The sequence below is a fragment of the Pseudomonas sp. DCB_AW genome, assembly GCF_026240895.1.
Classification (GTDB): domain Bacteria; phylum Pseudomonadota; class Gammaproteobacteria; order Pseudomonadales; family Pseudomonadaceae; genus Aquipseudomonas; species Aquipseudomonas kermanshahensis.
This window is the reverse complement of sequence record NZ_JAPFCE010000022.1, coordinates 1-57,377: the sequence shown is the minus strand read 5'-3', so window position 1 is coordinate 57,377 and position 57,377 is coordinate 1. Positions and strand designations below refer to the sequence as shown.

At 64.1% G+C, this 57,377-nt stretch carries 50 protein-coding genes and 1 pseudogene (1 of these 51 running past the window's edge); 16 read left to right on the top strand and 35 right to left on the bottom strand.

Annotation, left to right across the window (positions count from 1 at the left end):
• Positions 1–266: the 3' portion of a Na+/H+ antiporter subunit G gene (locus tag OO306_RS14520; RefSeq protein WP_027596548.1), read on the top strand. It extends 100 nt beyond the left edge of the window; only the last 266 of its 366 coding nucleotides appear in the window; its start codon lies off the left edge, out of view; it ends in the stop codon at positions 264–266.
• A gap of 12 nt (positions 267–278) precedes the next feature.
• Here OO306_RS14520 and OO306_RS14515 read toward each other — a convergent pair whose 3' ends face one another.
• Both OO306_RS14515 and OO306_RS14510 read right to left on the bottom strand, forming a co-directional pair.
• Positions 279–491, bottom strand: coding sequence for a hypothetical protein (locus OO306_RS14515; protein WP_027596549.1), 213 nt, complete (start codon positions 489–491; stop codon positions 279–281).
• Positions 488–958 (bottom strand): hypothetical protein, encoded by a 471-nt coding sequence (locus tag OO306_RS14510; protein WP_027596550.1) that lies wholly within the window; start codon positions 956–958, stop codon positions 488–490. The genes OO306_RS14515 and OO306_RS14510 overlap by 4 nt, the downstream gene beginning before the upstream one ends.
• A 306-nt stretch (positions 959–1,264) precedes the next feature.
• Between OO306_RS14510 and OO306_RS14505 the strand changes: the two genes are divergently transcribed.
• Positions 1,265–1,462, top strand: coding sequence for a hypothetical protein (locus OO306_RS14505; RefSeq protein WP_238216314.1), 198 nt, complete (start codon positions 1,265–1,267; stop codon positions 1,460–1,462).
• Between the two features lie 6 nt (positions 1,463–1,468).
• On the opposite strand, the gene OO306_RS14500 is transcribed toward OO306_RS14505, so the two are convergent.
• The 11 genes from OO306_RS14500 to OO306_RS14450 form a co-directional block, all read right to left on the bottom strand.
• On the bottom strand, positions 1,469–1,663 hold the full coding sequence (locus tag OO306_RS14500; RefSeq protein WP_027596551.1) for a hypothetical protein: 195 nt from the start codon (positions 1,661–1,663) through the stop codon (positions 1,469–1,471).
• 181 nt (positions 1,664–1,844) lie between these two features.
• Positions 1,845–2,249, bottom strand: a complete 405-nt coding sequence (locus OO306_RS14495) for a TraR/DksA C4-type zinc finger protein (RefSeq protein ID WP_027596552.1) — start codon at positions 2,247–2,249, stop codon at positions 1,845–1,847.
• A gap of 523 nt (positions 2,250–2,772) precedes the next feature.
• Positions 2,773–3,546 carry an enoyl-CoA hydratase gene (locus OO306_RS14490; RefSeq protein ID WP_099429973.1) on the bottom strand — a complete coding sequence of 258 codons (774 nt, stop codon included), beginning with the start codon at positions 3,544–3,546 and terminating at the stop codon, positions 2,773–2,775.
• A gap of 13 nt (positions 3,547–3,559) precedes the next feature.
• Entirely contained in the window at positions 3,560–4,687 is a 1,128-nt protein-coding gene (locus tag OO306_RS14485; RefSeq protein WP_027596554.1) for an acyl-CoA dehydrogenase, read from the bottom strand.
• An 8-nt stretch (positions 4,688–4,695) separates the two neighbouring features.
• Positions 4,696–5,889, bottom strand: a complete 1,194-nt coding sequence (locus OO306_RS14480) for an acetyl-CoA C-acyltransferase (RefSeq protein WP_238216230.1) — start codon at positions 5,887–5,889, stop codon at positions 4,696–4,698.
• A gap of 12 nt (positions 5,890–5,901) precedes the next feature.
• Positions 5,902–6,669 (bottom strand): SDR family NAD(P)-dependent oxidoreductase, encoded by a 768-nt coding sequence (locus tag OO306_RS14475; RefSeq protein ID WP_238216232.1) that lies wholly within the window; start codon positions 6,667–6,669, stop codon positions 5,902–5,904.
• A 12-nt stretch (positions 6,670–6,681) separates the two neighbouring features.
• Positions 6,682–8,328 (bottom strand): acyl-CoA synthetase, encoded by a 1,647-nt coding sequence (locus OO306_RS14470; protein ID WP_265969160.1) that lies wholly within the window; start codon positions 8,326–8,328, stop codon positions 6,682–6,684.
• Between the two features lie 89 nt (positions 8,329–8,417).
• Entirely contained in the window at positions 8,418–13,019 is a 4,602-nt protein-coding gene (locus OO306_RS14465) for an NEL-type E3 ubiquitin ligase domain-containing protein (RefSeq protein WP_265969142.1), read from the bottom strand.
• A gap of 67 nt (positions 13,020–13,086) precedes the next feature.
• Positions 13,087–17,559: an NEL-type E3 ubiquitin ligase domain-containing protein gene (locus tag OO306_RS14460; RefSeq protein ID WP_265969141.1), complete on the bottom strand. Its 4,473-nt coding sequence runs from the start codon at positions 17,557–17,559 to the stop codon at positions 13,087–13,089.
• Positions 17,560–17,631: 72 nt separating this feature from the next.
• Positions 17,632–18,666 carry an AraC family transcriptional regulator gene (locus OO306_RS14455; RefSeq protein WP_265969139.1) on the bottom strand — a complete coding sequence of 345 codons (1,035 nt, stop codon included), beginning with the start codon at positions 18,664–18,666 and terminating at the stop codon, positions 17,632–17,634.
• A gap of 64 nt (positions 18,667–18,730) precedes the next feature.
• The gene (locus tag OO306_RS14450) at positions 18,731–19,594 is read right to left on the bottom strand and encodes a LysR substrate-binding domain-containing protein (RefSeq protein ID WP_027596559.1); all 864 of its coding nucleotides are present in this window, start codon (positions 19,592–19,594) and stop codon (positions 18,731–18,733) included.
• 134 nt (positions 19,595–19,728) lie between these two features.
• Between OO306_RS14450 and OO306_RS14445 the strand changes: the two genes are divergently transcribed.
• Positions 19,729–20,835, top strand: a complete 1,107-nt coding sequence (locus tag OO306_RS14445) for a 2-aminoethylphosphonate--pyruvate transaminase (RefSeq protein WP_265969138.1) — start codon at positions 19,729–19,731, stop codon at positions 20,833–20,835.
• A 34-nt stretch (positions 20,836–20,869) separates the two neighbouring features.
• The gene (phnX, locus tag OO306_RS14440) at positions 20,870–21,697 is read left to right on the top strand and encodes a phosphonoacetaldehyde hydrolase (RefSeq protein WP_265969137.1); all 828 of its coding nucleotides are present in this window, start codon (positions 20,870–20,872) and stop codon (positions 21,695–21,697) included.
• A 122-nt stretch (positions 21,698–21,819) separates the two neighbouring features.
• On the opposite strand, the gene OO306_RS14435 is transcribed toward phnX, so the two are convergent.
• Positions 21,820–22,884 (bottom strand): AI-2E family transporter, encoded by a 1,065-nt coding sequence (locus tag OO306_RS14435; protein WP_027596563.1) that lies wholly within the window; start codon positions 22,882–22,884, stop codon positions 21,820–21,822.
• A 130-nt stretch (positions 22,885–23,014) separates the two neighbouring features.
• Here OO306_RS14435 and yegQ point away from each other — a divergent pair, with 130 nt between their 5' ends.
• The 6 genes from yegQ (at position 23,015) to OO306_RS14405 (ending at position 28,935) form a co-directional block, all read left to right on the top strand.
• The gene (yegQ, locus tag OO306_RS14430) at positions 23,015–24,349 is read left to right on the top strand and encodes a tRNA 5-hydroxyuridine modification protein YegQ (protein ID WP_265969136.1); all 1,335 of its coding nucleotides are present in this window, start codon (positions 23,015–23,017) and stop codon (positions 24,347–24,349) included.
• Between the two features lie 78 nt (positions 24,350–24,427).
• The gene (locus tag OO306_RS14425) at positions 24,428–26,119 is read left to right on the top strand and encodes a copper resistance system multicopper oxidase (RefSeq protein ID WP_265969135.1); all 1,692 of its coding nucleotides are present in this window, start codon (positions 24,428–24,430) and stop codon (positions 26,117–26,119) included.
• Complete coding sequence (locus OO306_RS14420) at positions 26,112–26,981, top strand: copper resistance protein B (RefSeq protein ID WP_265969134.1); 870 nt, start codon at positions 26,112–26,114, stop codon at positions 26,979–26,981. Before OO306_RS14425 ends, OO306_RS14420 begins: the two co-directional genes overlap by 8 nt.
• Positions 26,982–26,995: 14 nt before the next feature.
• Positions 26,996–27,424, top strand: coding sequence for a DUF411 domain-containing protein (locus tag OO306_RS14415; RefSeq protein WP_027596567.1), 429 nt, complete (start codon positions 26,996–26,998; stop codon positions 27,422–27,424).
• Positions 27,424–27,861 carry a YqaA family protein gene (locus tag OO306_RS14410; protein WP_265969133.1) on the top strand — a complete coding sequence of 146 codons (438 nt, stop codon included), beginning with the start codon at positions 27,424–27,426 and terminating at the stop codon, positions 27,859–27,861. The genes OO306_RS14415 and OO306_RS14410 overlap by 1 nt, the downstream gene beginning before the upstream one ends.
• Before the next feature lie 75 nt (positions 27,862–27,936).
• Positions 27,937–28,935 (top strand): alpha/beta fold hydrolase, encoded by a 999-nt coding sequence (locus OO306_RS14405; protein ID WP_265969131.1) that lies wholly within the window; start codon positions 27,937–27,939, stop codon positions 28,933–28,935.
• A gap of 135 nt (positions 28,936–29,070) precedes the next feature.
• On the opposite strand, the gene zapE is transcribed toward OO306_RS14405, so the two are convergent.
• The 7 genes and pseudogenes from zapE to OO306_RS14370 all read right to left on the bottom strand — a co-directional run.
• Positions 29,071–30,177: a cell division protein ZapE gene (gene zapE, locus OO306_RS14400; RefSeq protein WP_265969129.1), complete on the bottom strand. Its 1,107-nt coding sequence runs from the start codon at positions 30,175–30,177 to the stop codon at positions 29,071–29,073.
• Positions 30,178–30,351: 174 nt separating this feature from the next.
• Entirely contained in the window at positions 30,352–31,500 is a 1,149-nt protein-coding gene (locus OO306_RS14395; RefSeq protein ID WP_085274170.1) for a PQQ-dependent sugar dehydrogenase, read from the bottom strand.
• Between the two features lie 22 nt (positions 31,501–31,522).
• Positions 31,523–31,840, bottom strand: a complete 318-nt coding sequence (locus OO306_RS14390) for a hypothetical protein (RefSeq protein WP_027596572.1) — start codon at positions 31,838–31,840, stop codon at positions 31,523–31,525.
• A 147-nt stretch (positions 31,841–31,987) separates the two neighbouring features.
• A complete protein-coding gene (locus OO306_RS14385) occupies positions 31,988–33,067 on the bottom strand; it encodes an extracellular solute-binding protein (protein WP_265969127.1) in 1,080 nt (359 codons plus the stop codon).
• Positions 33,068–33,249: 182 nt separating this feature from the next.
• Positions 33,250–35,685 carry a TonB-dependent receptor gene (locus tag OO306_RS14380; RefSeq protein WP_265969126.1) on the bottom strand — a complete coding sequence of 812 codons (2,436 nt, stop codon included), beginning with the start codon at positions 35,683–35,685 and terminating at the stop codon, positions 33,250–33,252.
• Positions 35,686–35,805: 120 nt separating this feature from the next.
• Positions 35,806–36,678, bottom strand: coding sequence for a FecR domain-containing protein (locus tag OO306_RS14375; RefSeq protein WP_265969125.1), 873 nt, complete (start codon positions 36,676–36,678; stop codon positions 35,806–35,808).
• Positions 36,679–36,685: 7 nt separating this feature from the next.
• Positions 36,686–37,189 (bottom strand): annotated as a pseudogene (locus OO306_RS14370) (RNA polymerase sigma factor); the annotation flags it as partial.
• Between the two features lie 136 nt (positions 37,190–37,325).
• Between OO306_RS14370 and OO306_RS14365 the strand changes: the two are divergent.
• Positions 37,326–37,805, top strand: a complete 480-nt coding sequence (locus OO306_RS14365; protein ID WP_027596577.1) for an LEA type 2 family protein — start codon at positions 37,326–37,328, stop codon at positions 37,803–37,805.
• A gap of 5 nt (positions 37,806–37,810) precedes the next feature.
• Here OO306_RS14365 and OO306_RS14360 read toward each other — a convergent pair whose 3' ends face one another.
• Positions 37,811–38,074 (bottom strand): hypothetical protein, encoded by a 264-nt coding sequence (locus OO306_RS14360; RefSeq protein WP_265969124.1) that lies wholly within the window; start codon positions 38,072–38,074, stop codon positions 37,811–37,813.
• A gap of 125 nt (positions 38,075–38,199) precedes the next feature.
• Between OO306_RS14360 and OO306_RS14355 the strand changes: the two genes are divergently transcribed.
• Positions 38,200–38,520, top strand: coding sequence for a YqjD family protein (locus OO306_RS14355; protein WP_027596579.1), 321 nt, complete (start codon positions 38,200–38,202; stop codon positions 38,518–38,520).
• Positions 38,521–38,554: 34 nt separating this feature from the next.
• Here OO306_RS14355 and OO306_RS14350 read toward each other — a convergent pair whose 3' ends face one another.
• Positions 38,555–39,172 carry a tRNA-(ms[2]io[6]A)-hydroxylase gene (locus tag OO306_RS14350; RefSeq protein ID WP_027596580.1) on the bottom strand — a complete coding sequence of 206 codons (618 nt, stop codon included), beginning with the start codon at positions 39,170–39,172 and terminating at the stop codon, positions 38,555–38,557.
• Between the two features lie 154 nt (positions 39,173–39,326).
• Here OO306_RS14350 and OO306_RS14345 point away from each other — a divergent pair, with 154 nt between their 5' ends.
• Positions 39,327–40,190, top strand: coding sequence for a universal stress protein (locus tag OO306_RS14345; protein ID WP_265969123.1), 864 nt, complete (start codon positions 39,327–39,329; stop codon positions 40,188–40,190).
• Positions 40,191–40,320: 130 nt separating this feature from the next.
• Here the strand turns inward: OO306_RS14345 and OO306_RS14340 are convergent, their stop codons facing one another.
• From OO306_RS14340 to fepB, 11 genes are all read right to left on the bottom strand, one after another.
• Positions 40,321–40,524, bottom strand: coding sequence for a formate dehydrogenase subunit delta (locus OO306_RS14340; RefSeq protein ID WP_027596582.1), 204 nt, complete (start codon positions 40,522–40,524; stop codon positions 40,321–40,323).
• On the bottom strand, positions 40,521–43,400 hold the full coding sequence (gene fdhF / locus OO306_RS14335) for a formate dehydrogenase subunit alpha (protein ID WP_265969122.1): 2,880 nt from the start codon (positions 43,398–43,400) through the stop codon (positions 40,521–40,523). The genes OO306_RS14340 and fdhF overlap by 4 nt, the downstream gene beginning before the upstream one ends.
• Entirely contained in the window at positions 43,397–44,956 is a 1,560-nt protein-coding gene (locus OO306_RS14330; RefSeq protein WP_265969121.1) for an NADH-quinone oxidoreductase subunit NuoF, read from the bottom strand. Before OO306_RS14330 ends, fdhF begins: the two co-directional genes overlap by 4 nt.
• Entirely contained in the window at positions 44,950–45,432 is a 483-nt protein-coding gene (locus OO306_RS14325; RefSeq protein WP_027596585.1) for a formate dehydrogenase subunit gamma, read from the bottom strand. The genes OO306_RS14330 and OO306_RS14325 overlap by 7 nt, the downstream gene beginning before the upstream one ends.
• 264 nt (positions 45,433–45,696) lie before the next feature.
• The gene (locus OO306_RS14320; RefSeq protein ID WP_265969120.1) at positions 45,697–46,854 is read right to left on the bottom strand and encodes a glutathionylspermidine synthase family protein; all 1,158 of its coding nucleotides are present in this window, start codon (positions 46,852–46,854) and stop codon (positions 45,697–45,699) included.
• A gap of 2 nt (positions 46,855–46,856) precedes the next feature.
• Positions 46,857–47,585, bottom strand: a complete 729-nt coding sequence (locus tag OO306_RS14315; RefSeq protein ID WP_265969119.1) for a DUF1190 domain-containing protein — start codon at positions 47,583–47,585, stop codon at positions 46,857–46,859.
• Positions 47,586–47,601: 16 nt separating this feature from the next.
• Positions 47,602–48,027 (bottom strand): DUF350 domain-containing protein, encoded by a 426-nt coding sequence (locus OO306_RS14310; protein ID WP_027596588.1) that lies wholly within the window; start codon positions 48,025–48,027, stop codon positions 47,602–47,604.
• 12 nt (positions 48,028–48,039) lie between these two features.
• Entirely contained in the window at positions 48,040–48,639 is a 600-nt protein-coding gene (locus tag OO306_RS14305) for a DUF2491 family protein (RefSeq protein ID WP_265969118.1), read from the bottom strand.
• Positions 48,640–48,759: 120 nt separating this feature from the next.
• The gene (locus OO306_RS14300) at positions 48,760–49,806 is read right to left on the bottom strand and encodes an iron chelate uptake ABC transporter family permease subunit (RefSeq protein ID WP_265969117.1); all 1,047 of its coding nucleotides are present in this window, start codon (positions 49,804–49,806) and stop codon (positions 48,760–48,762) included.
• Positions 49,794–50,786, bottom strand: coding sequence for an iron ABC transporter permease (locus OO306_RS14295; RefSeq protein ID WP_265969158.1), 993 nt, complete (start codon positions 50,784–50,786; stop codon positions 49,794–49,796). The genes OO306_RS14300 and OO306_RS14295 overlap by 13 nt, the downstream gene beginning before the upstream one ends.
• 53 nt (positions 50,787–50,839) lie before the next feature.
• Complete coding sequence (gene fepB, locus OO306_RS14290) at positions 50,840–51,688, bottom strand: Fe2+-enterobactin ABC transporter substrate-binding protein (protein WP_225876733.1); 849 nt, start codon at positions 51,686–51,688, stop codon at positions 50,840–50,842.
• Between the two features lie 156 nt (positions 51,689–51,844).
• Here fepB and OO306_RS14285 point away from each other — a divergent pair, with 156 nt between their 5' ends.
• The gene (locus OO306_RS14285; RefSeq protein ID WP_265969116.1) at positions 51,845–52,636 is read left to right on the top strand and encodes an ABC transporter ATP-binding protein; all 792 of its coding nucleotides are present in this window, start codon (positions 51,845–51,847) and stop codon (positions 52,634–52,636) included.
• On the opposite strand, the gene OO306_RS14280 is transcribed toward OO306_RS14285, so the two are convergent.
• Positions 52,633–53,451, bottom strand: coding sequence for an IclR family transcriptional regulator (locus tag OO306_RS14280; protein WP_099430000.1), 819 nt, complete (start codon positions 53,449–53,451; stop codon positions 52,633–52,635). The two genes, OO306_RS14285 and OO306_RS14280, sit on opposite strands and share 4 nt — an antisense overlap.
• Before the next feature lie 220 nt (positions 53,452–53,671).
• On the opposite strand from OO306_RS14280, the gene OO306_RS14275 reads away from it, so the two are divergent.
• Both OO306_RS14275 and OO306_RS14270 read left to right on the top strand, forming a co-directional pair.
• Positions 53,672–55,756, top strand: coding sequence for a TonB-dependent receptor (locus OO306_RS14275; RefSeq protein WP_265969115.1), 2,085 nt, complete (start codon positions 53,672–53,674; stop codon positions 55,754–55,756).
• A 66-nt stretch (positions 55,757–55,822) separates the two neighbouring features.
• The gene (locus tag OO306_RS14270; RefSeq protein ID WP_265969114.1) at positions 55,823–57,130 is read left to right on the top strand and encodes an NtaA/DmoA family FMN-dependent monooxygenase; all 1,308 of its coding nucleotides are present in this window, start codon (positions 55,823–55,825) and stop codon (positions 57,128–57,130) included.
• The last annotated feature ends 247 nt before the right edge of the window (positions 57,131–57,377 follow it).

Below are 57,377 nucleotides of genomic sequence, written 5' to 3'. Positions count from 1 at the left end.
TGCGCCTGAAGGATTACTTTCAGCGCATGCACCCACCCGCGCTGGCCTCCACCATTGGCGCATGGTGTGTTGCCCTGGCCTCGATCATCTACTTTTCGTGGCTCAAAGAAGGGCCCGTTCTGCACGCCTGGCTGATCCCGATCCTGTTGTCGATCACAGTGCCGGTCACCACACTCTTGCTGGCCAGGGCTGCGCTGTTTCGCAAGCGGATGTCCAAAGAGGCGGTACCTGAAGAAGTCAGTAGCGGCAGCGACCGCGGCCATTGACCGGTTGCAGCCTCACCCCTGGCTGAGGCGCTGCAGCTCACGCCGCACCATGGCGGCATACGGTGGCGGGCTGAGTCGATAGAGCTCGCCTGCCACCCAGTTCAGCCAAGCGCCTTGCAGCGCTTCACGTTGGGCCAACAGCCGTTCGGCTTGCGCTAGCGCATCCGCCTGGTGCTGGTGATGAAACTCGGCACGCGACACAGGCGCGTTGTCGCGCTCGGTCATTCACTGGCCTTGAACGTGGTCAGCTCACCCTTGCGCCACTTCGCGACTTTGCCAGTCACTGCCTTGAGCAGCTTACCCAACCCTTCCTGCACTTGCTGTTGCGCGGCAAAGACCAGCATCACGCCATTGCCTTCGCGCAACACGACGCCCTCGCCTTCAGGCACGGAAACAAAGGCGTAGTCGCCAACACCGTAGACGTTGAATTTGATGTCTCGAAAGCGCATTTCCAGCTTGCCACCCTCGCGGCTGGGCAATACCGCAGCGCGGAAGTGATCGCCAACCTTCAGTTCCAGACGCTGTTTGTCATCGACCACCAATGCGCTTTCGGTGTCGATTTCGGCCATGTACAGGCCTTCAGGACTTTGTTCGGTGACATAAACAAAGCGGCCCTGAAACAGCTGGGCCAATTTACCGCGCAAATCGCCCAAGGCGAACAAGGCGTGGGTATCAAGTGTGCTGACTGCCAATGAAGTGATCCTCAATCGGTTACATCCCGCCCCCACACACGCTCGGTGAGGCACGGCCATTACATATCGATAGGCGAAAAGAGTAATAAAGCGATGCGCTGATGTCTGTATCCGCTGGCACTGCAGCCTGCAGGAATTTTTACTCTGGCTTGCCAGATATGGCCTAAGTGCAGGTTTTCGGCAAATTCCCAACGCGGGAAGCGTATTGCCTGACAACAAACCCGCCATAAAAGATGCGATAGGTAGTTGCAGAGCGCTCGACAGAACGGGCTCTGAAATCCATCAGCGCATTACTGGGGAAGGAATATGCACGAAAACACCGAAATCCGTCGAGAGGCAAAGAACATTTCTTACATTGCCAGCACTCATGCAACGCCACGTTACGTTGTCATACCGGCAGGTATCCGCTTCTTTCATGTCACCGAAAGCGCCACGGGCCGGGTCAAAGGGTTTCGCTGCCGGCATCAGGACGCGTGTGAACTGGCCCGCCATCTGGAGCAATGACGGCCGTCAGGCGGCCAGGCCCTTTCTGAGTTGCTGCATCCACGCCGCCTGGCACTCCAAGGCCTCGTCACGGGTGGCGAACGCCGTGCCACGGCGCTCGCCATTGACCAGCACCACCCAACAAATACGCTTACCCAGCGCCTGCAGAGTGGCAGGTACCCCCGAGCCAATCATCACGGCTACATCGACACGGCTATTCATCATCCCCTCCGGAATTTAATTAGCACCCTAACGATAAAGCCATGATACGCCTGCCTGCACGTAGGAAACAGCGCATCTCGGTACAGCAGTGTTACGCCACAGGCAACAAATCTGGGCCTATCACGCACAAACGCAAAAAGCCCCAGGGATTGCTCCGTGGGGCTTCACGCACTGCGCGCGATCAGACCTGGCGCTGGTGGCGGTCGAGCTGCTCGTGGCGTTCCTGGGCTTCGATGCAGTACTTGGTGGTCGGGCTGATCAGCAAACGCTTCAGGCCAATCGGCTCACCACTGTCATCGCACCAGCCGAAGCTCTCGTCAGCGATACGGTCCAACGCCATTTCAAGCTGTGGCAGCAAACGCTGGTCGCGGTCGATGGCATTGACCAACCAGCTACGCTCTTCTTCTACCGAAGCCACGTCAGCAGGGTCCGACGGAGTGTCCAGGCCCTCGATGGTGGCACGGCTCAACTCGATGCGCTCATGGGTTTCGACTTTCATCGACTGCAGCAGGCCAGTGAAGAAGGCGAGCTGATCAGCGTTCATGTAGTCATCGGCCGACATGGCCAGCAACTGTTCCTTGGTCATCGATTTCTCTATGAAAAATGTGCATTTGGGCGATTCGGGTGCCGCCGACGCCAGTGCATCGGCAGCGGAATTCTTCAAGCGCCAACCGGCACTCTTTTACAGGGGGCGGCAGTCTAAGGCGCCACGTCGCGTGGAGCAACTGCAATCGGAGGCGAATTTGATTCGATTGACCAGAATCCGCTGGTCGGTGCTTGGGTGGCAGGGGTTGCGGGCGCGTCTGGGCTGACAGGTGGCTGCCTTGGGTTATGCAGCGGCCATGAGATAGAGCGCCGCTCGCGCGGCGCTTCGCAGCACAAGGCTGCTCCTACATCTATTTCGGGCCAGTCACGCCTGTGCCAGCGCGCGCGACCGCCTTGTTTGTACGGCTCAGTGTTGAGGCGTGCACCAAGGGGACGCGCGCCTATGCCCCAGGAATAATTGGCCCGAAACAAACGTAGGAGCGAGCGTTGCTCGCGATGCGCCGCGCGGGCGGCGCTCGATCTCCCAGACGCCACCCACCTCACGCCATACCCTACAGCCAGGTTCAACGATCCTTGAACTGTGCCTCGCGCTTGGCGATAAAAGCGCTCATGCCTTCCTTCTGGTCTTCAGTGGCAAAGGCCGCATGGAACACCCGACGCTCGAAACGCACCCCCTCACTCAGGGTCACTTCAAAGGCCCGGTTGACACTTTCCTTGACCATCATGCTCACCGGGATCGACTTGCTGGCGATGGTCGCCGCCACCTTCAGGGCTTCTTCGACCAGCTCAGCCTGCGGTACCACACGCGCCACCAGCCCGGCACGTTCGGCCTCCTCGGCGCCCATCAAGCGCCCCGTCAGGCACAGTTCCATGGCCTTGGCCTTGCCCACCGCGCGGGTCAGCCGCTGGGTGCCGCCCATGCCCGGCAACACCCCAAGGTTGATCTCAGGCTGGCCGAACCGGGCATTGTCCGCTGCCAGAATGAAGTCGCACATCATCGCCAGCTCACACCCCCCGCCCAGGGCAAAGCCCGACACCGCCGCAATGATCGGTTTGCGCCGATTGGCAATCCGGTCTGCGTCACTGAACAGGTCGTCGACGTAGATCTGAGGGTACTGGAGGTCGGCCATTTCCTTGATATCGGCACCTGCGGCAAAGGCCTTGGCCGAGCCGGTCAGCACCACGCAGCCGATGTTCGGGTCACGCTCGAGCTGGTCCAGGGCCTGGTTGATCTCGCCGACGATCTGCGCATTGAGCGCATTGAGCGCCTGCGGCCGGTTGAGGGTGATCAGGCCGACCTTGCCGTGGATGTCCAACAGGATGGTTTCGAATGCCATGCAGACTGCTCCTTCAAAGATTGCGCGCAATGACCATGCGCTGAATGTCGCTGGTGCCTTCGTAAATCTGGCAGACCCGAACGTCGCGGTAGATCCGCTCCAGCGGGAAGTCACTCAGATAGCCATAACCGCCCAGGGTCTGCAAGGCGTCCGAACAGACCTTTTCGGCCATTTCCGAGGCAAACAGCTTGGCCATCGACGCCTCCGTCAAGGCCGGCCGCCCGGCATCACGCAAGGCCGCGGCGTGCAGCACCATCTGCCGGGCCACGGCAATGCGCGTGGCCATGTCGGCCAGGCGGAAGGCCACGGCCTGGTGCTCGATAAGCGGCTTGCCGAAGCTCTGCCGCTCCTTGGCATAGTCGCGGGCCACCTCGAAGGCCGCCCGGGCCATGCCGACCGACTGCGACGCAATGCCAATACGGCCCCCTTCAAGGTTGGCCAGGGCAATCTTGTAACCCTGCCCCTCTTCGCCCAGGCGATTGGCGACCGGCACCCGCACATTGTCGAAGACGATCTGGCAGGTGTCCGAGGCATGCTGGCCGAGTTTGTCCTCGACCCTGGCAACCTGGTAGCCCGGCGAATCGGTCGGCACGATGAACGCCGTGATGCCACGCTTGCCCGCCTCCGGGTCAGTGACCGCGAAGACGATGACCACGCCAGCATTCTGGCCGGAGGTGATGAACTGCTTGCTGCCGTTGAGCACGTAGTGGTCGCCGTCCAGGCGTGCGCGGGTCTTCAGGCTGCTGGCATCGGAGCCGGCTTGGGGCTCGGTGAGGGCGAAGGCGCCGATCATCGCGCCGCTGGCCAGCGGGGCCAGAAACTGCTGCTTCTGCTGCTCGGTGCCGAATTTCAGGATGGGCACGCAGCCCACCGAGTTGTGCACGCTCATGATGGTCGAACAGGCACCATCGCCTGCGGCAATTTCTTCAAGGGCCATGGCGTACGCCACATAGCCCGTGTCACTGCCGCCGTACTGCTCCGGCACCAGCATGCCGAACAGGCCCAGGGCAGCCATCTCGTCGATGGCTTCCCGCGGGAAGCGGTGGGCCTTGTCCCACTGTTCGGCGAACGGGCGCAGCCGCTCCTGGGCAAAGTCACGCACGGCGTCGGCGATCTGTTGTTGCTCGTCAGTTACCAACATGGTTCACCTCAATACAAGCATTCGACGGCCATGGCCGTGGCCTCGCCACCGCCGATGCAGATGGCCGCCACGCCGCGGCGCAGGTTGTTCTGGCGCAGGGCCGACAGCAAGGTCACCAGAATGCGCGCGCCCGAGGCGCCGATCGGGTGGCCCAAGGCGCAGGCACCGCCATGGATATTGACCTTGTCGTGTGGCAGGTCGAGGTGTTTCATGGCCGCCAGGGTGACCACGGCAAACGCTTCGTTGATCTCGAACAGGTCCACCTCGGCCAGGTTCCAGCCGGTGCGCTTCATCAGTTTGTCGATGGCCCCGATCGGAGCGGTGGGGAACAGCGCGGGCGCATCGGCAAAGGCCGCATGGCCATGGATCACGGCCAAAGGTTTCAAGCCGCGCTTTTCGGCTTCGCTGCGGCGCATCAGCACCAGCGCAGCAGCGCCGTCGGAAATCGAGCTGGCGTTGGCGGCCGTCACCGTACCGCCTTCACGGAAGGCCGGTTTAAGCTGCGGGATCTTGTCCAGGCGCGCCTTGGGCGGCTGCTCGTCATCCTTGATGACGCGTTTTTCCTTGCCCTCAGTGACTTCCACTGGAACGATCTCGGCGCTAAAACGGCCCTGCTTGATCGCGTCCTGAGCACGGGTCAGCGAGCTGATGGCAAAGGCATCCTGGGCTTCGCGGCTGAAAGCGCCAGCCTGGGCGCAATCCTCGGCGAAGGTGCCCATCAAACGGCCTTTGTCGTAGGCGTCTTCGAGGCCATCCATGAACATATGGTCGATGATCTTGCCATGGCCCATGCGGTAGCCACCCCGGGCCTTGTCCAGCAGGTAGGGCGCGTTGGTCATGCTCTCCATGCCGCCCGCCACCACCACATCGGCGCTGCCGGCCAGCAGCAGGTCATGGGCCATGATCGCGGCCTGCATGCCAGAACCACACATCTTGTTCAAGGTGGTGCAGGTGGTGTGTTTGTCCAAGCCGGCGCCCAGCGCTGCCTGGCGCGCGGGGGCCTGGCCCAGGCCTGCCGGCAGCACGCAACCGAACAGTACCTGTTCGACGCTGGTGGCTTCGATGCCGGCGCGCTCGACCGCAGCGCGAATCGCTGCGGCACCCAGCTGCGGTGCGGTGAGGCTCTTGAGGTCGCCCTGCAGGCCGCCCATAGGCGTGCGCACGGCGCTGACGATGACAATTGGGTCGTTGGCGAGGGTCATGTTCATTACTCCTTACTTGGCAGCCATGCGCAGCGCGCCGTCGAGGCGGATCACCTCGCCGTTGAGCATGCTGTTCTCGATGATGTGGCGGGCCAGCGCAGCGTATTCCTGAGGGCGGCCCAGGCGCGGCGGGAACGGCACCCCAGCGGCCAGCGAGTCACGCACTTCCTGGGTCATGCCGGCCATCATCGGGGTTTCGAAAATGCCCGGGGCGATGGTCATCACGCGGATGCCGAAACGCGCCAGCTCTCGGGCCGTTGGCAGCGTGAGGCTGGCAATGGCGCCCTTGGAGGCCGCGTAGGCGGCCTGGCCGATCTGCCCGTCATAGGCAGCGATAGAGGCGGTATTGATGATCACCCCGCGCTCGCCATGCTCATCCGCCGGCCCCTCGGCCATCGCTGCCGCCGTCAGGCGCAGCAGGTTGAAGCTGCCGATCAGGTTGACGTTGATGACCTTGGCGAAACTGGCCAGGCCATGCGGGCCTTGTTTGCCCAGGACTTTCTCGGCGCCGACGATACCGGCGCAGTTGACCAGCCCATGCAGGCTGCCAAACGCGCTGACGGCGGCGTCGACCGCAGCCGTGGCGGCCTGCTCGTCGCTGATGTCGGCGACCGCGAAGCGGGCGTTGTCGCCCAGCTCACGCGCCTTGGCTTCAACCGCCTGGGCATTGAGGTCGACCAGCATGACCTTGGCACCGGCCTCGATCAGCATCTGTGCGGTGGCGGCACCCAGCCCGGATGCGGCGCCACTGACGATAAAGTGTTTGTTGGCTATTTGCATGGTGTCGTTCCTTTAGGCACTGGCGTGAGCGGCCAGTTGGGCCTGTTGTTTGGCGATTTCCTGGTTGCGCAGGATGAAGCGTTGCAGCTTGCCGCTCGGGGTCTTGGGCAGCTCGCTGACGAATTCGATTTCGCGGGGGTAGGCGTGGGCGTACAGCCGCTTGCGCACGTGCTGGCGCAGGGTTTCTTCCAGCTCGGGGGTGCCCTCCACGCCTTTGGCCAGGACGACGAACGCTTTGATCAGCTCGGTACGTTCAGGGTCGGGCTTGCCGACCACCGCCGCCTCGACCACTGCCGGGTGCTCGATCAGCGCGCTCTCCACGTCGAAGGGGCCAACCCGGTAGCCGGAGGTGGTGATCACGTCGTCGCTGCGGCCCACGAAGCTGATGCTGCCATCGGCATTCAGTTCGACCGTGTCGCCGCTGAGGTAATACTTGCCGACGAAGGCTTTGGTCGGCACGCCGTGGTAACCACCAAACCAGCACAACGGCGACTGCTCGCGGTCCACGGCGAGGATGCCGGGCTGGCCAGGCTGCAGCTCCGCGCCCTGCTCGTCCAGCACCACGATGCGGTGCCCGGGGATGGCGAAGCCGGCAGACCCCAGGTGCACCGGGTGCTCCAGGCCATGGTGGTTGCACAGCACCATGCCCAGTTCGGTCTGCCCATAATGGTCATGAATGGTTACCCCAAGCTCGTCGGCGAACCAGCGGATCACCTCTGGGTTGAGCGGCTCGCCGGCGCTGCTGACCACCCGCAGGCGGCCTTTGATCGGTGCGGAAAATTCGCTGCCTGCAGCGATCAAAAGGCGGTACGCGGTTGGCGAACCGGCCAGGTTGGTGATGCCAAACTGGTCGATGATCCGCGCGCAGCTTTCAACGCTGAACGGGCCATCGTAGAACGTCGTGGCATGGCCCAGCGCCAGCGGGCCGGTGACCGCGTAGTAAAGCCCATAGGCCCAGCCCGGATCGGCCAAGTTCCAGAAGTTGTCTTCCGGCCGCAGGTCGATGGCGTCGCGCATGTAACCCTGGAAGGCAACGATCGCGCGCAGCGGCACTTCGAGAGGTTTGGCCGGGCCTGTAGTGCCGGAGGTGAACATCAACAGGAAAGGGTCATCGCCCGAGCGCATGACCGGCGGGCAGTGCTCGGCGGCGCTGTCCAGGCTCTGCTGGAAGTCCAGCTCGCCGACGCGAGCCTGCACGCTGATGATTGTTGGGCAACCGTGCACCTCATCCAGCTTGGCGCGGTTCTGGCTGTCGGTAACCACCACCTTGGCCCCGGACTGTTCCAGGCGATGCTCAATGGCCTTGGGCCCGAACGCAGTAAACAGCGGCTGATACACAGCACCCAGGCGCCACGTGGCAAGGATGGTCACCAGCAACTGCGGGGTACGCGGCATCAGGCCGGCAACGCGGTCTCCCGCTTTTACACCCTGGGCCTTGAGCACGTTGGCAAAGCGCGCGGCCTGCTCGCACAGCGTATCGAATGTGAACGGCTGGTTTTCGCCGTCGCGGTTCACCCACAGCAGCGCGAGCTTATCGCGGCCCACATGGCGGTCGCAGCATTCGACGCAGGCGTTGAGCGCAGACAGATCGCCCTGCAGGGCATCAGCGGCGGCCTGGGCATGGTCGAAGGCACGAGCGGCCTCGGCGTAGTTACGCATCATCAGACTCCTGGCTTTTTATTGTTGGAGTGCACCCGTTATCTGACGATGGTGTCGCTACACCTGCCGCTCGGCAATGGCCTAATTGCTCAATCGTGATGAGCGGTTTGGCCTGAGGCCTGTTCGCTCAGGGCCTTGCGCGTCAGGCGCAGGATCAGCCGCCGTTCAGCCTCATCGTATGCATTCTGGATCTGCCTCCCACGTGCTGCATCGAGTGGGCTTTCTGCTTCCGTTTGCTCATCGAACGGCTGCCTGAGCTGGACGAAGTCATCGTCATGACGTGCCCTCAGGTAGGTGACCCAGAAATCCCGTTCACTGATGTAGTTCACCAGTGCATCGGTGTTTTGCGCCCAGCGCACAGACGCTGCGGCGTTGTCGAGCTGCTGCTGGTTGACCCCGGCCATTTGCTCGAACTGCATGGTCCTTGGCTGACCCGGAAGGCCCAACACACGCGCCAGGCCGATCCGATAGGCCAGGCTGACCTCGATTTCGTCCACGCTGTCACGGGCGCGCCCTGCCGCGTCGGCCTCTTCCAGCCCGGCGTTGCGCAACCTGTCCTCCTCCAGCGCCACGCGTCGCTCGATGTCCAAACGTGCCTGGGCCTCGACTTGCTCCAGCCGGAACAGGCCTGAAGCCAGTTCAAGCAAGGCGCCTTGCTGCGCCGGAGCCCCTTCGGCGCGCATCGCCTGCGCCACCATGACGCCCACCTCCTGCGCACTGAAACACGAGATCACGCTGTCCACACAGCCACGTGAAGAGGCCGTTTCAAACAGCTCATCACGCAAGGCCGCATCCTCGCTGGCCGCCGCGATCACCGTCCATACCCGGCGCGCCAGGTCCTGGGGTTCGCGCCGGAAGTCGCTGGTCAGGGTCAACGCCCTCAGCAAACTGAAAAACTCAGAACTTTCATCAAGGGCCTGCAATGCATTCCACTGCAGCTCGCGGCCAGCCCTGGCGGGCTCATCCAATTGCTCCAGCCATTGCGCCCGGGCTTGCGCAAAGTTCTCGGCAGGCTCTGGCGGTAGGGCCGGCAGTGGGTTGACGGCATGAAAACGTTCACGCTCGGCCAGTGCCAGCGGGTTGTTCTCCAGCAGTACCGCGCGACGACGCTGCAAGGGCATGGCGAACATGCTTTGCCGCACGTGGGCGATGTGGTTGTCACGCAGGTTGGCCGACTCCAGCTGTACACAACGCTCAAGCCCGACGGGTACGGTCTGCAGGTTGGTCCGCCGCACGTTCAGCACCCTGAGGTGTGCCAACTCACCCAATTGCAGGCTGACGCCGCCCAAGCGGTTGAAGCTCAGGTCCAGCGTGTCCAACTGCGACAACCCACTCAGGCTGGTCGCTAACGCCTCGGTCATGCGGATGCGGTTGTGTGACACACGCAGGCTGCTCAGCAGATTCAGCTCGGCGATCTCCGCTGGCAGCGTAGTCAGGGCATTATTGCTGAGATTGAGTAATCGCAGCCCCGTGAAGCAGCGCAGAAAACCTTGTGGCAACGTCTGCAGGCGCAGGCCGATCAAGCCCAGGTCGGTGACATGACCGAACTGCGTGCCGACAGGCAATGTGGGCAAGCTCCCGACCTCAATCCCGACCAGGCTCAAGCGCCGATACTCCCGACTCGCGCCTTGGGCATCGATGCGCAGCCCTTCCAGGCGCCAACTGCGGCGCAACATGCTGGCCACATGATGACGCGCGCCACGCAAGTTGCCGGGCGGCACGTCCAACATCCAGGCATGCAGAGCCCGGTCCATTCCCATATATTCCCTGTACAGCCGGATCATCGCGGCATACGCGGTCTCCGGCGATTCGAGCAATACCGACACGTAGCGGTCCACTTCCAGTGCGCGGAAGGACGGGAACAAATCCCCCACCGCTCCGACCAGGTCTTGCCGGAGCGAATCAGGCAGTTCATCACGCCCGTTGAGCAGGTAACCGATTCGCCCATCGGCAAGCCTTCGCAAAGGACTGCGCGTAGGCTTGATCTCGCGCAACCCGATGAGGTCGGCCAGCGCCTGACGCTCGCGAGGCAACCAGCTACGCAGTGCATTGCGGATTTGCTCAGGGGCCTGGCTGCCATCCCAGGTCAGGCGAGCACGATCACCAGGGGCCAGGTGCCTGGCCAACACGTCGGCGATATCGACGGGGTCGCGCCGGTCGATATCCACTTCACGCCCCTGCGCGTCATAGCACTTGAACCCGCCAGGGCACTTCACCAACACCGTGGTGACATATTCCGAGCCCTTGTCCGGCTGCAATTGCGCCAATAACCGGCCGACATCTGAGCCTTCGCGCAATTCCAAGTCGACCGCCCCCGTCAGGTTGGCCTGCTGGCGCAACAGCGCAAATACCAGTTTGATTGTATCGGGGTGATAGCTGCCCTTGAGGTACAGGCCTTCACGCATGCGCGTCAGCCGCGCCAGTTGCAAATGCTCACGGGCCTTTTCGGCAACCGGTAAGGGGATGCGGTCCTCCCTCAGCATCCACTGGCGCTCGGTGTCGGTTGCCGACTTGAGCACATCGAGCGCGTAGGCGTCAGGCAGGCCGTTGAAGTCCCTCTGGATCAACGGCAACAATGGGTCTGTTGCCAGATATTGGCGCGAAAAATGTTCCAGCAGTTGCTCCCTCAAATCTGCCGCGTCATCCAGCAGTTCCAGGCGTTGCTCCTCCAAAGACAACGCTTCGATGCGCAAGCTGTCCATACACCACTGCCACAGGGGGGCATCTGCGGGCTGGCCTTCGGCCAATTGCGTGAAGAACGCCTCGGTGCGCGCCTCCACGGCAAACCGTTCGACCGTGTCACGCAACGCCACCGGTAACGGCCGGGCCTCCACCAACAGCCCGCGCAGGTGTTCCTGGTCGACATCGGCCACCTTGAGAATCTGCCCGATACGTTGCTCGCTCAGCGCTGCCGCCGGCGGCCAAAGGCGCCCCAACAGCAGCCCCTCCCCTTGCCATGCCAGGGGTCGCTCGGTCGGCAAGCGCCAGCTGCGCTCGCCGTTAAACTCCAGCACCGGGCCGAAGCTCGCCTCCCGTTGCGGGTGGCGCAGCTGCCAGGCACTGCGCCCAGGCACCGGCCTGACTGGGTAGTAGGTATCGCCGTTGCGCCACCAGCGCCCGTCCCCCTTGGCGAGCAAGCCGTTGTCCAGGGCCTGCAGGTCGGCGGGCGGCGCCTTGTCCTCGAAATGGCTGATATCCCAGCTCCAAAGTCGCGGCGCTCCGCCATCGTTGAGTACCGGCAACAATTGATCGACCTGCGCGCTGCGGGTGAAGCCTCGGGCGACCACGGCGGTACCGCCAGCCAACGCAGCGCCGACCGCCAGCGTTTCGGCCACGCCCAGCAGGTGTTCGATGGCTTCATGGCGATGCCCTTGATGCCAGTCCTCGACCCCCTCGCACACCTCCTTCAGCGTCTGGCCGATCATGTCGGCCGCCAGCACCTCACCGATCACGGGTACGAACAGGCCGGCCAGGTTGAGCAAGCCCATCCCTATCGCTTCCAGCGTTTTCAGGCGTTGGGCGCTGACACGGGCATCGACCTGCGCGGTGGGCACCGCGATAAACCCCGCGTTGTCGCGAATCCGCTGCAACTGTTGTGCAGCCAAGGTCGCGAACAATGCCTCATGGATCTCTTCGCAAGCACACTGGGCATCGGTCTGCGCATCGCCCAGGCGCTTACTCAAGGTGGTCAGGTATTCAGGGCGGTCGGCTAACGCGATGCGCTGGCTAAATGCCCGCTGATAGCCGGGCTCGCGCAGACGCCTGCCAAGGTCCAAGCTGGCCTCGCGCCAAGTGCCATAGGCACGCAGCGACTGTTCAGGATCGTCTGGCAGATACAGGATGACACCGGTCACCACGGTTGAAGACCCAGAGCCGAACAAGGGAGCGACATCCATTCGCTCGAATGCGATGGCGCCCTCTACCCGACAGCCCAGCACGGTCAACGCCCCTACGTAGGCGCGGTTGCTGCGGGCGTGCGTCGGTGGCTTGCCTTGCAGGATTCGCCGCAACATCGCCAGGTCATCGTCCGGTAGGTGCTCTTTGAGCGCCGCGATTTCGATCGCCAAGGCCAGCTGCAAGCGCTTGTCTTCGGCAATCAGGGCCATGCAGTCGGCATCGATCAGCGTGTCGAGGTGCTGCTGGTACTGCTTGCCAATATCCAGCGCCCGGCAGGTCTCGACCAGCGTGTCACCCGAGGTGGTCAGCACCTCCTCCGCCTCGCCCGTCGCTGGGTCGTCCGGGTACACCAGGCCAGTATCTGGATAAAACGACTCTCCGGCCTTGAAGTTCTGCATGAGTCTCTGCAAGGCCGGCTGGCGCACGAAGTAGGGTTCGAACTGCGTGGCTGGCGCATCATCGACTTTCTTGAAACGCTGCTCTCGCCATTGCGCTTTGGCTAACGTGATGTTCAGTTCCATGGCGACGCGCAACCGCTCTTGTAGCAACGCTGTGGCGAACGTGTCGATCGACTGCAGCCGGGCAAACGTCTGCTGAATCTTCTGTTGGCTCTGAATGTGCGCGTCGAAGCGGCTGCGCAGGGCCAGCAACTGTTCGTGATCGGCGTTTTTCAGCCAATCAGGCAGCGTTTGCGCGATGAAGGCGTCGGTTGCCTGTTGGCGCGGGAGGTCTGGGGTCGGTTCGGTCATGGTGGTGATCACAGTGGTGGATGAGCCGCTAACTCTGCGGCTCACCACCCCCTGCCTGAACCCGGAAAACCGCCCCTGCAGGCACGTTCAAGGGCTGATGGCGCAGCTAATGTCAGCCCTGGCGGGCCAGGTTGGTCCTCAGCTCGAAGCGCGTCAGTGCCACGCTGTGACGGTGCAGGGCTGACTCGTGCTCGATTTCCAGGTTCTCCAAGGCCTGCGCACGCACTGGCGCAGGTGCGTCTGGCTGCTCGGCGTGCAACCTGCGGACACGCTCACCATGAGCACGCTCCAAGGCGAGAAAATCTTCCGCGTGCTGGCTACGTAAGTAGCGCTGCCAGAAGCCACGCTGGCTCAAGTCTTCGGCGAACGTCTCGATATCGCCCACCCGTTCGATACGCTGCCTGGTTTCGTCTATCGACGCCTCACTGACACCCAGCGCCTCAGCATTACGCAGGGTTTGGGGTTGGCCAGGCAGATTAAGGGCCTCCCTCAGCCTGACGCGATAGAGCATGTCGATGTCCCGGACATCGACATCTGCCAAGCCCATCAACGCGGGGTCATCCAGCCGGGCGATTTCCCGCTGCTCATTCACCTGTGCGGCCGTCTCCCGTGCAATCACTGCCAGGAAGTCCAACCGGAACAGGCTGAGCCCCAAGCCGATATGCTCGTTGATGCGCTCGAGCCGATGGGCATTAGCCGCAGCACGTGCCTGCAAGCTATGCAGTTGCATCCGGCTGAACACATCCACTGCGCGCCTTTCGCCCGAGGGTGTGTCGGCAGCCTGCTCGAACACGGCATCGCGCAGCGTGTCATCGCGTTGCATCTGCTCCAGCAGTGACCACACCTGCCCGGCGATATGCGGGCGTGCCTGCTCGTAATCCGAGGCATGCTCCAATTGCCCCAACAATTGAACGAAAGCGTCGCTGTTGCGATGCGTGGCCATTGCTGCCCATGCCAAGCCTCGCTCGATTTGCTGTGACTCAGGCGACGCCTGAAGCCACAGGTCGCGCACGTAGGCGGGGTCCAATGCGGTCTCCGGGACTTCGGGTATCGTCTCTGGCGCGTAAAGGGCCATGACTTGGCGGTTGCTCAAGCGGTTGCGCTCCACCAGGAATACCTGGCGGAAGGCTTGCGGCATCTGCAGTGTTTCATCGGCCACCGCGCTGAGCTGGTTGTCACGCAGGTCGACCACCTGCAGGTTCTGGCACAGCTCGATGTACTGCGGCCAGATACCGAGCCGGCAATGTCGCAGGTTCAAGTGCATCAGCTGCTGCAGCCGATTGAAGCGCAAGTGCAGCGCCCCCAGCGGGTTGTAGCTCAGGTCCAGCCGTGACAGTTCGGACAGCCCGGCAAGTGTCTCGACAGCCGATGCATTCAGGCGGATCAAATTGCGCGCCAGCCGCAGTGTGCGTAACTGGGGCAGGTAGCTGAGCCCGGGCGGAATACTCAACAACCGGTTACCACTGAGGTTCAGGTAGTTCACCTGGGTGAAGCTGTGCAGAAAGTCACTCGGCACACTACTGATGGCGGTGTCGTTAATGACCAGCGACGTCACGAAGCGAAATTGCACATGCCCCGGCAGTGCCGGCAGGCTGGCCTGTTCGCCGAAGCCCAGTGACAAGCGCTCCCCTTGTCCACGCCAGGCACGGAGCACCCGATCGGCGATCAACTGCCGACTGGCCCGCCTGCTGTTGCTGAACTCTGCGGATACCCAACGGTTGACCGCCCGATTCAATTGCTCATGGTCATCCTGCAAACCTGCCAGCCGTGCAAACGGCATGTCCTCGCCCTGCAGCAGGTGCTCCAGTTCCTGGTTAAGCTGGTTGTCGTCCAGGCCCGGGAAAAGCCGGCGCAAGCCGGTGAGCAAGGTTTGCCGCGGTGTCTGTACCACCGCACCACGGCCGCTTAGCAGGTAGCCCACGCGGCCATCAGCCAGGCGCTGGCCCGGGTTGAACCAGCGCTGTTGCGGCGCCCACCCTAGCAGTGCCACACAATCCTGGTGTGAGGCTGGTAACTGCGCTCGCAGCTTTTCTCGCAAGGCCAGGGCGGGGTCATTCCCTTCAAGGCCAAGTGCTTGCAACTGGGCTGGCGACAACGCCGCGACCAAGGCTTCGAAAACCGTGGCAGGCACCGGGTGGGTCTGTGCCAGGGCTTGCCCTTGCGCATCGTACAGGTGGAAATGCCGATCGATGCGTACCAACTGAACACGCGCCGTTTCCTGGCCCTCTGGAACAAAGCTGGCCACCAGCCGGCCCTGCGGCGTCGCCTCGCGCACCTCCAGCGCAAGCCCGGCGGGCCACTCTGGCAGCTTGCGCAGCAAGGCGACGGCAAGCTCATCGGTTTCGCTGCTACTGGCACTGGCCAGGTAGAAACCTTCGATGGCACGGGTCAGGCGTGCGGCGCGCAGCAGCGCTCGCGCTTTGCTGGCCAGTGGCAGTGGTAAGCGCTGCTCGCGACGGGCAATGGCGTATTCGACTGCACTGCAGTCTTTCAATACCTCAGGAATGTAACCCTTCGGCAAGCCTGGGAACTCGCGCAACACCAGGCCGGCCACCGATGCGGCAGAGCGCGGGGCATAGGCCAAATGTTCGAACGCACGCCAACGCATGGCCGGCAGCTGTTGCAGCAACCTGTCGCGCAGGCCGGCTTGGGGGCCTGCCACTTCGCGCTGCGCGCTTAGCCAGGTCAGCAGCTCTTCATCACGGGGCAGGCGCGTTTCGTTGGTTAAATGGCGAGCGAAGGCCTCGATACGTGCGTCCGCGGCAAAACGGCGCAGTGTATCGGCGAGGGTGATGGGTGCCGGACGGTTCTCCACCAGCACACCGCGCAGCTCATCCTGGTCGATACCGGCCACCTTCAGGATCTGCTCGGCCCTCTCCCTGTCGACGGGCGAATCCTGTGGCCACAGGCAATCGAGCATGCGGGCGCTGTCGTCCCACGCCAGTGGCTGGTCGAGCTGCAAGCGCCAGCCGCGCTCGCCGTTGTGCACCAGCGCCGGCCCATAAGCACTGTCGTCCAGCGGATGGCGCAAGCACCAAGAACCGTTGGCCACAGGGCGATGCACTTCGTAATAACGGGCCTGCAACCGCAGCCAGCGGCGCTTGCCCGCGCCATACAAACCGTCGGGTTGCAGGCTTCGGTCTTCAGGCGTTGTTTCGTAAGGGGCCAAGTCGTTGTTCCAGAGCCGCACCTGCTGCGTGCCCAGCGCGACGGGTTCGAGCTTGTCGACGAACACACTGCGCACCACCGCCACCCCGGCGACCGTGGCGCCGGTGAGCGCCACCACCTCGGCGACGCTGAGAAAATGCTGCAGCGCCTCATGCTGATGGCCCCGCGACCAATCCCTGACGCCCTCGAACACCTCGCACAAGGTCTGTACCACCAATTGCCCCAACAGCAACGCGCCCACTGCTGGCACGAACAGCCCGGCTAGGTTGACCACGCCGGCACCCAGCGCCTTCCACATCTGCCGGCTGTGTTCGGCTGCAGCCTCGTCGACGTCGGCAGTAGGCACGAGCAGCAACCGGGCATCGGCTTTCGCTTGTAGCACTTGCAGCCGGGCTAGCGTAAGGAAGGCGTCCTCGACCATTTCACCCCGTGTCAGCGACAGGTCCGGCTGCGTGTCCTGCAAGCGCAAGCTGAGGGTCTGCATAAACCCAGGACGCTGCTTCAGGCTCACTTGCTGCGCCAACGCCTGTCGAAAGCCCGCTTGCTGCAACTCGACGGCAAGCTTCTGCTGCATCTCGGTCATCGAGCCATAGCGGCGCAAGGCGTAATGCGAATCGCCAGGCAGGTACAGCAGCACGCTCTGGCTGACGTTGGCGGGTGTACGCAGCTCTATCAACAAAGTATTGGAAAGTGTCTGCCCGAGCATCTCGAGCGTGCTGACACTGTGAGGTTTGGGCTGCCCATAGGTATTCGGGGAAAACGCCGCAATCTCGCGCAGGGCGGCATGCTCCCACGGGCTAAGGTGCCCTTTGAGCGCCGCAAGCTCAGTGGCCAGACTGAAGCCGCTGCGTTTATCTGCGCCAAGCAAGTTCAGGTTCTGTGGGTTGTAGACCTGGTCTAGTTCATCCTGGTAGCGCCTGCCTACGTCCAGTTGTCGATAGCGTTCGAGAAACGCATCATCGGCTTCCAGCAGCAGGGAAGTGCTCCCTTCAAAACCCAGGCCCTTGCTCAGTACAACATCAGCACTGGCTTGCAGGCCCTGCATCAGGCGGGCCAGAGCAGGTTCGTAGGTGTACTTGCGGGGGTAGACAAACCTATTCAAATTCGGCTGGGCTACGTTGACCACTTTGATCCAGGACAGATCAGCCAAGCGCACGTCGTGGGGCACGTTGTCCGGCAGCAACGTTTGAAAATGTGTTTCGGCAAATTGCCGCAGCGCAGGCAAGCCACCTATTGCCTCATGCAGTTGATCTTGGCTGTTCTTGTGCTCACTGAAACGGCTGCGTAGCGCATTGATCTGCGCCCGCGTGGCGCGCTTCAGCCAGTCGGGTAACTGGCCCTTGATGAAGTCATCCGTTGCAGTCGACAGCTTCGCTTGCACGGCAGGCGATTGCTGAGTGGCAGTTGGCGTGGGCATGGCGGTTCCAGTGGTAGGCGATGGGCCGTACATGCTTGTACTTGTATGCCCTATCCATCAGCTGGAAACGCTTCAATCGCCTCGCGCTTCGCCGAGGCCTTCTGCCTGGATCAACGCCCGATAGTGCCCCGGGTTACAACCAAACCATTTGCGAAAAGCCTTGTAGAACGAACTGCTGTCGGCAAACCCGAGCCGCTCAGCAATTTCGCCCAGGGCCGGCTCCGTTTGCGCCAGCCAGGCAATGGCCAGCTCACGGCGGGCGCTGTCCTTGAGCCGCTGATAAGTCTGGCCCTCGTCGGCCAAGCGCCGCCGCAGGGTCGCGCCAGACAGGCACAAGCCGTGCGCAAGGCTTTCGGCATCCGGCCACTGCGCTGGGTCAAGGGCCAGCAGTTGGCCACGGATGCGCCGGGCCAGGCTGGCCGGGTCGCGGTACTTGACCAGGATGTTGCCCGGCGCCTCGGCCAGAAAACGCTGCAATTCCTGCGGCGTGCGCTTGAGCGGCAGGTCCAGGCAGTCGGCCGCAATGATGATGCGCGAGCGCGGGCGTTCGAACTGCAGGTTTTCCGAGAACATTACCCGGTAATCGTCACAGAACGGTGGCTCGGCGCAGCGCAGGTCGATGGCCAGGATCGGAATGCGTCGCCCCGCCAGCCAACAAGCGACGCCGTGCACGATCATCCAGAAGGTGAAATAGGTAAAGGCCCGGCGCGGTTGCTCACGCGGCTCGTTGATGACGATTTCGGCCAGGCTTTGCTGGCGCACCACGCTTGGCTGCAAGTCTTCGAGCATCAGCGACAGAAAGCCCATGGCGATTTCAAGGCCAGCCCCGAGAGTAGGCTGCGCCATGGCTGCACGTGTCAGAAAGGCCAGGCTGCCCACCGGCAGCCCGCGCGGGTCCATGGCGAAAAACTCGTCGTTGCAGCGACGCGCCAGCAGCCGCCACAGCCGCGCATAGGCATCGGCAGAGACGCGTGCCTGGGGCAACTCGAGCTGCGCCGGGTCGATGCCGGCACGCTGCAGCACGCCGACATCGGGCTGCCCGGCCGGGCAGGTCTGCAACAGGGCTTCACGCACCAGTTGCATGGAGATGGTGTCTTTATCGCTCATCGGCCATCCAGGTGGGTCTATGCCGGCCATCTTAGGCCGGGGCAGGAAAAACGCCAGCGTTGCCTCACAGGGTGGCCGCCAAACTCAGAAACGCCTGGATCAACCGCAGTTCGCGGCGCCGCTCCAGGCAGCCGATCATGTGCTGGTTAACCAGGCCGTCTCCCGCCAACGGCCGCGCCACCACCCGCGGGTCGTGGGCCACCTCGGTCGACGACACCACGCCAACCCCCAGTTCCGACGCCACCGCCTCGGTCACCGCTTCACGGCTGTCGAGCTCCAGCAGCACACGGGGCTGCACCCCGGCAGCGGCACAGGCCTTGTCGAACGTACGGCGGGTGGTCGAACTGGGCTCGCGCAGCACCATGATCTGCTGATTCAGCGCGGTCAACGGCAAGTCGCCTTCACCGTCCGCCCACGCATGCCCCGCTGGCAGCAACGCGCACAGCCGCGACTCGCACAAGCTTTGCAGGTACAAGCCCTTGCGCGGTTCGATTTCGGTCAGCACCGCGACATCGGCGTGCTCGGACAACAGCGCGGCCAAGGTTTCCTGGGCATTGCCCAAGCGCAGGTTGACGGTGATGCCCGGGTAGCGCTCGCGCAACTGGGCGAGCATCGGCATCACGCGGTGCGGGCCGTCCGCCGCCACCTCCAGGCGCCCCGTCAGCAACTGTCGGTTGGCTTCGAGCATCGCCTGGGCTTCTTCGGCCAGGCCGAACATGGCCCGGGTGATGGCCGCCAGCCGCGTGCCCTCCTCGGTCAGCTCCACCCGCCGCGCCGTGCGCCTGAGCAGGGTGATCTGGTAGTGCTCCTCCAGCGCCTTGACGTGCCCGGTCACGGCCGGCTGGCTGATGAACAGCCGCGCGGCGGCACGGGTGAAGCTGCCCTCACGGGCGACGGCATCGAAAGCGCGGAGCTGGAACAGGTTCATGTTTATCGGCCTGACTTATGGCTGGCATAACAACAAACAATTTGATTGATAGCTTAGCCAATTGCAACCTAGTCCCCGTAGTTTCAGCGCCAGATTTTTCGGCTGACCACCCGCCGCTTGTGAGGAACCACGGAATGAGCAACGCACCCATCCTGCTGACCCCCGGCCCCCTGACCACGTCGCTGCGCACCCGCCAAGCCATGCTGGTGGACTGGGGCTCCTGGGACAACGCCTTCAACCAACTCACCGCCAGCGTCTGCGAGCAACTGCTGGCGATCATCGACGGCAGCGTCAGCCACCACTGCGTGCCCCTGCAAGGCAGCGGCACCTTCGCCGTGGAAGCCGCCATCGGCACCCTGATACCCCGCAATGGCAAGGTGCTGGTGCTGATCAACGGCGCCTACGGCCAACGCCTGGCGAAAATCTGCAAGGTGCTGGGCCGCACCTACAGCACCTTCGAAACCGCCGAAGACCAACCGACCACCGCCGCCGATGTCGACCGCCTGCTGGCCGCCGACCCAGCCATCACCCACGTGGCGTTGATCCACTGCGAAACCAGCACCGGTATCCTCAACCCGCTGGCCGAGATCGCTCAGGTGATCAAACGCCACGGCAAGCGCCTGATCATCGACGCCATGAGCTCGTTCGGCGCGCTGCCGATCGATGCCCGCGAGGTCCCCTTCGACGCACTGATCGCCGCTTCGGGCAAATGCCTGGAAGGCGTGCCGGGGATGGGCTTCGTCTTCGCCGAAAAAACCGCCCTGGCCGCTGCCGAAGGCAACGCCCACTCGCTGGCCATGGACCTGCATGACCAGCACGCCTACATGGCCAAGACCGGCCAGTGGCGCTTCACCCCGCCCACCCACGTGGTCGCGGCGCTGCATGAAGCGCTGCAGCAGTACAACGAAGAAGGTGGCCTGCCTGCGCGCCACCAGCGCTACGCCGACAACTGCAAAACCCTGCTCGACGGCATGGCCGCCCTCGGCCTGCGCAGCTTCCTGCCGGCCGAGATCCAGGCGCCGATCATCGTCACCTTCCATGCCCCAAACGATGCCCGCTACCAGTTCAAAGACTTCTACGAGCGGGTCAAGGCCAAGGGCTTCATCCTCTACCCCGGCAAGCTTACCCAGGTCGAGACCTTCCGCGTCGGCTGCATCGGCGTGGTCGGGCCGGAGGGCATGCAGGCTGCGGTCAACGCCGTGGCCGAGGTGCTGCGGGAAATGGAAGTGCTGGACATTTGACCCTTTGCCCACCCCAATTCAGGAAATAGCGCACATGAACTACAGCAACCCTACCCAGCTGCAAGCCGCCATCCTCGACTGGGCCGGCACCGTGGTCGACTTCGGCTCGTTCGCCCCCACCCAGATCTTCGTCGAAGCCTTCGCCGAGTTCGACGTCCAGGTGTCCATCGAAGAAGCCCGAGGCCCGATGGGCATGGGCAAGTGGGACCACATCCGCACCCTGTGCAACGTGCCGGAAATCGCCGAACGCTACCGCAAGGTGTTCGGTCACACGCCCACCGACGATGACGTCACGGCCATCTACAACCGCTTCATGCCGCTGCAGATCGAGAAGATCGCCGTGCACTCGGCGCTTATCCCGGGCGCCCTGGACACCCTCACAGGCCTGCGCCAGGACGGCCTGAAGATTGGCTCGTGCTCGGGCTACCCGAAGGTGGTGATGGATAAAGTGGTGGAGTTGGCCGCCCAAAACGGCTATGTCGCCGACCATGTGGTGGCCACCGACGAAACCCCGAACGGCCGCCCCTGGCCGGCCCAGGCCCTGGCCAACGTGATTGCCCTGGGCATCGATGACGTGGCCGCCTGCGTGAAGGTCGATGACACCGTACCGGGCATCCTCGAAGGCCGCCGTGCCGGCATGTGGACGGTGGCACTGGTGTGCTCCGGCAACGCCCTGGGGCTGACCTGGGAAGGCTACCGCGCGTTGAGTGCCGAGAAACTGGAGCGCGAGCGCACGCGCATTCACGCGCTGTTCGCCAGCTCCCGCCCGCACTACCTGATCGACACCATCAATGAGCTGCCCGAAGTGATTGCCGACATCAACCGGCGCCTGGCCAAGGGCGAGATGCCGCAGGCATCCTGACCGGGAGCAGCCTTGTACTGCGAAGAGGCCAGTGACCACAGCGAAATCGAGGGTGTGGTCACTGGCCTCTTCGCAGCACAAGGCTGCTCCTACACCGTTCGCATGCGGCCAAGGTATTGAGCCTACTGCGGCAACTGCACCTGCGGCTTGGTGGCGACAAAAATGGCCCAGCTCGACACGAACAACGCGGCGATCAATGGCCCGATCACAAACCCGTTGAGCCCGAACACCGCCAACCCACCCAAGGTGGACACCAGAATCAGGTAATCCGGCATGCGCGTGTCCTTGCCCACCAGGATCGGGCGCAGCACGTTGTCCACCAGGCCGATCACCAGCACCCCGAACGCCGTCAGGATCACCCCCGGCAGAATCGCCCCGCTCAACAGGAAATACGCCGCCACCGGCGCCCACACGATCCCCGCCCCCACCGCTGGCAGCAGCGACAGAAACGCCATCATCACCGCCCACACCAACGCACTGGGGATATCCAGCACCCAGAATATGAAGCCGCCAAGCGCGCCCTGGGTAATGGCAACCAACACGTTGCCCTTGACCGTTGCCCGCACCACGCGGTTGAACTTCAGCTGCAAGCGGCGCTTCTGGTGTTCGGGCAGCGGCACCGCAAGGCGCACGCGACGCGCGACCTCGGCCCCTTCACGCAGGAAAAAGAACAGCAGGTAGACCATGATGCCGAAGCTCACCAGAAACTCGAATGTGCCCTGCCCAAAGCTGTAGGCCTGGCTGGCCAACGCCTGGCTGCCTTGGGTGGCCCACTTGGTGATCTTCTCGCGCAGCCCTTCCAGGTTGCCGATGCCCAAGCTGTCCAGGCCGTGCTGCACGAACCCCGGCAGCATGTTCATGCCATGCTCGACGTAGCCGGCAATGTCCAATTGCCCGCTCTCGATGCGCTGGTACAACGTCGCCCCCTCCTGCACCAACAAGGCACTGGTGATGATCACAGGCAATACAGCCACCACCAGGCAAATCAACAGCGTCGTGGCGGCGGCAAGGTTGCGCCGCCTGCCAAACCGTATCAGCAGGCTGCGCTGCAGCGGCGCGAACAGGATGCCGAGAATCACCGCCCAGAAGATCGCCCCGTAGTAAGGCAGCAAGATCCACACGAAGGCGATGGTCACCAGTGCCAGTAGCACGGCCAAGGCTCTGTTCTGCAAAGCGGTTTCGTTCATGAAGGATCCTCAAGTGTCCTGAACGTTAGTGCGCGGCGTAGGGGTAAAAGTGCCGTCGCGCCGTTGATTCAGGTCAATGCCGGCAAAACCGCCAAGCCATAGCATTCAGGCCTTTTGCCCCGGTGCGCACATGACCCTTCCCGCCAAGCCCGAACTGCTGGCCCCCGCTGGCACCCTCAAGACAATGCGCTACGCCTTCGCCTACGGCGCCGACGCCGTCTATGCCGGCCAACCACGCTACAGCCTGCGGGTGCGCAACAACGAATTCGACCACGCCCACCTGGCGCTGGGCATCCAGGAGGCTCATGCCCTGGGCAAGCGTTTCTACGTGGTGATCAACATCGCCCCGCACAATGCCAAGCTGAAAACCTTCCTCAAGGACCTCGCACCGGTGATCGCGATGGCGCCGGATGCGCTGATCATGTCCGACCCCGGCCTGATCATGCTGGTGCGCCAGCACTACCCACAGATGCCGGTGCATTTGTCGGTGCAGGCCAACACCGTCAACTGGGCCAGCGTGCAGTTCTGGCAGCAGCTGGGGCTGAGCCGGGTGATCCTGTCGCGGGAGCTGTCGCTCGAAGAAATCGAAGACATCCGCCACCACGTGCCGGACATGGAACTGGAAGTGTTCGTCCACGGTGCCCTGTGCATGGCCTACTCCGGCCGCTGCCTGCTCTCGGGTTACCTCAACAAGCGCGACGCCAACCAAGGCACCTGCACCAATGCCTGCCGCTGGAAATACGACGCCACGCCGGCCAGCGAGGATGCCACCGGCGACATCGTGCGCGAAGTGCAACCGACCCTGGGGCTCGGTGCCCCTACCGATCAGGTCTTCCTGCTGCAGGAAAGCAACCGCCCGGACGAAGCGATGCCGGCGTTCGAGGACGAACACGGCACCTACATCATGAACGCCAAGGACCTGCGGGCCATCCAGCACGTCGAACGCCTGGCCGGCATGGGCGTGCACTCGCTGAAAATCGAAGGCCGCACCAAGTCACACTTCTACTGCGCCCGCGCGGTGCAGTCCTACCGCCAGGCCATCGACGACGCCGTGGCAGGCCGGCCTTTCGACCGCGCCCTGATGGGCAACCTCGAATCCCTGGCGCAGCGCGGCTACACCGAAGGCTTCCTGCGCCGGCATGTGCACGATGAGTACCAGAACTACCAGCGTGGCAACTCGGTGTCTGACCGCCAGCAGTTCGTCGGCGAACTGACCGGCGCGCGTGTGGACGGCCTGGCTGAGGTCAAGGTCAAGAACCGCTTCGCCGTGGGCGACCACCTGGAGCTGATGACCCCGCGCGGCAACTACCATTTCGACCTGCACCGCCTGTGCGACCGCCAGCAGCAGGCCATCGAGGTAGCGCCGGGTGACGGCCATGTGGTGTACCTGCCGATTCCGGAGCAGGTCCCGCTGGAATACGGCCTGCTGATGCGTGACCTGCGCCACGACGAGGCCGCCGCCTGACAACGCTGTAATGCGCAGCTCAGCTGGCTGACAGCCAGCAACGGCCAACATCAAGGCTCTCTCGCATGAGGCCACGCCATGTTGCGCAACCCCTTCCGCCGTACCTTCGTCAAAGGCCTGGGCGCCGCCACTACGCTGGCGGGCCTGGGGCTGTGGCGGCCGCTGGCCCAGGCCGCCAATGGCCGCGACCTGGCCGGCCAGCACTTCGAGCTGTCGGTCGGCCAGACCGCAGTCAACATCACCGGCCGCCCTCGCACCGCCCTGACTGTCAACGACAGCCTGCCCGGCCCGCTGCTGCGCTGGCGCGAAGGTGACACCGTCAGCCTGCGCGTGCGTAACCGCCTCGCCCAGAGCACCTCGATCCATTGGCATGGCATCCTCCTGCCGGCCAACATGGACGGTGTGCCAGGCCTGAGCTTTGCCGGTATCGAGCCCGGCGGCGACTACCTTTACCAGTTCACCCTGCGCCAAAGCGGCACCTACTGGTACCACAGCCATTCCGGGTTGCAGGAGCAGGCCGGGGTGTATGGGGCGATCGTTATCGAACCCCGCGAACCCGAGGCGCATCAGTACCAGCGTGACCATGTGCTGCTGTTCAGCGACTGGTCGGACCAGCCCCCTGAACAGCTGTTGGCGACCCTGAAAAAACAGTCCGACGCCTTCAACTACCACAAACGCACACTCGGCGATTTCATCGCTGACGTGGCCGACCATGGCTGGAGCACTACTGTCGCCGAGCGCATGAGCTGGGCCCGCATGCGCATGAGCCCCACGGACCTGGCCGATGTCAGCGCAGCCACCTACACCTACTTGCTCAATGGCCAACCACCGGATGGCAACTTCACCTGCCTGTTCCAGCCGGGCGAAACCGTGCGCCTGCGGCTGATCAACGCCTCGGCCATGACCTATTTCGACTTCCGCATCCCCGGCCTGACGCTGACCGTGATCGCCGCCGACGGCCTGCCGGTGACACCCGTGAGCGTGGACGAACTGCGCATCGCCGTGGCCGAAACCTACGACGTGCTGGTGACCGTCGGCGACCTGCCCGCCTACACGCTGTATGCCCAGAGCATGGACCGCAGTGGCTACGCGCGCGGCACCCTGGCCCGCGCCAACGGCCTGCAGGCGCCCGTGCCGCAACCAGACCCGCGCCCCGTACTGAGCATGGCCGACATGGGCCACGGCGCCATGGCAGGCATGGACCACAGCAACATGGCCGGCATGGACCATTCCAGCATGGCCGCCCTGCAGCAACACCCACCCAGCGAAACCGGCAACCCTCTGGTGGAGATGCAGACCATGGCCCCACGGCCCAACCTCGCCGACCCAGGCATCGGCCTGCGTGGCAACGGCAGGCGCGTGCTGACCTACGCCGACCTGCGCAGCCCTTACCCCGACCCGGATGGCCGCGAACCCTCACGCGACATCGAGCTGCACCTGACCGGCCACATGGAGCGCTTTGCCTGGTCGTTCGACGGGGTCAAGTTCAGCGATGCCGAACCGTTGCGCCTGGCCTATGGCGAGCGGGTGCGCATCACCTTGGTCAACGACACCATGATGACCCACCCCATCCACCTGCATGGCATGTGGAGCGACCTGGAAGACGAACAGGGGCGCTTTCTGGTGCGCAAACACACCGTCGACATCCCGCCTGGCAGCCGCCGCAGCTACCGAGTCACCGCCGACGCCCTGGGCCGCTGGGCCTACCACTGCCATTTGCTCTACCACATGGAGACCGGCATGTTCCGCGAGGTACGCGTCGATGAATGAGCTCAATAACCGTCGCATCGTCACCGGTGTGGCCCTGGTGGCGCTGCTCGCCAGTGAACGCGCCATGGCCGCCGGCCTGCAGCACAGGGGCCACGGCGCCATGCCCATGGACCACAGCCAGATGAACCACGCAACGCCGCCTGCGCAACAGCCGCGTACGCCGCTGCCGGTGCTCAGTGACGCCGACCGTCGCGCAGCCTTCCCGCCGCTGCCAGGGCACCAGGTGCATGACCGGGCACTGAACGGGGCGGTGATCGTCGACCAGCTTGAATACCAGCACTTCGACAGCAGCGGCGCGTTGAACTGGAACGCCAGCGCCTGGGTCGGCGGCGACATCGACCGCCTGTGGCTGCGCAGCGAGGGCGAACGCGAGCAGGGCAAGACCCACAAGGCCGAACTGCAGGCGCTCTGGGGCCACGCCATCAGCCCTTGGTGGGAACTGGTCGGCGGCCTGCGCCAAGACTTCAAGCCCGCCAGCGGGCAGGCCTGGGGAGCCTTCGGTATCCAGGGCACGCCGCTGTATGGCGTTGAGCTGGAGGCCACTGCCTACGTCGGCGAGCGGCAACAGACCGCGCTGCGCCTGGAAGCCGCTTACGCTATGCTGCTGACCAACCGCTGGGTACTCGAACCCACCCTGGAAGCCAACGTTTTTGGCCGCGACGATGCGCGCCGCGAGCAAGCCACGGGGCTGGCCGACAGCGAAATCGGCCTGCGCCTGCGCTATGAAATCAGCCGTGGTTTCGCGCCGTACGTCGGGGTCAGTTTCAATCGCTTGCACGGCAACCGCGCCGACCAGGCCCGCGAAGACGGCGAAGACACCGGCCAGACCCGCCTGGTGGCCGGTATCCGCCTGCGTTTCTAAAGGAGTGTTTCACCATGCTGCACAAACACCTGCTGACCCTCGGGCTGCTGGCTATCACTGGCCTGGCCCAGGCCGCCGAGGCCATCGATGTCTACCGCGACCCCAACTGCGGCTGCTGCAAGGCCTGGATCAGCCACCTGCGCGACAACGGCTTCACCGTCAACGACCACGTCGAACCGAACATGAGCGCAGTCAAGCAACGCCTGGGCGTGGCACCGCGCCTGGCGTCGTGCCATACCGGAGTGATCGACGGCAAGTTCGTCGAAGGGCATGTGCCGGCCGAACAGGTCCGCCTGCTGGCCAAACGCAACGACCTCAAGGGCCTGGCTGTCCCCGGCATGCCCATGGGCTCGCCGGGCATGGAAATGGGTGACCACAAAGACGCCTACCAGGTCATCGGTGTGACCCAGGATGGCCAGGACACCGTGGTCGCCAACTACTGATGCTCAGCGAGTGGGCGCTGTTCCTCAGCGCCTTCGGCGCCGCCACCCTGCTGCCGCTGCAATCGGAGGCCGTGCTGGTTGGTTTGCTGCTGCGCCAGCCCGACGCCTGGCCGACCTTGTTGCTGGTGGCCACCTTGGGCAATGTGCTCGGTTCGGTGGTCAACTGGGTACTGGGCCGGGCCATCGAGCACCTGTGTGGCAAGCGGTGGTTCCCGTTCAGCGCCCGCCAGCTCGAACGCGCGCAACACCGCTACCAGCGCTGGGGGCAGTGGTCGCTGCTGCTCAGCTGGATGCCAGTGATCGGCGACCCGCTGACCCTGATCGCGGGGATCATGCGTGAGCCCTTCTGGCGCTTTATGCTGCTGGTGACCCTGGCCAAGGCCGGCCGTTACGCCGTGGTGGCGATGATCACCCTGGGCTGGTTTCACGCCTGGTAACACCTTTGCCGCTTCAGGCGGTCAACTGGCTGTTACAGTCGCTTATTCCTACATGGCCCTACACGGAGTGCCCCCATGCTGCGCGCAACCGCCCTGGCCCTTGCCTGCCTTGTCGGCGGCCCGGCCCTTGCTGCCGAGTCGCCCACCTACGGCAAACAACTCGAAGGGTTCAGCTACCCTCACCCGCTCAAGCATTTCGACTTCAGCTCCCAGGGCCAAGCCCTGCAGATGGGCTACATGGACGTACCCGCCCAAGGCCAGGCCAATGGCCACAGCGTGGTGCTGATGCATGGCAAGAACTTCTGCGCCGCTACCTGGGAAACCACCATCAATGCACTGAGCAAAGCCGGCTACCGGGTCATCGCCCCGGACCAGATCGGCTTCTGCACCTCAAGCAAACCTGCGTATTACCAGTACAGCTTCCAGCAATTGGCGGACAACACCCACGCCTTGCTCGACCAGCTGGGCGTCAAGCAGGCCATTGTGCTTGGCCACTCCACCGGCGGCATGCTCGCGACCCGCTATGCGCTGATGTACCCGCAGCAAGTCGAACGCCTGGCGATGGTCAACCCGATTGGCCTGGAAGACTGGAAGGCCCTGGGCGTCCCCTACCGTACGGTGGACCAGTGGTATGCACGGGAGCTCAAGCTCGATGCCGCAGGGGTGCGTGAGTATGAGCGCAAGACCTATTACGCCGGGCGCTGGAAGCCGGAGTATGAGCGCTGGGTACAGATGCTGGTGGGCCTCAACCAAGGGCCGGGGCATGAAGCAGTGGCGTGGAACTCGGCGTTGATCTACGACATGATTTTCACCCAGCCGGTGTACCACGAGTTCAAGGACCTGAAGATGCCGACCCTGTTGCTGATCGGTGACCAGGACACCACGGCCATCGGCAGCGACATCGCGCCGCCAGAGGTCAAGGCACGCTTGGGCAAATACCAGGTGCTGGGGCCACAGGTGGCCAAGCTGATCCCCCAGGGTGAACTGGTGACGTTCGAGGGTATGGGTCACGCGCCGCAGATCGAAGAGCCGATGCGGTTCAACCGGACGCTCATCGAGTGGTTGGGGCGCTGAGTCGGCTACCCCCCAACCTACTGAGTGGGCGCAACTGCCTTCGGCAAAATCTAAACTTATGCGCGATCACTGTGTGGGCTTGCCCGCGAACACGGGCGCAGCCCGTGCCATCCATCGTGTCGCTCCCACAGGGGCTTAGCCGAAGCGTTGCAACTGCATCTCGCGTAAGCGGCTCAAGGTGCGTTGATACGGAAACGCCAAGTACCCTTGGGTATAAAGCGCGTCAAGCGGCACCTGCGCCTCCAGGTACAACGCCACCCGGCGGTCGTAGCATTCGTCGACCAGGGCAATGAACCGGCGCACCGCATCGTCCTTGGGCGACAGCGCCGGCAGCTCCCGGTCCCCTGCCGCGACCCGCGCCGCACCATCCTCGGTACCACGGGCAATCCGCCCGGCCCGTTGCTCGCCACCTAACGCTGGCACGCCTTCCAGCAGAATTGACGGGTAACGGTCGCACAGGGCCATGAACTCCATCGCCGCCAAGGGCTGCTCGCAGAGGTCGGTGAAGCGGCACCAGATGGCCTGCTCGCTGCGCCGGATGACGTTTATCTGCCTTGAGCCAATGGCCAGCGGCTGCTCGCTGCCGGGGTCAGCCGGGCTGAGTTGGCGGAACACTTCACCCAGCACGCCGCGCTCACCGGCCTCAGTGACCCAGTAACGTTGCCGCACAGCCCCCGGATGCAGGCGATGGTCCTGCTCGCCGGCCACCGACAACACCCGCATGTGCCGTTCAATGGCGGCAATCGCGGGCAGGAAGCGGTCACGGTTAAAGCCATCGCGGTAGAGTTGGTCGGGCGGTTGGTTAGAGGTGGCGACAATCACCACGCCCTGGTCGAACAACACCTGGAACAGGCGGCCGAGGATAATCGCGTCACCGATGTCATTGACGAACAACTCGTCGAAGCACAATACGCGAATCTCCCGGGCCAGTTCACGGGCCAGGGCCAGCAGCGGGTCGGCGGTGCCGTTGAGCTGGAACAACCGCTGGTGCACCCAGGCCATGAAATGGTGAAAGTGCTGGCGCCGGCTGGGGTGCTGCAGGCAACGGTGAAACTGGTCCATCAGCCAGGTCTTGCCCCGGCCGACAGGGCCCCAGAGGTAGACACCCTGGGTCAGGCGGCCCTGTTCGATCGCCTCGAAACAGGCCTGCAACGCATCGACTGCGTGGGCCTGGGCGGGGTCATGGACATAGCCGTGGTCGGTCAGGGCTTGTTGGTAGAGGGTCTGCGGTTGGGCGGTCATGCCGCATTATCGGTACTGGCCCCATCCTCAGCAAGCCAACGCCGCTCCTGTGTGGGAGCAGCCTTGTGCTGCGAAGAGGCCAGTGCAGGCCACAACTATCTAAAGTGTCACCACCGGCCTCTTCGCAGCGCAAGGCTGCTCCTACACGAACCGTGCATGGCAGAAGCCAGCGCTTCAGCCCTCGCCCAGCCCCACTTTCAACAGCGCCCCGTCCTTGTCATCGGTCAACACGTACAGATACCCATCCGGGCCTACCCGCACATCACGGATACGCGCCTTGAGGTCCCCCAGCAAACGCTCTTCGTGCACCACCTTGTCGCCCTCGAGCTGCAGACGGATCAATTGCTGAGTAGCCAGCGCCCCAATGAACAGGTTGTGGTCCCACGCTTTGAACGTCGGGCTGTCGTAGAACGCCATGCCGCTGATGCCAGGGGACTTTTCCCAGACATGGTGCGGGTCGACCATGCCATCGACGTGCTTGCCCTTGGCCTCCGGGATCGGCAGCAGCGAGTAATTGATGCCGTGGGTGGCAACCGGCCAGCCGTAGTTCTTGCCGGGCTGGGGAATGTTGATTTCGTCGCCGCCCCGTGGGCCGTGTTCGTGAGTCCAGAGCTTGCCAGTCCAAGGGTTGAGTGCTGCGCCCTGCTGATTGCGATGGCCGAACGACCAGATCTCGGAGCGCACGTTGTCTTTGCCGACGAAGGGGTTGTCTTTGGGCACTTCGCCGTCAGGCAAGATCCGCACGACCTTGCCTTGCAGCTTGTCGAGGTCCTGGGCAGTCGGCCGCTGGTTGTTTTCGCCCAGGGCAATGAACAGGTAACCGTCTCGGTCGAATACCAGCCGCGAACCGAAATGGTTGCCCACCGAGAGCTTGGGCTGCTGGCGGAAGATCACCGTGAAGTTTTCTAGCCGTGCGCGGTCTTCGGACAGCTGACCGCGGCCGACCGCCGTCCCTGCCTTGCCATCATTACCCGCTTCGGCATAGGACAGGTAAACGGTGCGGTCCTTGCCGAACTCCGGCGACAACACCACGTCCAGCAACCCGCCCTGCCCTTCGGCCCAGACCTGAGGCACGCCACTGATAGGCGGGCCGACCTTGCCTTCGGCGTTGACTACCCGCAGGTTGCCGGGGCGCTCGGTCACCAGCATGTCCTTGCCGCCCGGCAAGAAAGCCAATGCCCAAGGATTGCGCAGGCCATCGGCGACGGTGCTGACGGTCAATGGCCCTTCTTCGCTGGGGAACTGCTGCTCGGAAGCCGCGTGCGCCAACAGGGGCAGCAGCGCGGCAGCGGTCAAGGTGGTCAGCCAGGTAGCTCGGGTCATGCAGAATTCCTTTCGACGGGGCTTACGGCGCGCGTGGGTTATCGCGCGGCGGCCGGGTGGGTTCCAGATTGGGCGCTTGCTGTTGGCGGCGCAGGTTGTCGCCGTTGCCAATGCCGCGGTTGTCCAGCGAGGGCGTGCGCTGGTAGGGGTCGGTGGATGGGCCACGCACGGGCGGTGTGGCCGGCATGCTGCCCTGGCGGCTATTGGGGTTGGCGCGCTGGATCGGGCTGTTGTAGGGGTTGTTGTTGCTGGCCGCGAGTTGCAAGGGCGCAACCGGCGCTGCGCGCGCGGGCAGGCACAACGCCAGGCCGATGGCCAGGATTGGCAGTGCTAGGTTCATGCTTCACCTCCTGTACGAAATGCCGCGCCTTGTGCGTTGGATAGCCTAAGGCGCGAGGGGTTCGCGGCAAAAGTGTGAAAGCGGCTGGAGATAATTCCTGATGTTTCAGTATGGACCCCAAGGGGCTGCAGCGCAGCCCCGCCGGGCTCATTGGCCGCTGCGGAAGGCCATCCACAGGCGGTTACGCTGGCGCAAGTCGGACAGTGCCATGCTGCGGTCGGCGTACAACCGTTGACGCACCTGGGCTGGCGGGTAGATGTCCGGGTCGTTGCGCACGGCAGCGTCGACCAAGGGGGTGGCCGCTTGGTTGGCATTGGCGAAGAACAGCGTGTTGGTCAGCGCGGCGATGGAGTCCGGCTTGAGCATGAAGGCGATGAACGCGCGGGCTGCCTCCGGGTGTGGCGCGTCCTTGGGGATGACCAGGTTGTCCTGCCAGACCAAGGTGCCTTCCTGGGGGATGCGGTAGATCAGCTCGAACGGTTTGCCAGCACGGCGTGCCTGGTCGGCGGCCATCGCCGCATCACCGTTGTAGGTGAGCGCCAGGCACACGCTGCCATTGGCCAGGTCGCTGATCTGCCGGCCGTTGGCAACATAGCGCACAGAGGGCTGCAGCTGGTTCAGCAGTGCCTGCGCGGCGTCCAAGTCGGCCTTGTTCTGGCTGTAAGGGTCCTTGCCCAGGTAGTTCAAGGTCAGGCCGATCACTTCCTGCGGCGAGTCGGGCATGGCGATGCCGCAATCCTTCAGGCGGCTGGCGTACTCCGGTTTGAACAACAGGTCGAGGCTGTCCAGCGGCACATCGCCCAGGCGCTGGCGCACGGCCTCGACATTCACCCCCAGGCCCAGCGTGCCCCAGGTGTAAGGCACCGCGTAGCGGTTGCCGGGGTCGGCCTCGGCCAGTTTGGCCAGCAAGTCCTTGTCGAGGTTGGCATAGCCGGGCATGGCCTGGGCATCGAGCGGCTGCAGGGCCTTGGCCTTGAGCGCCCGGGCCAGCACGGTGGATGACGGCACCACCACGTCATAGCCGCTGCCACCTGTCAGCAGCTTGGTCTCGAGCACCTCGGTGGTGTCAAAGGTGTCGTAGCGTACCTTGTAGCCCGTTTCGCGCTCGAAGCGCTGGAGGGTTTGCGGGGCGACATAGTCGGCCCAGCTGTAGAGGTTGACGACCTTCTCCTGGGCTTGCAGCGGCAGGGCCAGGCACAGGGACAGCAGGCACAGCGATCGACGCATGACGGACACCTCGGCAAAGGGAGCTGTCCGTCACTGTAGTCCACACCACTCGCACCCTGCACGATTCGGGTAGGAGCAGCCTTGCGCTGCGAAGAGGCCAGTGACAACAGCATAGATTTCCGCTGTTTGCACCGGCCTCTTCGCAGCACAAGGCTGCTCCTACCTGAATCCCCACATAGCTGTCAGTAAGCCATGCTCCAGGTCAGGGTGTAGGTGCGCCCACGGCCCTGGTAGTCATACAGGTATGCTGGGCCATAGGTCGGTGCATAGAACAACGTCGCCCGCTGCCCCCAGACCGTGCTGTACTGTTTGTCCAGCAAGTTCTGAATGCCTGCGCTGAAGGTGCCGAAGCCGGTTTCCTGGCTGCCCAGCAGGTCGAAGGTGGTGTAGCCGTCGATCTCTTGGTCGGCATCGTCCTTGAGGGTGAACGCATGGTTGGCCTGCAGGCGGGCACTGCGGCCATCGCCCTTCCAGCCAACAAACGCCGTGGACTTGGACAGCGACGCATAACGGGCATCGCGTTTCATCCAGCCACCGTCGACGTCTTCTTCCTCGGAGCGGGTCAGGTGCAGCGTACCCCCGGCTTCCCAACCGCTCTGGAAGTGGCGGGTCAATGCACCTTCGAAACCAAAGTCACGGCTCTTCTGCTCTTCGACATTGATGGTCAGCGTCTGCGAATCGACATTGATGATCTTGTCCGACCAGATATAGTACAGCGCCGCCTGAGCGTCCCAATCCACGTCGGCATAGCGCCAGCCCAGCTCGACCTGGCGGCTCTTGATGCCGGCCAGCGGGTTGTCGGCGACGCTCAAGCCCGGCTTGCCGTAATACTTGGCCGGGTCCGGCAGGTCGAAACCTTCACCGTAGTTGGTCCACACCTGATGGCCATTCTTGAAGTCGTAGATGGCGCCGACGTTGTACAGGTTGACTTGGTAATCGTTACTGCCGCCGGGTACGCCTTTGAATTCGCTGACATCCACGTCCATCTGCTGCCGCCGGGCGCCGCCGGACAAGGTCAGGTTGTCGGTGGCATGCCAATCGAGCTGGGCGTACACCGACACACCGTCAACCCGGTAGCTGGGGTAGCGCGCGGCCTTGCTGGCCTTTTCCATGTCCAGCCCACCGCTTTCGGATGAGGTCAGGGCGTCGAAGGTGGTCTGTTCGGCGTTGAAGCGCTCGCGGTCCAGGTCGACACCGTAGGTCAGCTTGAGCGTGTCCCACTGCTTGGCGAACAGGCCTTTGAGGCTGGTGACCTCAAAGTTCTGTTGTGATGCGGCGAAGTACACCCCGCGCGAACCGGTGGGTGTGGCGCGGTTGTAGTACGGGAACGGGTAGAAGTTGTCGTCTTCCTTGCGGTACGAGGCCTGCAGGTAGAAGTCTTGGCCCAGCACATCGGTGTGATGGTAGTTGGCGTTGAGCAACAGGCGCCGGGTACGTGGTTCCAGGTCAGAGGAATAGCCACTGCGCAGCTCGGCGTCTTCCAGGTCCGAAGGGGCGTTGTAGTTGAGGTTGGGGAAGTAGATGCCGGTGCTGCCGTGGTTGCCCGAGTCGTAGTACTGGGCCAGCAGGTCCAGGCTCTGCTCATCGGTCAGCTTCAGCCCCAGGGTGCCGAGCACGTCGATGGTGCGGTTGTATTGCAGGTCGGTCTGGGTATTGTCGATGAAGATCTGATCGCCAGCGCCGTCATAGAAGGCTTCGTTCTGTTCGCCGGAAATACCAAGGCGGGCACTGACCCGCTCGTTGCCGCCGCTGATCGACTGGGCGATGCGGGTGGCCAGGTCATCACTGTTGTTGAAGCCGCTGCTGGCACCCAGCTGGGTCTCGAAGCGGGCCGGGCCGGGCTCGCCCTTCTTGGTCACAATGTTGATGATGCCGCCGGTGGCGCCGCCGCCGTAAAGGGCGCTGGCCCCCGACAGCACTTCGACACGCTCGACGTTGAACGGCGAGATGCTGTCGAACTGGCGCGACAGGCCGCGCGAGCTGTTCTGGCTGACCCCGTCGATCATTACCAGCACATTGCGCCCGCGCATGTTCTGGCCATAGTTGGTGCGCCCTTCTGGCGCCAGGTCCAGGCCAGGCACCAACTTGCCGATGGCTTCCTTGAGGCTCACCCCGCTGTCGATCTGCTCACGCAGTTGCTGCTGGTCGACCACCCAAACGGTGCCAGGGATTTCGCTGATCGCCGTGCTGGTGCGCGAGGCCACACTGACCTCGATGGGCTTGAGGTTGACGGCCTGCGGCGCGGCGTCCGCCTTGCGCAGGGTAACCGTGCGGGCATCGCTGAACTGCCAGCTCATGCCACTGCCCGCCAGCAACTGCTGCAGTGCCTGCTCGATGCTGTAGCTGCCCTGCAACGCCGGGCTGTTCAGGCCCGCGACATCGTGAGTGGTGTACAGCAGGTGCAACCCGGCCTGGTCGGCGAAGGCCGTGAGCGCTTGGTCCAGCGCCTGGGCAGGCAGGTCCAGCTGCACTTGGCGGGCTTCCACCTGGGGCTGTTTCGCACCACTTGAGGCCATCGCCTGCAAGGGGCCAGCCAGCATGGCCAAGGCAGTGCAAGACAACAAGGCGTGATGAAGGGGACCGCTGCGGCGGTGCGAAGGCTTGAGCGTAAGGGCCACGAATGAGCTTCCAGGCAAGTCGTAAATGAGAATGGGTTGCTGATCAGTCCCACTACGACGATCTGGCCTGGCTGAACTTGCAGCGGCAGATGAAAAATATTTGGATTATTTTTTACCGGCTCAGTGCACCACGGCCAACCACGGCAAGTAGGTGACCTGCAGGCCATAACGTTGCTCAAGGGTGCGCAGCAGCGCCTGGGGTTCATCGAGGTCGAATACACCGCTGACTTCCAGGGCCGCCAGCTTCGTGTCAGACAGCAGAATGCGCCCCTGTTGGTAGCGCTCAAGCTCCGCCAGCACCTGCCCCAGCGGCTTGCCGTTGAAGATCAGCTTGCCGCGCTGCCAAGCGGTCTGTGCACTGGCGTCAGGCGACACCGGTACGCTGCGCTCACCCACCGTGGCTTCGCCCTGGGCCAGTACCACGCGGCCATCGCGGCGCACGCTGAAGGTCGCGCCCGTGCCGCGCACCGCCTCGCCTGCGCTATCGACCACAAAGGGCCGTGGGTCACTGGCCGTCTCGAACAAGGCTTCGCCCGCATTGAGCACCACGCGGCGCTCGCGGTCGGTGAACGCGACGGTCAAGGCACTGCCGCTGTTCAGCAGTACCCGCGAGCCATCGGCCAGGGTCACCGCCTGCCGTTGCCCGAGGCCTGTGTGGTAGTCCGCCAGCCAGATAGGCGCCTGCTGCCAGCCGTTATAACCCGCGACCAACAGCGCCAGCGATGCTGCCAGGCCTGCGGCCCAGTGCCGTTTGCGTCGGGCAGGCGGTGCCGCGACAACCTGAGCGGTTGGGGTGTGGCCGATGTCCAGCCACAGTGCCTCTGCCTCGCGCGCGGCCTCGGCATGCGCCGGGCTCAGTGCGCACCAGCGCTGGTAGCGCGCGTAGTCCGCTGCACTGGCGTTGCCCGAATGCAACAACACCTGCCAATCGAGGGCATCGTCAGAGAGGTCGCTGAGCGGTTGGGCGGCTGGCATGGCGTAAGGCTCAGTCATGGTTGTGTTTGAGCCAGTCACGGCAATGGCGCAGCGCCTGGCCGATGTATTTTGCCACCATGCTCTCGGAAACGCCCAACCGTTGTGCGATCTGCGCCTGGGTCAGGCCTTCGACGCGGTTGAGCAACAGGGCCTGGCGGGCATTGCTGGACAGTTGCAACAGCGCCTCATCGAGTATCTGCAAGCGCTCGCGGGCGAGCAGCGCGGCCTCGGGCGCAGGCGCCGGGCAGGCCACCTCGCCAGTGCCATCGGTATCTTCGTGGCGGGCGGCGATACGCTGTTCACGGCGCAAGGCATCGATCGCCAGGTTGCCCGCCACCCGGAAAATGAAGCTGCGTGCATGCAGCACCGGCACGGCCTGCTCGTCGATCTTCACCAGCTTCAGGTACGTCTCCTGCGCGACGTCGGCAGCACGCTGCCGGTCGCTCATGCGCCGAGTCAGGAACAGCAAGAGGTCGTCGTAGTGCTCCTGGAAACTCGCCAGCAGACCAGACACGGGAGACGTCAGCATGGGGTAGGAGAAAGGCCAGTAAGAGGAATTGTCGGGCGTTAATGAGAAACAGTATCTTTCATTGGACGCGCTACTTTCAACGTCAACGCGCATTTGCCACACTGGCGGTTGAATTCTTCAGGCAAGGTTGCAACCCATGACTGCCCGATTGCACCGCTGGTTGCTGATACTGCTGATGGCTTACGGCCTCAGTGCCTGCGCCTTGTTTCAGGCGCGTGACCCACTGAATATCAACGTGATTGGCATCGAACCGCTGCCCGGGCAGGAGCTGGAACTGCGCATGGCGGTGAAAATACGTGTGCAGAACCCCAACGAAACCGCGATCGATTACAACGGTATCGCGCTCGACCTGCAGGTGAACGGCCAGCCGCTGGCCGCCGGTGTCAGCGACCAGCAGGGCCACATAGGCCGTTTCGACGAGGCGGTAATCGTGGTGCCGGTGAGCGTGACCGCGTTCTCCTTCCTGCGCCAGGCCTATGGCCTGGGCCAGCGGAGTTCGCTGCAAGGGCTACCCTATGTACTGCGCGGCAAATTGGCCGGTGGGCTGCTGGGCACCGTCCGCTTCACCGATGAGGGCACGCTGGACCTGCCCAAGGCAGCCGGCACCTACTGGTAGCCCACTCAACGATTGCTGTTGGCGGCGGCCATCATCTTGTTGACTTCGCTGCGCACCATGCTGGCGTATTCAGGCGGCGACATGGCCTCCAGTTCAGCCCGCACCCATTCCGCCCATTTGCCCTTGCGCCGTGGCTTTTCGGAGATAAGCCGGGCGGCTTCGCCCTTGGCCTTGCCCAGGTTGCTCTGCCACAGTTCGAACAACCGCGCCTTCTCTGCCTCGATCTGCGCCCGTTCCTCGAAGCTCCTGTTGGCCAGATTGAAACTCATGAAGGTACCTGCCTGCTGAAAATGGCCGCTATCTTACACCGTAGCGACGCGTCATCGGAAAGCCGGCGCAACTTTCCCGACGCACCGGCATCCATTGTTCACCCCCCATTGACGAGGATGAGTTCATGGCCCGAAAAAACGCCGTACAAGCCGCCAGCGATCAGATCAAGGATCAGGTCTTCAGCGAACTGCAGTCACTGATCGAAGAATCCGAAAAGCTGCTCAACGACAGCGCTGCCCTGGTTGGCGAGGAGGCCGAAACCCTGCGCGCGCAAGTCAGCCTCAAACTGCGCCAGGCTCGCCAGGCCGCGAGCAACGTACGTGACAAGGCTCAACCGGTGGTGGATGCCACCCAGGACTACATCGGCGGCCACCCTTGGCAGACCGTCGCGGTGTCCGCAGGCTTCGGCCTGGTGGTCGGCCTGTTGCTGGGTCGCCGCTACTAAGCCCTTTTATGAACGCAGTGCCGCCTGAACGGCTTCAGGCGGCCTGCGCCATTGGGATGCCGCTATGAAAGCGCAGTTCCTGGTCCGGTGACTGGATCAGCTCGGCTTCTGCCTCACGTACCAGCTCAACCCTGCGGGCGATGTCCGCTTCTTCGCCGTACTGATGGGCCAGCTTCAGGTAGCCCTGGTAATGGCGCGCTTCACTCTTCAGCAGGCCGTGGTAGAACGTGCCCAGCTCTTCATCCAGGTGCGGCACCAGCGCGGCAAAGCGCTCGCAACTGCGTGCTTCGATAAAGGCCCCCACCACCAAGGTATCGACCAGCTTGACCGGCTCGTGGGCACGTACCAAGCGGCGCAAGCCGGAGGCATAACGCCCGGCCGACACTGGCCGCAAGGGCACGCCCCGGCGCTTCATCAGGCGCAGCACCTGCTCGTGGTGCACCAGCTCTTCACGGGCCAGGCGCGACATCATGTTGATCAGGTCCAGGTGCGTGTTGTACTTAGCGATCAGGCTCAGGGCAGTGCTGGCGGCCTTGAACTCGCAGTTCTTGTGGTCGATCAGCAGGGTTTCCTGGTCGGCAAGCGCCGCTTCGATCCAGGCATCTGGGGTCGGGCAGCCAAGAAAGGCGTCGATTTCGGGGATCAAGGACATAAGCGTGCAACCAGACAGAACAGGCAGGGCCGGCGATTATACCGGCGGCAACCGGCAGCGCCAGTGACTATGCTTGATGTACATCAAGCGGCGACGGGTGAGACGCCGACTATAGTCAGGCACTGGTCGCCATCTTTGAACGGAGCTCACGCCCATGCAAGCCGTCCGCAGCATCCTCGTCGTCCTCGACCCCGCGCATGCCCACAGCCGGGCCTTGACCCGTGCCAAACTGATCGCAGGCGTGACCGGCGCGCGCCTGCACCTGCTGATGTGCGACAAAAAGCAGGATCACAGTGCGTTGCTCAGCCTGCTGAGCAGCCAATTGCACGATGACGGATACGACAACGTCACCCATGAGGCAGCCTGGCGTGACAACCTGCACGACACCATCATCTATGTGCAGCAAGCCGAGGGCTGCGAGCTGGTCATCAAGGAGCATCGGCCGGACAACCCGCTGAAAAAGGCACTGCTGACCCCCAGCGACTGGAAGCTGCTGCGCCTGTGCCCCAGCGCGGTGCTGATGGTGAAAAGCGAGCGGCCATGGACCGGCGGGGTGATTCTGGCGGCGGTGGATGTCGGCAACCAGGATGAGGACCACCGCCTGTTGCACGCGAGCATCATCGACCATGGCTATGCGATTGCCGGCCTGGCCAAAGGCGATTTGCATGTCATCAGCGCACACCCCTCCCCCATGCTGTCTGCATCGGACCCGACCTACCAGCTCAGCGAGACCATCGCCGAACGCTACCGGGAAGCCTGCCGCGCGTTTCAGACCGAGTACGACATCAGCGATGACCGCCTGCATGTCGCCGAAGGCCCAGCGGATGTGCTGATTCCCTACACCGAGAAACAATACGATGCCGTGGTGACGGTGATCGGCACGGTGGCCCGCACGGGTATTTCCGGGGCATTGATCGGGAATACCTCCGAGGTGGTGCTCGATTCGCTCGAGGGGGATGTGCTGGTGCTCAAGAGCGAACAAGCAATTGCCCACCTGACAGAGCTGGCCCGCGGTTAATGCATGCGAGGCCCTTGTAGGAGCAGCCTTGCGCTGCGAAGAGGCCGGTGACAGCAGCATAGATTCACTGAGCTGGCACCGGCCTCTTCGCAGCACAAGGCTGCTCCTACAAATACAAAGGGCGGCGCGTTTACACCAGCGCCTCGCGCACTTTCGGGTCCAGCCCTTCCCCTGCATTGGCCTCGCTCCACGCCAGCAACTGCCGGCGCATCGCCGGCGTCCAGAAGCTCTGGATGTGCTGCCTTACCCCTTGCACCGCCAGCTGCCGGTTCGGTTCGCTGTCAAAATAATGGGCAATCTGGTTGGCCATCTTGACCAGGTTGTCATTGCTCATCGGCGCACCTCGGCTTTCTCTTGCTGCTCGGCAGTACGGCGCTCTTTGAGCAGGCGGCGCTGTTCGTCGCTGAAGTCCTGGTAACGCTTCTGCCATTCAGACGGGTGGAACACTTTCACCACCTCCACCGCCGTGACTTTGTATTCGGGGCAGTTGGTGGCCCAGTCGGAGTTGTCGGTGGTAATCACGTTGGCCCCCGACTCAGGGAAGTGGAACGTGGTGTACACCACCCCCGGCGCTACCCGCGCACTGACCTTGGCGCGCAGCACCGTCTGCCCGGCGCGGCTGCCGATACCGACCCAATCGCCATCGCGGATGCCACGGCTTTCGGCATCGGTGGGGTGCAGTTCAAGGCGGTCGGCGTCATGCCAGGCGACGTTGCCAGTGCGGCGGGTTTGGGCGCCGACGTTGTACTGGCTGAGGATACGCCCGGTGGTCAGCAACAGTGGGTAGCGGCTGTTGACCTTCTCGTCGGTGGGCACGTAGCCGGTGAGCATGAAGCGCCCTTTGCCCCGCACGAACTGGTCGATATGCATGGTCGGCGTGCCATCGGGCGCGGCATCGTTGCACGGCCACTGCAGGCTGCCATGGCGGTCGAGCTCGGCGTAGCTGACGCGGTGGAAGGTCGGCGTCAGGCGCGCGATCTCGTCCATGATCTCGGCCGGGTGGCGGTATTGCATCGGGTAGCCCAAGGCGTTGGCCAGGGCCACGGTCGCTTCCCAGTCAGCTTTGCCGGCCAGGGGCTCCATGACCTTGCGCACCCGCGAGATACGGCGTTCGGCGTTGGTAAAGGTGCCGTCCTTTTCAAGGAACGAACTGCCCGGCAGGAACACGTGGGCGAACTTGGCCGTCTCGTTGAGGAAGATGTCCTGCACCACCACGCATTCCATGGCCAGCAAGGCGGCCGTGACGTGCTGGGTGTTGGGGTCACTCTGGGCGATGTCCTCACCCTGGCAGTACAGCGCCTTGAAGCTGCCATCCAGGGCCGCCTCGAACATGTTGGGGATGCGCAAGCCTGGGTCTGGCTGCAAGGTCACCCCCCAGGCCCGCTCGAACTCAGCACGCACACCTTCGTTGGAAATATGCCGGTAGCCGGGCAGTTCATGCGGGAACGAGCCCATGTCGCACGAGCCCTGCACGTTGTTCTGCCCGCGTAGCGGGTTCACCCCTACCCCTTCGCGGCCGATGTTGCCGGTGGCCATGGCCAGGTTGGCGATGCCCATCACGGCGGTGCTGCCCTGGCTGTGCTCGGTGACCCCCAGGCCGTAGTAGATGGCCGCGTTGCCACCGGTGGCGTACAGACGCGCGGCGGCGCGGATCTGCTCGGCAGGCACGCCACAGACCGGGCCGAGTACTTCTGGCGCGTTCTCTGGCAGGCTGACGAAGTCGCGCCAGCGGGCGAAGTCCTCGGTCTCGCAGCGGGCGTCGATAAAGCGCTGGGCCAGCAAGCCTTCGTTGACGATCACATGGGCCAGGGCGTTGAGCATGGCCACGTTGGTGCCCGGGCGCAGTTGCAGGTGCAGCTCGGCGCGGGCGTGGGGCGAGTCGACCAGGTCGATACGCCGTGGGTCGATGACGATCAGCCGCGCGCCCTGGCGCAGGCGGCGTTTGAGCTGCGAGCCGAACACCGGGTGGGCATCGGTGGGGTTGGCGCCGATCACCAGCACCACGTCGGCCTGCATCACCGAATCGAAGCTCTGCGTGCCCGCCGATTCACCGAGGGTCTGCTTGAGGCCATAGCCCGTGGGCGAATGGCACACCCGCGCGCAGGTGTCGACGTTATTGTTGCCAAACGCCGTGCGCACCAACTTCTGTACCAGGTAGGCTTCTTCGTTGGTGCAGCGGCTGGAGGTGATGCCGCCGATGGAATCACGCCCGTACTTGAGCTGGATGCGGCGGAACTCGCTGGCGGCGTAGGTTACCGCTTCGTCCCAGCTGACTTCTTGCCACGGGTCTTCGAGGCGCTTGCGGATCATTGGCGTGGTGATGCGGTCCGGGTGGGTGGCATACCCCCAGGCGAAGCGGCCTTTGACGCAAGCGTGGCCATGGTTGGCGCCGCCGTTCTTGTCCGGGACCATGCGCACCAACTGGTCGCCCTTCATCTCGGCACGGAACGAACAACCGACACCGCAATAGGCGCAGGTGGTAATCACCGCACGCTCAGGCTGGCCGAGCTGCACCAGGCTTTTTTCGGTCAAGGTCGCGGTCGGGCAGGCTTGTACGCAGGCGCCGCACGACACGCACTCCGAGGCCAGGAAGTTGTCCCCGCCAGCGGCCGCCACCCGCGAGTCGAAGCCGCGGCCAGTGATGGTCAGGGCGAAGGTGCCCTGGATGTCTTCGCAGGCGCGCACGCAGCGGCTGCAGACGATGCACTTGCTCGGTTCATAGTCGAAATACGGGTTGGAAACGTCCTTTTTCTCGGCCAGGTGATTGGCGCCGTCATAGCCGTAGCGGACCTCGCGCAGGCCGACCTGGCCGGCGACGGTCTGCAGCTCGCAGTTGCCGTTGGCCGAGCAGGTCAGGCAGTCGAGCGGGTGATCGGAGATGTACAGCTCCATTACATTGCGCCGCAACCCCGCCAGGCGCGGGGTTTCGGTGCGCACCACCATGCCTTCGCTGACCGGGGTGGTGCACGACGCCGGGTAACCGCGCATGCCTTCGATTTCCACCATGCACATGCGGCACGAGCCGAACGCCTCGAGGCTGTCGGTGGCGCACAGTTTGGGGATGCTGGTGCCAAGCATGGCAGCGGCGCGCATGACCGAAGTCCCGGCAGGCACGCTGATGGCACGGCCATCGATGTTCAGGCTGACCTGCACCTGGCTGTCGCGTGCCGGGGTGCCAAGGTCGGTCTCGGGGTCGAAGAAATTGATCACTGCGCGGCCTCCGTGTGGGTCAGCCCGAAATCGGCGGGGAAGTACTTGAGCGCGCTGGCCACCGGGTAAGCGGTCATCCCGCCCATGGCGCACAGCGAGCCGTACTGCATCGTGTCGCACAGGTCGCGCAGCAGCAGGGCCTGGTCGTGGCGTTCGGTGAAATCGGTGGTGGCGATCAGCCGGTCCACCACCTCCATGCCACGGGTCGAGCCGATGCGGCACGGGGTGCACTTGCCGCACGATTCCTCGGCGCAGAACTGCAGGGCGAAGCGGGCCATGCTGGCCATGTTCAGGGTGTCGTCCGCCACCACCACACCGCCGTGGCCGAGCATCGCGCCCATGGCAGCGAAGGCTTCATAGTCCAGCGGCGTGTCGAAGTGGCTGGGCGGCACCCAGGCCCCGAGCGGGCCGCCGACTTGTGCGGCCTTCAATGGCCGGCCGCTGGCGGTACCGCCCCCGTAGCCTTCCACCAGTTCGCGTAGGGTCAGGCCAAACGCACGCTCCACCAGGCCACCGTGGCGGATGTTGCCCGCCAGCTGGAACGGCATGGTGCCCAACGAACGGCCCATGCCGAAATCGCGGTAAAACGCCGCGCCCTTGGCCAAAATGATTGGCACCGACGCCAGGGTGAGCACGTTGTGCACCAGCGTCGGCAAGCCGAACAGGCCCTGCAGGGCCGGCAGTGGCGGCTTGGCCCGGACGATCCCGCGCTTGCCTTCGAGCGATTCCAGCAACGCGGTCTCTTCGCCGCAGATATAAGCGCCAGCACCGACCCGGACTTCCAGGTCGAAGGCCTGGCCGCTGCCGGCCACGTCGGTGCCCAGGTAACCGGCGTCGCGGGCTATGGCAAAGGCCTGGTCGAGCACGCGAATGGCATCCGGGTATTCCGAGCGCACGTAGATGTAGCCTTTGTCGGCACCCACGGCGAGGCCAGCGATGATCATGCCTTCGATCAGCAGGAACGGGTCGCCTTCCATCAGCATGCGGTCGGCGAAGGTACCGGAGTCGCCTTCGTCGGCGTTGCAAACCACATACTTTTGCCCGGCCCCGGCATCGCGCACAGTGCGCCACTTGATACCCGCCGGGAACGCGGCGCCACCCCGGCCACGCAGGCCAGAATCAAGCACGGCAGCGACCACTTCGGCACCGTCCAGTGCCACGGCGCGCTCCAGCCCGGCAAAACCGCCGTGGGCGCGGTAGTCGTCCAGCGACAGTGGCCGGGTCACGCCGGCACGGGCGAACAGCAGGCGTTGCTGGGATTTCAGATAAGGGATGTCTTCAACCGGCCCCAAGGCCAGGCCATGCGCCTGGGGCTGGCCGGCCAAGGCATCGAGTAGCGCCGGCACATCGTCCGCGGTCACCGGGCCGAAACCCTGGCGCCCTTGGGCGCTGTCGCATTCGACCAGCGGCTCCAGCCAGTACAGCCCACGTGAACTGGTGCGCTGGATATCGACCGCCAACTGCCGGCGCTCGGCCTCGCGTTGCAGGGCCTCGGCAACCTGGTCGGCACCCACGGCACGGGCCACCGAATCGCAGGGGATATACACCTTCAGCATGTTTCGCCCTCCAGGCAACCGTTCACCAGGGCACGCAGGCGCTCAGGCGTGAGCCGCGCGTGCAGTTGGCCGTCCAGTTCCAGCGCGGGCGAGCAGGCGCAGGCGCCCAGGCAATACACCGGACGCAGGCTGATAGCGCCGTCGGCGCTGGTGCCATGGTCGTCCAGTGCCAGTTGGTCGCGCAGTTGCGCGGCCAGGGCCTCGGCGCCACGGCTCTGGCACGACTCGGCCCGGCACAGGCGCAGGGTATGGCGTGCCGGTGCGGTGGTGCGGAAATCGTGGTAGAAGCTGATCACCCCGCGCACTTCGGCCAGGCTGAGGTTCAGGGCATGGGCAATTTCAGGGACGGCGGCATCCGGCACGAAGCCGATATCTTGCTGAATGGCGTGAAGGATCGGCAACAGGGCGCCGGGGGTGTCCTTTTCACGGGCCAGGATGCTGTGGATCAAAGGCAGGTGGAGCAGTTCATCAGGCATACAGCGGACCTCGGCATCACGGACCCTGCCTATGTTGTTGTAGGGGCAGGTGTCCGGCGTGTTCTGCTGCGGCGTGCCGGCCACGTCACGGTTGCGGGGTGTCGGCAGCCTCCTTGCCCACGGCCGTGCGTCTGCGCGCACTGGTCCAAGAGCATCCTGCAAGCATGGCACTTGTGGCGCCGGAGGGTTGCATGCGAACGACCAGGCGCATCCTGAAACCGACGTGAGGTTCAGGCTGTTTCAGTTGCCCCGCTTTGCAGTCCGTCAACCCAGTACGACATGCGGCACAAACCGCGAACTGTCTTTGGTAATCAGCGAATCATCCTCACGAATCCCCATCCCTGCCGCCTTGTCGCCGACCACCCACGAACCGATCAGCGTGTAGCTGTCGCCAAACCTGGGCAGCGGCGCAAACCCTTGCAGGATGTACGGTGCGTCGTCATAAGGGCCGTCTTCGAATACCCGCTGCCCCGCGCCGGTGCGGATATCGACGTTGGCCCCTTCCCGCGAGAAATACGGCTTGCGCACCCACCCGCTAGGCACTGGCCGCGAAGGGTTGTCGTCGACGAAGGCGGGCAACAGATTGGGGTGCCCTGGGTACCACTCCCACAGCAACGGCAAGATGCCCTTGTTGGAGATCAGCGCCTTCCAGGGCGGCTCGACGAACTGCGTGTCGCACCCCGGGATAGCCCTGCCGAAGTCTTCGTGGAAGATATGCTCCCAGGCATGCAGCTTGAACAGCCGCGGGATCGGCCGCCCCTCCAGATCGACGAAACGCCCCTCGCCATTCAGGCCGATGTCCTCCAGGTCGATGTGCCGGGTATGAATACCCGCGTGGGCGGCCATCTTGCGCAGAAAATCCGTGGTGCCACGGTCTTCCACCGAGCCCGAGATGGTCGAGAAGTAGAACGTGCCCTGCCCCGGCTGCGCGGCAAACGCCTGCACCAGGTCTTCGGCCAGGGTATTGAACTGGCTGGCCTGCGCGGGCAGAACGCCGCGCTGGATCTGTTCTTCCAGCCAGATCAGCTGAAACGCCGCGGCTTCGTACAACGAAGTCGGCGTGTCGTAGTTGGCCTCGATCAGTTTCGCCGGGCCATGGCCGTCATAGCTGAAATCGAAACGCCCATAGAGGTGCGGCTGCCGCGCCAGCCACGATTGCCGCACCAGGTCGAAGAATGCCGGTGGAATCGCCAGGCGTGCCATCAGCGCCTCGCTGTCGATGATGCGCCCGACAGCCTCCAGGCACATCGCGTGCAGCGCCTCGGTCGGGGCCAGCAGGTCCCGCTCGACCTGGGCCTGGCTGAACTGGTAGTAACCCCGTTCATCCCAGTAACGCTCGCCGTCGAGGGTGTGGAAGGCAAAGCCTTCTTGCTGGGCTGTCTTGCGCCAGCCTGGGCGCTCTGCGAGTTCGACCTTGCGCATGCTCACCCCCCGAAGAAGCTACCGGACTTTCCGCCCCAGCCGCTTCGAGCCGTCGCCTGGCTGCCAAACCCACCTCGCGAGATGGATGCAGACACCGCCGAGCGCGACGCGCTGCGGCCTGAGGCGCCATAGCTACCGCCGCCGCCGGAGCCACCGCCGCTGCTGCTCTGCTCGTCTTTGTTGCTGCGCTGAATGCCCCCGGCCGTGCCGTAGCGCTGCCCAAGCAGGCCATTGCGCTGCCCGGCACCCTCACGATACGCATACAGCGGCTGCGCGCGGTAACGGCGGTCGGCGCTGCTGGTCATCTGCCCCAGTAGCATGCCAGCCACTACGGCGGTAGCGACATGGCCATAACCGCCGCCCTGGGCGTGCGCCGCATCGACCTGGGCCTGGGTCACCTCGCCGGTGGTCTCCAACGCGAACCCACTCATGCGCGGCATGTACCGGCCACCGACGCTGATCTGGCAGCCATCAGGGGAAAATTCTGCTTCGCAGGCGGGCTTGGACACATAGGTCGGCGTGGTGCGCCGGTACTCGGCCAGCGCCTGTTTGTAGGCATCGTTGCACGCCTTCTCCGGCACCTTGTCGCTGACACAGGCTTCGACACTGTCGTAGTTCACCTGCTGGCTGACGGTGTAGGTCTCCTCTTGCGGGCTGCACGCGGTCAGGGCCAAGGGCAGCGAGCTGGCCAGCACCAGCTTGACGGAGCTGCGTCTCATTGGGGGTTTCATGGGGGCTCCTTGGGCGTCAGGCCGACGGGGTCATGCAGGCCGAATTGAGGAAGCCGACGCTGATCGCCACGCTGGCAGCGTAGATGGCAGCGGCCAGCTCACCCGCGGCGATACGCCTGGACAGGTCGCGCAGCACCAGGCTGGTAATGCCAAAGGCAATCAATTGAACCACAGCGGCGATCACGACCCAGGCCACGAAATCCAGGATGCCAACGCTGTAGGCAATGATATTGCTGGCCGGCAGCGAGAAGCCGATCAGCGAGCCGCCCAAGGCAATGGCCGCGGCCGGGTTGTTCTCACGAATGAGCGCGAACTCGCGGTGCGGGGTAAGGCGGGTGTAGATGAACTGGAACAGCCAGAACAGCAACAGTGCCACGCTGATATAGAGGATGAAGCCGGTCACTGCAGAGGCATTGAGCGACAGGCGTAGCGCGTCGAGCATGGTGAGTCCTTGTCAGGTTACGTGAAAGTCCGTGGGGTGCAGGGTGATGCCGAGCGAGGTGGTGAGGGTGGCCTTGCCCGCCTCGTCTTCCTCCGCCGACAACAGCAGAAATTCGCGGCGCTCAGGCAGGCCGGTGTCGCGGGCGTAGAGCATTGACAGGTGCTGGATGCCGTAACGGGCGTCGGGGCTGACCACCCGCTCGTACAACGGCACCAGCCTGGCCTGGCCAAGCTCACGGCCCCACTGACGGGAATACAGACAGCCGTCGTGTTCGTAGATCGGCAGGCCGACCTTGGACTGGCTACCGACAAGGCGCTGAAGGTGCGCCTCATCGTGGAGGGCTACGGCGCTGTGATAACCGAACAGCACGCTATCGCCTACCTTGTCGCCGTTCATCAGCACTTGCAGCCAGTAGTCTTCGTTGTCCAGGTAATACCGCAGCAGGTGCACCGAATCGCCGAGGTCGACCTCGCCGGTGGCCCAGACCGTTTCCGGGCCGGGAACCTGCAACCCTGAATAACCCTCAAGCAGTGGCTTGAGTGATGCGTCGGGTATGAACCGGCGGCCGTTGAGCAGGCCGAAGGGCGGGTTGGTACTGGGCGAAAGCGGCATCGAACCTATCCTGAAGCGGGGCAATCCTTGCGAGGGGCGATACCTTAACGGGTTTGGCCGATTGAGCCAATTCAAGCACTGTTTGCATTGATGTCATGCCAGGCCTTAGGCCTGACGCGCCTACATTGACCGCTTACGTTGGGCAGTAATCAACCACAGCAAGTACCCACCCCCCAACACCCCGGTCACCAGCCCGACCGGCAACTGCGCCGTGGCGGCCAGGCGCTGGCTCAGCCAGTCGGCGACCAACAGCAAGGTTGCCCCCATCAAGGCGGCGCACACCAGCGGCGCGCTGGCCGTACGCGTCAGCCGTCGCGCCAATTGCGGCCCCGCCAGGGCAATGAACGCAATCGGCCCGGCAGCGGCAGTGGCAATGGCCGTCAGCCCCACGGCGGCGAGTACCAGCACCAGCCGCGACCGCCCAACCGCCACCCCCAGCTGACTGGCCGAGTTATCGCCCATCTCCAGCAGTGCCAGTTCGCGGCCGTGCAGCAGCGCTATCGGCAGGATCAGCGCAAGGCCCAGCGCGGCAGGGACGACATGCGCCCAAGTCCGGGTGTTGAGCGAACCGGCCAGCCACAACTGAGCAAACAGTGCCTGGTCAAGGTCCCCCGTGACCAACAACAGTTGGTTAAGACCTGACAGCGTGGCGCCCATGCCAATGCCCACCAGCACCAACCGGTAACCCTCGCTGCCCTGCCCCCGGCGCGCCAGGAGTAAAACCAGCAGTGCCGTGAGCATGCCCGCCGCCACCGCCGCCAACGCCGTGGCCAACGGGCCGGCGTCGAACACAATGATCTGCACGATGGCACCGCTCGCCGCGCCGGTGGTAAAGCCGATGACGTCGGGCGAGCCCAGGGCATTGCGGGCAATCGACTGGAAGATCGCCCCGGCCATGCCCAGCGCCGCACCCACCAGCAGGCCGGTAAGCACCCGTGGCAAGCGCACCCGCGTGACGATGCGCTGGGTCATGTCACTGTCCCCCTGCCCCAGCAAGCTGCCCAGTACTTGCCCGGCACCAATCGGCAGGCTGCCGGTGCCCAGCAGCACAATCGCCAAGCCCAGCACCAACAGCAACAGCGCACTGCCGACCAGCACCGCCCGTGGGCTGAAACGCACGCTGAACGGGCCACACCTGAGCACGCGTGGAGTAGTCAGAGATGGCATAGTCGAAACCTGCTTATCAGCACGATGAACGCCGGCCCACCCAGCAACAGCGCCAGGGTCCCGGCAGCCAGTTCTGCCGGCGCGGCAAGCACCCGCCCCAGCAGGTCGGCGCCCAGCAACAGCAACGCGGCAATCAGCGCCGCATAGGGCAGCATGCGTCGGTAGTCCGGGCCAACCAGCAAGCGCGCAAGGTGCGGGGCGACCAGGCCGACGAACCCGATGGGCCCGGCGATCGCCGTCGCGCTGCCGGCCAGCAGCATCAACGCGACACAGGCCAGCGCCCAGGTCAGGCGCACGTTCACCCCCAGCGCCCGGCCCAGGTCCCGCCCCAGTGCCAGTGCGTTGAGCTGTGGCATGAGCGCCGCCGCAAGGACCAGCCCTAGGGCAATGGCCAGGGTTGGCAGCAGCAATGTGGCCGTGCTACTGCCGGCCAGCGAGCCGGCGGCCCAGTGGCGGAAGTGGTCATAGACTTGCGGCGGGGTGTTGAGCACGACGATACCGGTCAGCGACGCCAGCAGCATCGTCAGCCCGGCCCCGGCCAGCACCAGGCGCACGGGGTTGCTGTCGTTGGCACCAGCCTGGCCCAGCAAGAACACCGCGACACCGGCAACGCCAGCCCCCAGGAAGGCCAGCAGGATGTACTGGCCGACCTGCGTCAGGCCAAAAAACGCGACACCCAGGATGACCGCCAATGCAGCGCCAGCATTGACGCCCAGCAGCCCAGGCTCGGCCAGCGGGTTACGCGTCAGCGCCTGCATGAGGGTGCCCGCCGCCCCTAGCGCCAGCCCGGCCAGCAGCGCCACCAGGGTGCGCGGCACCCGCAACTCACGCACGATCAGGTGCTGATCATTCTGCAGGTCGGGCTGGTACAGGGCGTCGAACACGACATTCATGGCGATAGGGTGCGAACCGATCAGCAAGCTGGCCAACGCTGCCACAAGCAACACCAGCACACCCAGCAACAGGCCCTGGCGCGGCATGCCACGTACCCAGCCAGCAGCCCGTACGGGCTGGGTCGACAGGTTATGCATGATCAGCGGAAGTAGCCGGCGACGGTATCGAGCATTTGCCGCCCCGAGTAATAGTCGATGCGAAACGAACTGGGCCCCAGCGGGTAAATCCGCTGATGCTGTACCGCGGGCAGGTTGGCCAGCACCGGGTCGCTGCGAAACGCCTGGGCATCGCTGTCATCGGCACTCAGCAGGAATACGTCGGCATCGCCAATCGCGGCGGCGAGGTTCTCGCGGGAAATGAACTGGAACTCGGTGGCCCGGATCACCTGTCCGGCCATCGCCTCGGGCAGCTCACGTACCTGGAAACCGAGCGCTGTGAGCAGCCGCGCCTGCGGGCTGATGGCACGCCCGATGGAGTAACTACCACCGATGTTGTAGCCCACCAGCATCACCGGCCGCGGTGAAGGCTGCAGGCGCGCGGCGGTTTCACGGGTGTAGTCGTCAAAACGCTGGATCACCTCCTGCGCTTGCCGTTGCAGCCCGGTTTGCGCGCCCAGTTCGGTGGCCAGCGCCTGCCAGGACTGGTTGGAATAGTTCACGACCAGCGTAGGGATGCCTTGCGCGCGGAGCTCGGCCAGGTGCGGTGCGGCACTGTCGGCCCCGGTGGCAGACACCACCAGCAGGTCGGGCGCACTGGCCACCACGGCTTCGATGTCGAACTGCAGGTTGCGGTACAGCACCTGCACATCCCGCTGGTCCGCCACCGTCGCCCATTGCGAGAAGTAGCCTTTGCCATCGGTCAGGCGGCTGGGCGTGGCCGCAGCGCTGGCCACCAGCGGCGCATTCATCGCCAGAAGGATGCCGGTAACGCTCGGCGTGGTGGACACGATGCGCGTGGGCGCGGCCGCCACCCAAGGGCCAAACAGCATCAGGGCAACTGCGGTCAGTGCTGCGCAAACACGTAAAGGCTTCATCGACTGGCTTCGCTCGAAGGGAATCAAGGTGCGCATGATAATACTTCTCATGCAGTTAATTCCATCATGTAGAATCCATTCCGCAAATTCCAGCCTTGCCAAGGACCTTCGATGAGCTCTCGCCTGCATGCCCGTGCATTGACCCTGCGCCGCGACACCCGAACGCTGTCGCACGACCTGTCCCTGGAAATCGAGGATGGCGCTTTTACTGTCATCGTCGGCCCCAACGCATGCGGTAAATCGACTCTGCTGGCAGCATTGGCGCGGTTGCTGGCCCCCAGCTGCGGCCAGGTGCTGCTCGATGGCCAAGACATCCAGCAACGCCCTGCCAAAGACGTCGCCCGGCGCCTGGCCTTGCTGCCCCAAAGCGCCACGGCGCCAGACGGCATCAGTGTCGCCGAGCTGGTTGCCCGCGGCCGCTACCCGCACCAGAGCCTGTGGCGGCAATGGTCGAAGGCCGATGAGCACGCCGTGCAGCAGGCCATGCGTGCCACCGGTATCGAAGCGCTTGCCGAGCGCCCGCTGCAGGCACTGTCGGGCGGCCAGCGCCAGCGCGTGTGGATTGCCATGGTGCTGGCCCAGGACACGCCGATTTTGCTGCTCGACGAGCCCACCACCTACCTGGACATCGCGCACCAGTTCGAGCTGCTGGAGTTGCTGCGCGAACTGAACCAGCAGGGCCGCACCATCGTGGCCGTGTTGCACGACCTCAACCAGGCCTGCCGCTACGCGAGCCACCTGGTGGCCATGCGCGACGGCGCGATCGTGGCACAGGGTGCGCCAAGCGAAATCTTCACTGAAGCGCTGGTGCAGCGCGTGTTCGGGCTTTCGGCGCTGATCATCGAAGACCCGGTCAGCGGCACCCCGCTGCTGGTGCCACGCGGGCGTAGCGAGCCCGCTTAGTCCGGCAGCACCGGCGCCGGTGCGCCGAGCATGCGGCCACCGGTGGCCTGGTTGACCAGCCCGGCCTCATGGAACAGCGCCTGGCGGTCTTCAGGCGCACGCAACTGCCCCAGGTCAGTGACCGTGGTCATCACGCAGACAATTTCCTGCTGCGCGTCGAACACCGGCGCGGCCTGCCCGGTCACGCTCGACAGCAAGTGGCTGGTCAGCTCGGCCCAGCAATGCTGACGAATCTGCTCCAGCACCTTGGCACTGGGCGGGGTGCCGCGAAAATGCGCCGGCTGCAACTTGCGCGCGGCATCGATCGTAGCCTTGGGCAGAAACGCCTGGAACACCAGCCCGCACGCGGTGTTGTCGATGGGCAAGATGTCGCCCAACGCCAAGGGGTTGATCGAGAAATAGGCACTGCGGTACCAGCGCACCAGGGTCGGCCCGCGGTCGGTCCAGATCGCCACGCCACCGCTGGCGGCATGCCGTTGCGCCAGGGCCTTCATGTGCTGGGCGCCGATGTCCACTGCATCCACCCGTTTCAGGGCGCCAATGCCGATGCTCAGGGCTGCCGGGCCAAGGTCATACAGCGCGCTGGCCGGGTCCTGCCTGGCCAGCCCTTCTTTGACCAGGCTCTGCAGATAGCGATGCGCTGTGGAACCACCGGTACCAGTACGACGGGCGACCTCGCCCAGGCTCAATTCACTCTCGGCATTGGCCAGCACATTCAGGAACCGCGCAGCAATCGACACCGACTGAATGGTGCCGGAACGCTTCTCGCCGGGGCTCTCCGGCTCCGCATCGGCAGGGGACTGCAAAGTGTTCAACGGGGCTATCTCCTCATTTCTGATTATCTGGCCAAGCGGCAGCGCCACGCCCGGCACGCGCGGCGGCCCATCATACCGCCAGCGGCCCTCGCAGGGTGCGAATGCACGTGCAGGGCGACCACACCATACCACTTCGAGGAATAGATTCTTTATTGCGGAACGAGATGGCACCGTGATACCTTCCATCGCAAACGAGGATCGTTCTCATTTGGAGGTTGTCTTGAAGTACCCCGCGCAACGCTCGATCAGCCAAGGATTTGGTGTGCTGACCCTGTCCACCCTGCTTGCCGCCCCACCCGTCCTGGCCGAACAGACGCCAGCCGCCGCCAACTCGCAGCTGGTGCTGGCACCGGTGCTGGTGAGCGGCGAGAAGGTCGAACGCGACCTCAAGAACACTGCCTCGTCGGTGTCGGTGAAGAACGCCAGCGAGATCGACACCCTCAAAACCGGCAACGCCTCGGTGCACGAAGTGCTCAACGATGTGCCCAACGTGATCTACACCGACTCGGTCGGCGCGCCGATCATCCGCGGCCAGGACAGCCAGGGCCCGAACAACGGCGCCAACGTGTTCTGGGGCGGCACGGTACCGCGGGCCACGATCAACCTCGACGGGCACTACCTGAACTACAACGAGATGTACTTCGGCGCACCGTCGGTGTGGGACGTCGACACCATCGAGGTCTACCGCGGGCCGCAGACCACCAGCCAGGGCGCCAACGCCATTGCCGGGGCAATCCTGGTCAAGACCAAAGACCCGACCTTCACACCGGAGGCGGCCTACCAGGCAGAACTGGGTAGCTACCACGCCCGGCGCAGCTCGCTGGCGGTCTCCGGGCCGCTGACCGACAACCTGGCCGGCCGCCTGGCCCTGGATTACGCCGCCCGTGACACGTTCATCGACTACACCAACCCATCCTTTGCCAGCCACGGCACCGACCAGGACTTCCGCTCGCTGAACCTGCGCGGCAAGTTGCTATGGCTGCCCGAAGCGGTGCCCGGCCTGGGCCTGAAATACACCTTCGCCCACGGCGACTCCAACCGCCCCACCCAGGAAGCCGCCTCGTACCCGTTTCACAAGCTGAACCACACCGGCGCCACCATGCCCAGCTGGCACCAGCAAACCAACACGCATATCGTCGATGTCGATTACGAACTGGGCAACGGCATGAAGCTGTTCAACCAGACCCAGTACTCGCTGTCCAACGTGCACCGCGTGCTGGGCGTGGCCAACAGCGGCGATGCCGATGTCCGCCAGAAGAACTTTTCCAACGAAACGCGCGTCACCTTCGGCGAGCAGCAAGACACCCTCAGCGGCATGGCCGGCCTGTACCTGGCTCGCACTGACTCCGATGAAATCCTGTACTACGGCGGCATCTCCGACTTCGACGACACCAAGCGCAACCTCGGCGTATTCGGTGAAGTCAGCTATCGCCTGAACGACCGCTGGACCCTGACCACGGCCTTGCGCTTCCAGCAAGACCAGGTCCAGCGCGAGGGCACCTCGCCTTTCGCCACCGATGGCCTGGACTACGACAAGACCTTCAACGCCTTCCTGCCCAAGGTATCGCTGGCCTACGCCCTGACCCCGGAATGGACCGTGGGCGGCATGGTCAGCCGCGGCTACAACCCCGGCGGTGTGTCGCTGAACATGAGCAGCAAGCGCTTCGAGCAATTCGACGACGAGCGCATGTGGAACTACGAACTGTTCGCCCGCGCCAGCCTGCTGAACGACCGCCTGCACGTGAACGGCAACCTGTTCTACATGGACATGCAGGATGCGCAGTACAACATCCCCGTGGTGCTGGCCTCGGGCCTGACTCAGTCCTACACCATCAACGCCGAAAAGGCCCACGCCTATGGGGTCGAGCTGTCGGCAGACTACCGCGTGCTCGACAACCTGACCCTCAAGGCCAGCGCCGGCGCCCTGCAGACCCGCATCGACGACATCGACGCCAACAGCAGTTATGCGCATAACGAGTTTGCCCGTTCGCCCGGCTACACCGTCAGCTTCGGCCCGAGCTGGGACATCACCGACCGCCTCAACCTCAACGCCCAAGTACGCCACGTGGATGGCTACTACTCGGATATCGCCAACACCAAAAGCTATGCCATCGACGGTTACACCGTGGCCGATGCACGCATGAGCTACCGCTTCAACGAACAGGTCCAGGTGTACACCTACGTCAAGAACGTCTTCGACGAGCGCAGCGCGACCTACATGCAGACCAACCGGGGCATTGGCGGGATCGAAGCCAGCATGACCGAGCCGCGCACGCTTGGTGTGGGCGTCAAAGGCGCGTTCTAAGCCACCCCTGCTGGCCGATAAGCACCGGCCAGCGCTTATTTGCCAGCCACTGGAGAACCGACCCTGATGACTCATCAACAAGGCCTGCACATCGGCATGTCGCTGGCCCCGACCTGGCTAAGCGGCGAAGGCTGGCGGCGCCCAGACAGCCGCGTCGAAAGCCTGTTTGGCAGCGACTTCGCCCTGGACATCGCACGCCGTTCAGAAGCCGCGCACCTGGACTTCGTGTTCCGCCCCGACGTCAGTTGCGTGGTCGCCGACGCGCTGCAAAGCGGCTCGGGCTTCACCAGCCTCGACCCCACCGTGCTGCTGGCCGCGCTCACCCGCGAGACTACGCACATCGGCCTGGTGTCGACCGTTTCGACCACGTTCTTCCCGCCGTACCTGGTGGCTCGCCAGCTGCAGTCTCTGAACTGGCTGAGCAACGGCCGCGTGGGCTGGAACATCGTCACCGCGTTGCAAGGGCACGAAAATTTCGGCCTGCCTGCCATGCCCAGCGCCGAAGAGCGCTACGCCCGCGCCGCCGAATTTACCGACGTGGTGCAGCGGTTGTGGCGCAGCTTCCCCAACCAGGCGCTGCGAATCGACCGTGACAACGGTGTCTATGCCGACCCGGCACAAGTCCAGCCAATAGACCACCAGGGCGACTTCCTCCAGGTGCAAGGCCCGCTCAACCTGCCGGAACAGGGCAGCCGCATTCCACTGATCCAGGCGGGCGCCTCTGACAGTGGCCGCGACTTCGCTGCCCGGGTCGCCGACATCGTCTTCGCCCCCACGCCCGACCAGGCCGCCGCCGCCGAGCTGCGCCGTGACCTTTCACGACGGGCCGAACGCCATGGTCGCAACCCCGCAGACATCCGCCTGCTGCCGGGCCTCAGCCTGTTCTTGGCGCCCACGCGCGAGCAAGCGCGCGAACTGTTCATGGACACCCATGCGCGGGTCGACAAGGCACGCAAATATGCTGCCATCGAAAAGATGATCGGCATCGACCTGACGAACTGGCCAAGCGACCGACGCATTCACGCTGCCGACCTGCCACCACTGCAACTGCTGCCCGGTGCCAGCCGCACGCATGTGAGCTTGTTGCGGCGCTTGATCGAGCGCGAATCGTTGCTGCCTAGCGAGCTGTTGATGCGCCCAGAAGTGCTCTCGGCGGCGCACTGGCAGGTGATCGGCACGGTCGACGACGCGGTGGAAGAAATTGCCGACTGGGCCGAGGCGGGTGTAATGGATGGGTTTATTGCGGCGCCGGGGGGCTCGTTCGGCTCGGTGTATTGCTTCCTCGATGAGGTGGTGCCGCGGCTAGTGGAGCGCGGGCTGTTCCGCGGGCAATACCAAGGCGCTACCTTTGCCGAGCACCTGCAACGCTACTAGCCACTACCTCGCCCCCCTGTACGACCGGCCTTGGCGGGGCGCCAGACCGGTCGAAAAGGGCTGCACCACGATAATCGCCGGGGCTGTGTGGGAGCGGGCTTGCCCCGCGAACACCGGCGCAGCCGGTGCCATGCACCGCGTAGCTTCATTCGCGGGACAAGCCCGCACACAATGTGAACTGCCCCCAAGAGGCTGGGCAGTTTCCCTGAAAGTCAAAACGGCAACGTCAGCTTCACCCAATACGCGT

Bases quoted from the DNA above. Each gene is read 5' to 3' on its own strand.
- OO306_RS14515 (WP_027596549.1), bottom strand. From the start codon at position 491: ATGACCGAGCGCGACAACGCGCCTGTGTCGCGTGCCGAGTTTCATCAC.
- OO306_RS14505 (WP_238216314.1), top strand. From the start codon at position 1,265: ATGCACGAAAACACCGAAATCCGTCGAGAGGCAAAGAACATTTCTTAC.
- OO306_RS14500 (WP_027596551.1), bottom strand. From the start codon at position 1,663: ATGAATAGCCGTGTCGATGTAGCCGTGATGATTGGCTCGGGGGTACCT.
- OO306_RS14495 (WP_027596552.1), bottom strand. From the start codon at position 2,249: ATGACCAAGGAACAGTTGCTGGCCATGTCGGCCGATGACTACATGAAC.
- OO306_RS14490 (WP_099429973.1), bottom strand. From the start codon at position 3,546: ATGGCATTCGAAACCATCCTGTTGGACATCCACGGCAAGGTCGGCCTG.
- OO306_RS14485 (WP_027596554.1), bottom strand. From the start codon at position 4,687: ATGTTGGTAACTGACGAGCAACAACAGATCGCCGACGCCGTGCGTGAC.
- OO306_RS14480 (WP_238216230.1), bottom strand. From the start codon at position 5,889: ATGACCCTCGCCAACGACCCAATTGTCATCGTCAGCGCCGTGCGCACG.
- OO306_RS14475 (WP_238216232.1), bottom strand. From the start codon at position 6,669: ATGCAAATAGCCAACAAACACTTTATCGTCAGTGGCGCCGCATCCGGG.
- OO306_RS14470 (WP_265969160.1), bottom strand. From the start codon at position 8,328: ATGCGTAACTACGCCGAGGCCGCTCGTGCCTTCGACCATGCCCAGGCC.
- OO306_RS14460 (WP_265969141.1), bottom strand. From the start codon at position 17,559: ATGCCCACGCCAACTGCCACTCAGCAATCGCCTGCCGTGCAAGCGAAG.
- OO306_RS14455 (WP_265969139.1), bottom strand. From the start codon at position 18,666: ATGAGCGATAAAGACACCATCTCCATGCAACTGGTGCGTGAAGCCCTG.
- OO306_RS14450 (WP_027596559.1), bottom strand. From the start codon at position 19,594: ATGAACCTGTTCCAGCTCCGCGCTTTCGATGCCGTCGCCCGTGAGGGC.
- OO306_RS14445 (WP_265969138.1), top strand. From the start codon at position 19,729: ATGAGCAACGCACCCATCCTGCTGACCCCCGGCCCCCTGACCACGTCG.
- phnX (WP_265969137.1), top strand. From the start codon at position 20,870: ATGAACTACAGCAACCCTACCCAGCTGCAAGCCGCCATCCTCGACTGG.
- OO306_RS14435 (WP_027596563.1), bottom strand. From the start codon at position 22,884: ATGAACGAAACCGCTTTGCAGAACAGAGCCTTGGCCGTGCTACTGGCA.
- yegQ (WP_265969136.1), top strand. From the start codon at position 23,015: ATGACCCTTCCCGCCAAGCCCGAACTGCTGGCCCCCGCTGGCACCCTC.
- OO306_RS14425 (WP_265969135.1), top strand. From the start codon at position 24,428: ATGTTGCGCAACCCCTTCCGCCGTACCTTCGTCAAAGGCCTGGGCGCC.
- OO306_RS14420 (WP_265969134.1), top strand. From the start codon at position 26,112: ATGAATGAGCTCAATAACCGTCGCATCGTCACCGGTGTGGCCCTGGTG.
- OO306_RS14415 (WP_027596567.1), top strand. From the start codon at position 26,996: ATGCTGCACAAACACCTGCTGACCCTCGGGCTGCTGGCTATCACTGGC.
- OO306_RS14410 (WP_265969133.1), top strand. From the start codon at position 27,424: ATGCTCAGCGAGTGGGCGCTGTTCCTCAGCGCCTTCGGCGCCGCCACC.
- OO306_RS14405 (WP_265969131.1), top strand. From the start codon at position 27,937: ATGCTGCGCGCAACCGCCCTGGCCCTTGCCTGCCTTGTCGGCGGCCCG.
- zapE (WP_265969129.1), bottom strand. From the start codon at position 30,177: ATGACCGCCCAACCGCAGACCCTCTACCAACAAGCCCTGACCGACCAC.
- OO306_RS14395 (WP_085274170.1), bottom strand. From the start codon at position 31,500: ATGACCCGAGCTACCTGGCTGACCACCTTGACCGCTGCCGCGCTGCTG.
- OO306_RS14390 (WP_027596572.1), bottom strand. From the start codon at position 31,840: ATGAACCTAGCACTGCCAATCCTGGCCATCGGCCTGGCGTTGTGCCTG.
- OO306_RS14385 (WP_265969127.1), bottom strand. From the start codon at position 33,067: ATGCGTCGATCGCTGTGCCTGCTGTCCCTGTGCCTGGCCCTGCCGCTG.
- OO306_RS14375 (WP_265969125.1), bottom strand. From the start codon at position 36,678: ATGACTGAGCCTTACGCCATGCCAGCCGCCCAACCGCTCAGCGACCTC.
- OO306_RS14365 (WP_027596577.1), top strand. From the start codon at position 37,326: ATGACTGCCCGATTGCACCGCTGGTTGCTGATACTGCTGATGGCTTAC.
- OO306_RS14360 (WP_265969124.1), bottom strand. From the start codon at position 38,074: ATGAGTTTCAATCTGGCCAACAGGAGCTTCGAGGAACGGGCGCAGATC.
- OO306_RS14355 (WP_027596579.1), top strand. From the start codon at position 38,200: ATGGCCCGAAAAAACGCCGTACAAGCCGCCAGCGATCAGATCAAGGAT.
- OO306_RS14350 (WP_027596580.1), bottom strand. From the start codon at position 39,172: ATGTCCTTGATCCCCGAAATCGACGCCTTTCTTGGCTGCCCGACCCCA.
- OO306_RS14345 (WP_265969123.1), top strand. From the start codon at position 39,327: ATGCAAGCCGTCCGCAGCATCCTCGTCGTCCTCGACCCCGCGCATGCC.
- OO306_RS14340 (WP_027596582.1), bottom strand. From the start codon at position 40,524: ATGAGCAATGACAACCTGGTCAAGATGGCCAACCAGATTGCCCATTAT.
- OO306_RS14330 (WP_265969121.1), bottom strand. From the start codon at position 44,956: ATGCTGAAGGTGTATATCCCCTGCGATTCGGTGGCCCGTGCCGTGGGT.
- OO306_RS14325 (WP_027596585.1), bottom strand. From the start codon at position 45,432: ATGCCTGATGAACTGCTCCACCTGCCTTTGATCCACAGCATCCTGGCC.
- OO306_RS14320 (WP_265969120.1), bottom strand. From the start codon at position 46,854: ATGCGCAAGGTCGAACTCGCAGAGCGCCCAGGCTGGCGCAAGACAGCC.
- OO306_RS14315 (WP_265969119.1), bottom strand. From the start codon at position 47,585: ATGAAACCCCCAATGAGACGCAGCTCCGTCAAGCTGGTGCTGGCCAGC.
- OO306_RS14310 (WP_027596588.1), bottom strand. From the start codon at position 48,027: ATGCTCGACGCGCTACGCCTGTCGCTCAATGCCTCTGCAGTGACCGGC.
- OO306_RS14305 (WP_265969118.1), bottom strand. From the start codon at position 48,639: ATGCCGCTTTCGCCCAGTACCAACCCGCCCTTCGGCCTGCTCAACGGC.
- OO306_RS14300 (WP_265969117.1), bottom strand. From the start codon at position 49,806: ATGCCATCTCTGACTACTCCACGCGTGCTCAGGTGTGGCCCGTTCAGC.
- OO306_RS14295 (WP_265969158.1), bottom strand. From the start codon at position 50,786: ATGCCGCGCCAGGGCCTGTTGCTGGGTGTGCTGGTGTTGCTTGTGGCA.
- fepB (WP_225876733.1), bottom strand. From the start codon at position 51,688: ATGCTGTTTGGCCCTTGGGTGGCGGCCGCGCCCACGCGCATCGTGTCC.
- OO306_RS14285 (WP_265969116.1), top strand. From the start codon at position 51,845: ATGAGCTCTCGCCTGCATGCCCGTGCATTGACCCTGCGCCGCGACACC.
- OO306_RS14270 (WP_265969114.1), top strand. From the start codon at position 55,823: ATGACTCATCAACAAGGCCTGCACATCGGCATGTCGCTGGCCCCGACC.